The following is a 55,000-nucleotide window of genomic DNA, read 5'->3' as shown; positions in this document are numbered from 1 at the left end:
ATCGACGGGGAGGTTTGGCACCTCGATGTCGGCTCATCGCATCCTGGGGCTGTAGTCGGTCCCAAGGGTTGGGCTGTTCGCCCATTAAAGCGGTACGCGAGCTGGGTTCAGAACGTCGTGAGACAGTTCGGTCCCTATCCGTCGTGGGCGCAGGAAATTTGAGAGGAGCTGTCCTTAGTACGAGAGGACCGGGATGGACGCACCGCTGGTGTACCAGTTGTCTTGCCAAAGGCATCGCTGGGTAGCTATGTGCGGAAGGGATAAGTGCTGAAAGCATCTAAGCATGAAGCCCCCCTCGAGATGAGATTTCCCATAGCGTCAAGCTAGTAAGATCCCTGAAAGATGATCAGGTTGATAGGTCAGAGGTGGAAGCGTGGCGACATGTGGAGCTGACTGATACTAATCGATCGAGGACTTAACCAAGTCATTGGTGAATACTCGGCAAATGCTTCTTCATGCATTATCTAGTTTTGAGGGAACGAAGTTTCTTCAACCAAATAGTCCGGTGGCGATAGCGAGAAGGTCACACCCGTTCCCATACCGAACACGGAAGTTAAGCTTCTCAGCGCCGATGGTAGTTGGGGGCTGTCCCCCTGTGAGAGTAGGACGCTGCCGGGCGAAACAACAATTTGTGATGAAAAATCACATTAATAATATTATCGCGGGGTGGAGCAGTTCGGTAGCTCGTCGGGCTCATAACCCGAAGGTCGCAGGTTCAAATCCTGCCCCCGCAATCTGGTCCGGTAGTTCAGCTGGTTAGAATGCCTGCCTGTCACGCAGGAGGTCGCGGGTTCGAGTCCCGTCCGGACCGCCATTTTCTAATATTAAAAACGTAAAACGAAACCTGGTTTCGTCTTTTTTTTGTTTTTTTATCCTAAGCGTATATTCCATTAATAATGAAAATAGCTTACTTTGCCCATTGCTGTAAAATAAGGTAAACTACATATAGATTATTCTCCTTAGGATTTATCCTAAGGTTTTTTTGTAATATCAGAATTTATATCTTTGTACTTCGAGAACTGTCTAGCGCAAGCAGCCTACCCCCTCGAGGTCACAAGCTTGTCTTGTTTCGGCTCCTAGGGACTCGGGGTCATAAGCCGTTTCCTTTCAGAAGGAAAAACGCCTTATTACATGAACTGTCTTATGCCTGTCGTTCCGGGGCAGTCGACTCCACATTTCGAGCAATCCGCCCAGAAAGGTAAAGAACACCTTTAAGTACGGCTCGTCTTGTGCTTGTCGGGGGAGGACAAGGCGCTTCCGCTTTTTTTAAAGTTTATAGATTAGACCATAAAAGGTGATGAAACATATGAGTCAGTTTGAGTTTATCTCAATGAAGCCAGAGGATACGATGGCGTTTTCGGAAAGGCTGGGCAGCCTGCTTCAGCCGGGGGATGTTCTTGCACTAGAAGGAGATTTGGGAGCAGGAAAAACGACATTCACCAAGGGGCTGGCAAAAGGGCTAAATATTACCCGTAATGTAAATAGCCCCACTTTTACGATTATTAAAGAATACCAAGGAAGATTGCCCCTTTATCATATGGATGTATATAGAGTTGAAGATTCCTTTGAAGATTTGGGGTTTGATGAATATTTTGAAGGCAATGGGGTCACAGTTGTAGAATGGGCTCATCTAGTTAAAGAACAGCTTCCCGAAGAGTTATTGATTATTTATTTATATCTTGATGATAATGACTCAAGAAAGCTTGTCCTAGAACCCAAGGGAAAAAGATATGAGGAATTGTGTAAGGAGATTATGTTATGAAGGTTTTAGCCATTGATACATCCAATTACCCTCTGGGAGTAGCTCTTCTGGATGGTGATCAGGTTATAGGCGAGTATATTACAAATGTAAAAAAGAATCACTCTGTCCGTGTTATGCCGGCTATTGATATATTAATGAAAGATTGTGGTGTTAAGCCAGCTGAGATAGATAAAATTGTTGTTGCGAAAGGACCTGGTTCCTATACAGGTGTCCGTATTGGGGTAACAATTGCAAAAACTCTGGCATGGACTTTAAATAAGCCGCTGGTTGGGGTATCTAGCCTGGAAGTTTATGCGGCTTCGGCTGGCAGATACTTTAAAGGCGTCATATCTCCTCTGTTTGATGCACGCAGAGGGCAAATATATACTGGCCTGTATCAATATAAGGAAGGGCAGTTAGCATCTCTTATGAAAGACCAGATCCTTCTTGCAAAAGATTGGGCAGCAATGCTTTCTGAACAGCAAGAGAAGGTCCTTTTTATTGGGAATGATTTGCCTTTACATAAAGAGGTATTTGCAGAATCCCTTAGAGACCGGGCTGTGTACGCTTCGCCTGCAGAACATAATCCAAGGCCGGCCGAACTTGCCTTGTTAGGCAGAGACAGAGAGCCTGAGGAAGTTCACTCTTTTGTTCCTAATTATATTAGGATTGCGGAAGCTGAAGCTAATTGGATAAAAGCAAACCAAGAAAAAAAGCTATAGTGATGAGGAAGCGAACGTATGAATAAATCCTTAACTTTCCGTTTTATGAATGAAGAGGATATTGATGATGTTTTGGAAATAGAACATAAGTCCTTTGCCACACCCTGGAGCAGGGAGGCCTTTTTTAACGAATTAACACAAAATCAGTTTGCTTTGTATGTTGTTTTAGAAGAAGAAAATAAAGTAATAGGCTACTGTGGAGCATGGATAGTCGTGGACGAAGCTCATATCACAAATGTTGCGCTGCTCCCAGAATATCGCGGGAGAAAACTTGGAGAAGCTCTGATGCGAAAGTTAATGGAGGTTGCGTCTGAAATGGGGGCCATCACGATGACCCTGGAAGTAAGGGTATCTAACTTCACAGCTCAGTCCTTGTACCGAAAGCTTGGTTTTCAAAATGGAGCCATAAGGAAGAACTACTATACTGATAATCAAGAAGATGCTTTAGTAATGTGGGTGAATTTATAATGAAAAAAGATCAATGGATCATGGGGATTGAAACAAGCTGTGATGAGACGGCTGTTGCCATCATTAAGAATGGCCGTGAAATCTCAGCCAATATAGTTGCATCCCAAATAGAAAGCCATAAACGTTTTGGGGGAGTAGTTCCGGAAATAGCTTCCCGCCATCATGTTGAACAGATAACGATAGTGTTGGAAGAAGCATTATATAAGGCTGGCATCACATATTCAGATCTTTCAGCAATTGCTGTGACTGAAGGACCTGGCCTTGTAGGCGCGCTGCTGATCGGGGTTAATGCCGCTAAAGCCGTTGCTTTTGCTCATGGTATCCCCCTTGTAGGCGTGCATCATATTGCTGGACATATTTATGCCAATCGATTGGTTGAAGAAATGGAATTTCCATTACTGTCCCTGGTAGTCTCCGGCGGTCATACAGAGCTGGTCTATATGAAGGAGCATGGCCATTTCGAAGTGATTGGAGAGACAAGGGACGATGCTGCAGGAGAGGCATATGATAAAGTTGCCCGGACATTAAATCTGCCATATCCAGGCGGTCCTCACATTGACAGACTCGCTCATGAAGGGAGCCCAACGATTCAGCTGCCGAGAGCCTGGCTGGAAGAGGGTTCATACGATTTTAGCTTCAGCGGCTTAAAGTCTGCCGTTATCAACACTGTTCACAATGCTGAGCAGCGTGGTGAGACCATTGTACCGGAAGATCTGGCCGCAAGCTTCCAGGAAAGTGTCATTGATGTCTTAGTAACGAAAACAGAAAGAGCCGTTGAAGAATATCAGGTGAAGCAGCTGCTGCTCGCAGGCGGAGTGGCGGCGAATAAAGGACTACGAGCTTCTTTGGAAAAGAAGTTTGGGGACAAAGCGGATATAAAGCTTATTATTCCGCCATTAGCTTTATGCACAGATAATGCAGCGATGATTGCTGCTGCAGGAAGTGTGCTGTTTGAAAAAGGACAATTCGCCGGTCTTGATTTAAATGCCAATCCCGGTTTGGACATCACTATCCACAATGATAAATAAATTAGGAAAAAGTCCCCGACCGTATAGGGGGCTTTTTCTGTGGATAAAATCATTTATTTCAGAATTTTATGTTGGTCATGTGGATAAAAACAGTTGGATCTGTGGGTAATGTGGAAAAGTCTGTGGAGAGTATATATAACTGCGTTTTTCTTGTGATTATCTCTGTGGATAATAAAAAAGACTGGCAGTGACTATTCTACCAGTCTAAAAGTTGTGAATTTTCTTTTATTAATCATCAGCTAAAAGTGTCCATTCTTCCATCAATTCTTCCAGCTTTGCTTTTGCTTGATCAGTTTCATTTGTGATGCCCATCACTTTTTCATGGTCTTGATAAACATTCGGATCACAGAGAAGCTGATCATTCATATCGATTACTTTCTCCAATACTTCAATTTGCTCTTCAATTTCTTCCATTCTTCTTTTTCGCTGGCGTTCGAGCTTTTTAGTTTCTTTGTCCTGCTGATAATTATTTTTATCCTGCTTAACAGGCTGTGATGCGGTGGATTCATCTTGCTCATTAAGTGCAAGCAGCTCCTCTTGTTCCTGCTTTTTTTCCACATAATAATCATAATCGCCAAGATACTCTGTTGCCCCAATACTGGAAAGTTCAACTACTTTTGATGTGATTCTGTTGATAAAATATCGGTCATGAGATACAAACAGAATCGTTCCAGGATAATCAATTAATGCATTTTCAAGAATTTCTTTGCTATCCAGGTCCAAATGGTTTGTAGGCTCGTCGAGGATTAAGAAATTGGCTTTCTGCATCATAAGCTTCGCAAGCGCAAGACGAGCCTTTTCACCGCCGCTCAGTGTTGAAACAGTTTTAAGAACATCATCACCAGAGAAAAGAAAATTCCCGAGTATTGTCCGGATTTCCTTTTCCGGTTTTAGCGGGTATTCATCCCATAATTCGTTCAGGACTCTCTTGTTGCTGGTGAGTTCCGCCTGTTCCTGGTCATAGTATCCAATTGTCACATTGGAACCGTACTGAATCTCCCCAGAAAAAGAAGAGATTTTTTTGATGATGGTTTTGAGCAAAGTGGATTTGCCAATTCCATTTGGCCCTACAAGTGCTATGCTGTCGCCTCTTGCCAGTCGCAGTGAAATATTCTCGCTTACTATCTCTTCATAGCCTATAGCAAGAGAATGAATATTTAAGACTTCATTGCCCGATTGCCGTTCAATGTCAAAGCCAAAAGAAGCTGATTTCTCGTCTCCCAGAGGCCTGTCCATCACGTCCATTCTGGCCAGCTGCTTTCTGCGGCTTTGTGCCCTTTTGGTTGTGGAAGCACGGGCAAGGTTTCGCTGGATAAAATCCTGCAGCTTAGCGATCTCTTCCTGCTGTTTCTCAAATTGCTTCATTTCTCTTTCAAAGTTAGCCGCTTTTTGATCCAGATATGAACTGTAGTTTCCAGGGTACTTTCTTATTTGCCGGCGGGAAATCTCGTAAACCTGGGAAACAACCTTATCAAGGAAATAGCGGTCATGGGATACGATTAGAATTGCGCCATTGTATCCCTGCAGGTATTGTTCGAGCCATGATAATGTTTCAATATCCAGGTGGTTGGTAGGCTCGTCCAGTATTAAGATATCAGGCTTTGTCAGCAAAAGTTTACCAAGGGCCATTCTAGTACGCTGTCCGCCGCTCAATGATGAAATTTTAGTGTCATAGCCCAATGAGCTGAAGTTGAGTCCATGGAGAATGGAACGGATATCTGCTTCATATTGATAGCCGCCATTTTCTTTGAAATCAACCTGAAGTTTGTCGTATTCTTTTAAGATGCGTTCATAGGCATTAGAATTATTTAGGACATCAGGGTCTGCCATTTGTTCTTCAAGGCTGCGAAGTTGTTTTTCCTGCTTCTGCAGATGACTAAAAACAGTCAGCATTTCATCCCAAATGGATAACTCTGATTCCAGGCCGGTATTTTGGGCAAGATAGCCAATTGTTACTTCCTTTGGCTTTATAATCTCACCGGAGTCATATGTCATTTGTCCGGCAATAATTTTTAAAAGGGTGGATTTTCCTGCACCATTGCGCCCTACTAGTGCAATCCTGTCCCTGGTTTGTACTTCAAGCTTTATATTGGTTAAAATGGGATCAGCGCCAAAATTTTTTGCCAGCTGATTGACTTGTAATAGTATCATGTTCTTTCACCTCGGGTATAGAGTAAGTGTAACTCATTCATATATGTTCGGCAATAAAGGAGACAGGACTATAAGCCCTTCTGCAGGGCATGAAATCAAGACAAAACGCAAATAAATATGTGAGGAACAATACAAAGCACATACAAAGCAACAGAAAAATAGTGTATGATTTTGAAGAGAGGTGTTTTGAATGGCGGATTTTACCCATTTTAATCAAGAGGGCAGGGCAAAAATGGTGGATGTCAGCGATAAACCTGAGACGGCAAGAACAGCCATTGCTCAATCAAGTATTACTTTAAATCAGGAGATATACGAGAAGATAACATCCAACTCTATGAAAAAAGGGGATGTACTCGCTGTTGCACAAACTGCAGGCATTATGGCGAGCAAGAAAACATGGGACATTATACCGATGTGCCATCCGCTGCCGCTTAAGGGCGTGGACATTTTATTTTCATGGAAGGCGGAGGAAGAAGAGTATGTCCTGATCATAATTGCTTCTGTAAAAACGAAGGGAAATACGGGTGTGGAAATGGAAGCGTTAACAGCAGCTTCTGTCTGTGCGCTGACCGTTTATGACATGTGCAAGGCTGTAGATAAAGGAATGGTGATTGGGCCAACCTTTTTAATAGAGAAAACAGGCGGAAAAAACGGAGATTTTAGAAGAAATTAATTCATCATAAGAAATGGGGATGGACGAATGGCCAATGAACCAATTAAGATACCGCAGGCAACAGCTAAACGGCTGCCTTTATACTACCGCTTTTTAAAAAACCTTCACTCATCAGGCAAACAAAGAGTCTCTTCAGCAGAATTGAGTGAGGCAGTAAAGGTAGATTCTGCAACAATCCGCCGCGACTTTTCGTACTTTGGTGCGTTAGGGAAAAAAGGATATGGATATAATGTGAATTACCTGCTGGGCTTCTTTCGGAAGACTCTTGACCAGGATGAGCTGACTAAAGTCGCTTTGGTTGGTGTAGGGAATTTAGGAACAGCCTTTCTTAACTATAATTTTCTTAAAAATAATAATACCAAAATAGAAGTAGCCTTTGATGTTGATGAGAGTAAGGTTGGCACAAAAATCGGTGATGTGCCGGTCCATCATATGGATGACCTTGAAGAAGTTATTATCAATAATAATATTCAGGTGGCGATTTTAACCGTGCCGGCACCGCCTGCCCAGGCTATTACCGATCGGATGGTGAATGCGAAAATAAAAGGAATCCTTAATTTTACACCTGCGAGGCTCACTGTACCAGCCTCGATTCGGATTCACCATATCGATCTGGCAGTGGAATTGCAATCACTGGTTTATTTTTTGAAAAACTATCCGGAAGAAATGTAAAAAAATGAGCCTTTTGCGGGCTCATTTTTTTATTTTATTTTTCATTTTAAAGTGCAGGCCAACCATCCGCAGACCGGTGCCAAAATCGAATGTGGCAATTAGGATCAGAAAATAAGTAAAGAATCCCCAGGTTTCTTCGCGCTGGATATTCTGTATGGCTATAAAGGTGAAAAGGCATCCGAGAAGGATGTAAATAAAGCCTGAAAACAAAGGTGTGCTTCTCATCAAAATCCCCCAGTAAGTTTAAAACTCTGTACAGCATTTCACTATGTTAGAAAAAGCTGATAAAGCTCTGCATGTTTTCCATTTCCTTTAACCATTTCTGCAAATTATCCTGATTCAGCTGGACAACCGCAACAAAGGTGTTCATCGCCACATGGGCAAAAATCGGCACGATGATCCGCTTTGTCTTGACATATAAGAAAGCAAAGGTGAACCCCATTGCCGAGTACAGCAGTACATGTTCAGGCTCAAAATGGGCAAGTGCAAAAATGACTGAGCTGATCAGGGCCGATAGGAAGAAATTGAAGCGCTTATGGAGAGAACCGAAAATAATTTTTCTAAAGACAATCTCCTCAAGGATTGGCCCAATGACCGAACTGATTAAGATAACGATTGGCGATGCCTCAATAATCCGGATAATCTGCTGCGTATTCTCAGATCCCATTTCAATGCCAATCATATTTTCAATACTGGCAGCAGTAGCTTGAGCAATCAGGGCCAAAAATATGCCTCCAATTGCCCAGCCCACTGAGCTTGCTGCGGAAGATGCATCCCTATCCAGGCCTCTTTTCATCTCTTTTCTTAATAATAGAAGCGTAATGATCAGTGTAACCGTAAAACTGATGACAAGCCAGTAGGCTACAGCCAGGATCTGCATATTTTCGGGATTCTGTCCAAGGGCATCTGCAATAAATAACACGAGAGGAACGCCAAATAAACTGGACAGCTGCATGGCAATATAAGCTATTATTATAAACCAATATTCCTTCTTCAAAATGTTATACTCCTTAATCTGAGTGTTGGAAAACAAGTCCTAAAGCCATTGTACTCTTTATAAGGAGCGGGTTTCAAATATCAGCATCAAAGCAGGAAAATACCATGGTTAAAGAGAAGAGTTCCAAAGCATACTTAAGAGGTTGTCTGTGTCGAAAAATAGCGTGTTTGGGCGGATGAAATTTTTTCTAAAAAATTTAAGCTTCACCCTTGCAAATAGAAATGAGATTCATTAATATAATAATTGTGTTAGCACTCATACAGAGAGAGTGCTAATAAATAAAAATATTTACATATTATTTGAGGAGGTTGTTTCACTTGTTAAAGCCACTAGGTGATCGAATCATTATCGAGCTTGTTGAAACTGAAGAAAAAACTGCAAGCGGCATCGTACTGCCGGACACTGCTAAAGAGAAGCCTCAAGAAGGTAAAGTTGTAGCTGTGGGAACTGGCCGCGTTCTTGAAAATGGCGAGCGTGTTGACCTTGAAGTTGCTGACGGCGACCGTATCATCTTCTCAAAATATGCTGGTACTGAAGTGAAGTACGAAGGCAAAGAATATTTAATTTTACGCGAAAATGACATTCTTGCTGTAATTGGCTAATCACCGATCAGACGAAGATTATTAAAAGATAAAGCTAAAATTTTTGAGGAGGTTTTTATCAATGGCTAAAGAGATTAAATTTAGTGAAGAAGCTCGCCGCGCGATGCTTCGCGGTGTGGATTCCCTTGCAAATGCGGTAAAAGTAACTCTTGGACCTAAAGGACGCAACGTGGTTCTTGAGAAGAAATTCGGTTCTCCGCTTATCACCAATGATGGTGTAACAATTGCGAAAGAAATCGAACTTGAAGATGCTTTCGAAAACATGGGAGCGAAGCTTGTTGCTGAAGTAGCAAGCAAAACAAATGATGTTGCCGGTGACGGTACAACAACTGCAACTGTTCTTGCTCAGGCAATGATCCGTGAAGGCCTTAAGAATGTAACTGCAGGCGCTAACCCAATGGGCATCCGCAAAGGAATCGAAAAAGCAGTTGTTACAGCTGTTGAAGAATTAAAAGCTATTTCTAAGCCAATCGAAAATAAGGAATCTATTGCTCAAGTTGCTGCGATTTCTGCTGCTGACAATGAAGTTGGCCAGCTGATCGCTGAAGCAATGGAGCGCGTTGGCAACGATGGTGTTATCACAATCGAAGAATCTAAAGGATTCACAACTGAGCTTGATGTAGTAGAAGGTATGCAATTCGATCGCGGATACGCTTCTCCATACATGGTTACAGATTCTGATAAGATGGAAGCGGTTCTTGAAAACCCTTATATCCTAATCACTGATAAGAAGATCACAAGCATCCAGGAAATCCTTCCTGTACTTGAGCAAGTTGTACAGCAAGGCAAGCCTTTATTGCTTGTAGCTGAGGATGTTGAAGGTGAAGCGCTTGCTACACTAGTAGTGAATAAGCTTCGCGGAACTTTCAACGCGGTAGCAGTAAAAGCTCCTGGCTTCGGTGACCGCCGCAAAGCTATGCTTGAAGATATCGCGATCCTGACTGGCGGTGAAGTAATCACTGAAGAGTTAGGCCGTGACCTTAAATCTGCTACAATCGACTCTTTAGGACGCGCTTCTAAAGTGGTAGTTACAAAAGAAAACACTACGATCGTTGAAGGTGCTGGAGACAGCGCGCAAATCGGCGGCCGTGTGAACCAAATCCGCACTCAAATGGAAGAAACTACTTCTGAATTTGACCGCGAGAAACTACAAGAGCGCCTGGCTAAGCTAGCTGGCGGTGTGGCAGTGGTTAAAGTTGGTGCTGCTACTGAAACTGAATTGAAAGAGCGCAAGCTTCGCATTGAAGACGCCCTTAACTCTACACGTGCTGCTGTAGAAGAAGGCATCGTTTCCGGTGGTGGTGTTGCCCTTCTAAATGTATACAAAAAAGTGGCTGCTATTCAAGCTGATGGCGATGAAGCTACAGGAATCAACATCGTATTGCGTGCGATGGAAGAGCCTGTACGCACAATTGCACACAATGCAGGACTTGAAGGTTCAGTAATTGTTGACCGCTTAAAGCGCGAAGCAGTTGGAACAGGCTTCAACGCTGCTACTGGCGAGTGGGTAAACATGATCGAAGCTGGTATCGTTGACCCTACTAAAGTAACTCGTTCAGCTCTTCAAAACGCTGGATCTGTTGCAGCTATGTTCTTAACAACTGAAGCAGTAGTTGCTGACAAGCCAGAAGAAAATGCTGGTCCTGCAATGCCTGACATGGGCGGCATGGGTGGAATGGGCGGCATGATGTAAGGCTTTTAAGCCTTTCATCTTGACAATACCTAAGCTATTTCTCACTCAATTTTCACTCATTTTGAGAAGCAGTCAAGTAAATTAAATTATTTCAAGAGCAAAAACCACTCCCTATAAAAATTAGGGAGTGGTTTTTTTATGAGTATACAAAGTAGGACTCACGTGGAGGAGTGGATATGATTGGCTGGAGTTTGATAATAAAATATCTGCTTTTAACCATTCAAGACCAATTATACCTACAGAGGCTCCATGTTAAGTCCTTCAACGCCTATCATTGGCTGCATTTATTCAAAGTAAAAGGGCTATTCTATCAACTATTTTATGAGGATACTCAAATGAAATAAGAAATTATTCTTAAAAAGCCAATGAAGTCAACGTTGTGTTCCAAAAATCAGAAAATTGATTTCCCCTAATTGTACCGCTAAAAGCTTATTACGTAAAATTCCACATTTATATTAATAGATTTGTCCGAGCATGTTAACCGTAAATTCATAGAATAAACTATCTTCTAATGAAAGGTGGTGAATAGGACATGGCAAGAGATTTATATTATACTGGACCGATGGAGAGAGTTGGCAGCGGAGTGGAACAAGGGATTGTCAAAGTCGAAAATTTAAATGAATCCGAATCTGTCGAAGTTCGTGTTCGACTATTTGAACTAAATGGTACGAGAACTAGGTTAGAAACATTAGACTTTACCGTTGACCCTAATTCTTCTTCTGGAAGTGATGGAGAACTTACAGATTTCGGTACTTCATTAGAATACGATGTAGAAGTAAGAATAATCACTGATGGAGATTTAAATAGTGTATTTGTTTCCTATTGGGGAAAAGATTCTAATGGAGATATTGTTCCTTCACATCGCGTAGTCTTTGAAGAAATGCATCGTCTATAGATAGCATCCCAGTTTCCTTAAGCCTGCTGATTTACTTCAGCAGGTTTACCACTAGCGATGCCTGATTTGGGCGGAAGGGGTGGCATGATGTAATTTAAAGCGTTGAACCCAACGTTTTAAGGAATCATCCACATCTCATTTTGTGGGACATAGGGACAGGTATCTTGTCCCAGTGATCCCTATACTGCTTATAACGGAAACAAAAAAGGAATTCCTAGTCGGGAATTCCTTTTTTATAGGAAAGATAGACAAACCTATCATTTTATTATCCTCAGTATTGGAAACGCGGACGGTTCCTGGGCTTCTTTGGGAAGGAAGCAAATTTGCACAACCGTTTCCCTGCTTTTTATTCTTTATCCGGGCCCCCGCCAAAAGTTTCGGGAATCATCGTGAAGCCTTCAATCACGGTATCTTCTTCCACTTCGATCATCAGGTAAAGCTTGCCGTCAAAATGGACTTGTTTTACATATCGAAGATCTTGTGGGCAGATGGCTATGTTAGCTGCCTTCGTGCTGATTTTTATTGATTTTGAATTAAATTTGGGAAGGACGCTGTTTGCCTTTATTTCATATTTGTCATCGTCGATGATTTTTTGATAAGCGGATTGGACCTTTTCTGAATTAATATCTTCGAGACCGCTCACCTTTAGAACACGTTCTACGTCTTTGGAATCCAGCTTCGGCGGTTCATCCTCTTCGTTTTCCACGATCATCCGGTTAATCTCTTCATATACGCTGGAAAGTGTTGATGTGCTTAGCTGATCACCTGTTACGTCTTTAATAATTTCCTCAAAAACGATTTTATCATCCTGCGCCGTCATCGTTTCTTCCCCGTTTAAAACGTCCTCTATGAACTGGTGGTCGGGCTCATGGACCTTGCCTGCTGAATACAAGACGTGATTGACATCAGCTGCATGATCGGTGAAGCAAGGAAATAGGAACCCTGAAATGGGTGCCTTGAGGTTGATAATCGGATCAACAGTAAAGTGATATTTAAATTCCTTTTCGACATAGTCAAAAAGCAGTTCTTTCTTCGGTTCCTGCGTGTTATTTATGCTGCAAAGAATAAAGGGATGAGAATATACGGCATCCCGTTCACTTTCCTCGGCTTCTGCATTGCGGAGTTTCATTGGCTTAAGATACTCCCCGCGAATGAATGTAACGACAATATCCTTTTCATATTGCCGGATTCCCAGCATTTTGCCGACAATCTGAAGCATTTGTTCCATCCAGCCTTCAGCATCACTGCTTAGCAATCCTTGATGCAGGATGAGCTGACTGCTGTTTTCGGCATCCCGCTGAAACTTTAATTCAAAGAGCTTTTCATCCAATTGGCCGCCAAGCAGTTTTTTGAAGTTATCCATAAATAGCTCCTGCTGATCCTGGTCCAGCATTTCAAAAGGCTGGCTCTCATAATGATAAATCTCGCTTGATTCCTTCATAATATAGACATTAAAAATATCTGAGATCTTTAGTAAGTCATTATTTAACTTAAATTGTTTCCGAATCTGTGCGATGTCTTTTTTGTTCACAGTTAAAATCCACTCCTAAGATGACCAATATGCATATTTACTAGAATAACAAAATACATCAGCTCTATAAATTATTAATCTCTTTTATTTTCGCTTTTTTGAAACGGGATTTGTGAATTAAATTTGGCTGATGATTTGAAAAATGGAGTGATTTTTACCGGCCGGGGTTAGCGCTGGCGAGGTGAATGTGGAATGCTGATATTTTGCCAGCATTGAGGATAATAAAAAAGAGGCTTCTCATAAGTTGACCAAAACTTGTATGAAGTCTCTTTATATTTGTGAAAAAGGTATGTTTAACTATCACAGCAGCTGTGCTAAGGCATTCTTCTTTCGGCTCCGCCATGTATACCTCTGGAAAGCAGCCGATCCGATTCATCTAAGAATTGCACGGATTGTCTGGTTGTTTCTTCGTTTTGGAGCAATACAGACTTATACGCCTCTGTCACCTGCTGAAGCTGGATATTTAAAGCACTCAATTTATTAATGAAATCAAGGACATTATTCTCTCCAATAGTGGATGGAAGGGATGGCTGGAGCCCGTTAGCGGAGGTTTGAAGTTTTGAGAGTGCCTGTTCTATATCACTTATCCTTAGCTTAATCTCAGTATCCATTCTCGATACCTCCCTATTATTTCTTCGACTTCTCTGCTGCAAGCTGCGCTTCCAGGGAAGCAATCGTTTGTTTGATAGAATCGATTTCCTGTTGAATCTGCTGCAGCTTCCGGCTTAAAGCTGAAAACACCTCATGAAACTGATTTGACTCAATGTCGGTGTAACTCGTAAGCATTTGTTCAAACCGGATATCCTCAAATTCATATGCCAGCTTTCCCTGCCAGGTGAAAGGAGAAAGCTCCGGCTTGGTGACGGTATGCCGATAGTGGTTAAACTCCTGCTGTTTTCCATGCAGCTCTTCCTCACAGGCCAGCAGTCTCTGCAGCTCATTTTGTTTCTTCGCCAATAAGCTGTAATAATACCCCAAAGACATGAAATATCACCTCTGTATACTGCAATTTTCATATTATTAATCCAAGAAAAAGAATCCATTTTACTATATCACAGGGAAATAATGTAATAATGATAAAATTTACTTATTTTCGGTACCTTGTCGATGGGTATTTATTACTGTTTTATACAAAAGTGTAAAAATAATCCTATTCGTAATAAAATTACTCTTATTTTTGGTGTAAAGTATAAATTATGGAAAATGCTAGTGAGGGGCTCACCTCTATTCCAGTTGTCGTATGGCAGGAGGCGATTTATACTGAAGGTATTAGATGCAAGGGAGTTACATGGCGGATTGAAGGAGCTTCATTCCAGTCTGCACTCCTTAGAAGAGCAGATAAGAAACATTGCACGTGATGTAGAAGGGATTACTTCGCTTGAGGACTCCTTTGGGGGAGAGGGAGCAGCCGCTATTCAGGCTTTCTTCCGGGAATGTCATTCTCCTTTTCTCTTTTTTTTTGAAGGGTATCTTGCAGACTATCAAAATACTTTAAAAAGAATAGCTTCTTCACTTCAGATGCTCGAACCGGCAAGCAATGGATTCATCAGTCAGAGCTTTTTGGATGGAGAAGCGGTACAGGGCCTGGTAAAAACAGAATCTATCACCACAAGCCTAACAGAAGAGACAAATGCGGTAATGCAGAAAGTTTCTGATATTGTCAGTCTCCCTCACCTGCAGGATGGGGAGTTTTCGGCACATGTAAGGAGAGCGGAACTTCACCGGAGAAATACGGTTGATGATCTTATTACCTTTGATGGCCAGCAAACACTGACACTTGATCCAATTGAGCAGGATCTTCATCTGATGCAGACCTACATCGATGAAATCTCCAGCCTCTTTCAGAGTGGAAATCTCAGTGTTTCCGGCTATTCCGTTAAGCAGCTTCACTCCAGCCCTATTTATGGAGAGCTTTTAGAAGGCATCAGGCTTAAAGCAGAAAATTCCATGCGCTCACCGGAATTCCTTAAAGAACTGGGCGTGACTGCCCTGGGTCAGATTCTGCCGCCTGGTGCTTATTCCATTTGGGCTATCTGGCAGAGCACATATGAAAGAAAGACAATCCAATATCAGTTAAGAGCCTTGAAAGCTTTAGCAGAGCTGAACAGTAACGAAATCAGCCCAGAGGAATTCACCTCTTTGAGCGGCCGAGAGATCCTGACTGTTGAAGTCATAGATGAGCATGGCATCGGCAGCCAGAATCAGGGCGGCAAGTTTCACCTGTATGAAGACGGCCGTATTGTCCGGGAATTCTATGGAGAAAAAGGAACAGCTTACGAATTCGTCGACTCCATTCCAGAGGACCGCGTGGGAGGAGTGCGGGAACTGGACTCCATAGCTGACGGTACACCGCTTGAAATTCTCGAATACCTGTCGCTGGCGGCTGTTGTCCGAAAACAAGGAACCAAGGTCATACGGAAGAGCATCAATAAGGCCGACTTTGATGCGCTTGTCAGGATATTGAAAGAGGAAAAGGGCCATGTGGTCTTGCCGGGGAAGAAGGCTGGTAAGGGTAAAGTAAAGCATTTAAAAGATTTACCTAGAATTAAAGAAGTTGAGGTTAACTTTAAAAGAAATATTAAACATGACTCCGAAGAGTTTACTAGACAATTAAAAGACCAAGAAAAAGGCATGAATGAATTAACGGTTGACGAGTATTTGAAAAATAGAGATAGGTATATTGCAGAAGGTAGAGCCTTAGAAGGAAATGCAGCTCAAAAAATGGCTAGACAAGAAGCACTTAAAGATAAAATTGCTGAACTGCGAAAACAAGGACTCTCAAGAGCAACTGCGACAAAGCAAGCTTCTGAATGGCTGGAAACAAAAGCAGCACTTCATAATCCAGATCAAATAGCTGGAGGAAGAGTAGACATTATTGGAGGTTTGGGAGATAGAAGGGTAAATTCCTCGATAGGTTCACAATGGAAATATAGAATTGATGTAGTTGATGAGCAAATTAGTGAAATTGCTAGGAATATGTCACCTGAGCAGCTAAAGAATACTTATTTAAATGTGAAATTAACTCAATGATCAAAGGAGGTATTTTAATTGGTAACTATATTTAGTGATTTTATAAAACATGAGAAAGTTGATGAAGATGTAATTTTAAAATATGAGGATGATCTTCCTGAAGAATTAATAAGAATATGGAAAGAATATGGTTTTGGTACTTTCGCAAATGACTTTTTAAAAATTATTAATCCAGACGAATATTTAGATGTTTTAGAGAGAAGTTATCTAAGGTATGACCAGGCTATTCCTATTTTTACAACCGCAATGGGAGATATTATAGTTTGGGAAAAAGGAAAGTATGTAAATTTATTAAACTTTAGGAAAGGATATGTTAATGTTATTTCATCCGGATTTGAATTCTTTTTTGATGACTTAGAAGATAATGACTTTATGGACGAAGAGTTAATGTGGCAGCCTTATCCTGAAGCGATTAGTAAGTACAGTGCCCCTAACTATGATGAGTGTTTCGGATACACTCCCCTATTAGGTTTAGGAGGAGCAGAAAAAGTAGAGAATCTAAAAAAAGTCAAATTGAAGGAACATGTTCTTATTATTACTGAATTTATGGGACCAATTCAATAATTTTCGGGATTATATGATACACAGAATTACAATAAGCACTTGCTTGCCTTTTAGGCAACAGGTGTTTTTGTTTATATATATTTTTTTTGCTGAGAGCCTTGAAAGCTTTAGCAGAGCTAAATAGTAACGAAATCAGTCCGGAGGAATTCACCTCTCTGAGCGGCAGAGAAATCCTGACTGTTGAAGTCATAGATGAACATGGCATCGGCAGCCAGAATCAGGGCGGCAAGTTTCACCTGTATGACGACGGCCGGATTGTCCGGGAATTCTATGCTGAAAAAGGAACAGCCTACGAGTTCGTCGACTCCATTCCAGAAGACCGCGTGGGAGGAGTACGGGAACTGGACTCAATGGCCGACGGAACTCCACTTGAAATTCTCAAATACCTGTCGCTGGCGGCTGTTGTCCGAAAACAAGGAACCAAGGTCATACGGAAGAGCATCAATAAGGCCGACTTTGATGCGCTTGTCAGGATATTGAAAGAGGAAAAGGGCCATGTGGTCTTGCCGGGGAAGAAGGCTGGTAAGGGTACTGGTAAAACTAGACCTTCATGGAGACAGTCTGAAATTGATGTAGAGAAGGATTTTCCGGAGTATAATGCTCAAAAATCTTTTAAAGATGGTAAAGAAGTACCTTATGGAGTGAAAGGTAGTTCTAGACCCGATTTGTATCAGATTGGACATAGTATTGAAGTGAAAAACTATAAGATTAATACTTCAAGCGGACGAAACAGATTAGTTAATAATGTGTCAAAACAGGTAGGCAAAAAATTAAGTGATTTGCCTAAGGGTACAAAGCAGTCTGTTATAATTGATATTAGAGGACAAATTGTGCCAGATGAAATTCTAGATGAATTGTATGAAAAGATAATGTATAAAACTAATGGTAAAGTAGATATAAGATTTAAAACTATTGATTGAGGTGAGAAGAATAGCTGTAGGATTTAAGGTGAAATATTATTGGTATCAAGTTGGACATGGCGATTTCTTACACTCGTTTTTCTCAACAATAAGCTATCATTTAGAGCAAAATGGATGGGGTACTAGGTATCCCTGCTTATTAAATGAACTCTATAACGGGAAACTGGAGAATAAGAATATTGACTGTGCAATAACTGAATTAGAAGCAATAAAAAAGAATTTGCAGAACTATTGCCCATCACAAGTAATATGGGATATTGAAGACCTATCTAAAAGGCCACCATGGGGTGATAATTTCAGTAAGGATATTACAAATTTATCTAACTACTTTATAACAAGTGAGGGTGAGGACTTAATAGATCTGTTAATGAAGGCATTAGAAAAGGGACTAAAGACTAATTCTGATGTTAATATAGAAAGCTTATAATTTCAATAGAAGATGACCTTGAATTAATTTCAAGGTCAATTTTTTATACTTAGGTGTTAGAGAGTATCGAATAAAGTGCTTGATTATAAAATGAATAGGTAAAATGCATATAAGAAAAGTGCTCATTTTTGTTAGAGATTTAAATGAATAGGTTAGTAAAAGAATGGAAAATGGAGTTCTGGATTTATCAGAAGGTCTAAGGAGGTAAAACTATGTTTCATTGTGGTTGGGATACCTTCACTAATTTTGATGATCTAGAAATATACGAAAATAATATATGCGGAATAGATTAAATTGTTATTTTACAATGTAGAGTGAAGCACTTGCTTGCCTTTTAAGCAACAGGTGTTTTTATTAAAGTTTTAGATCTTGGTCACATAGCTGAGCATTAATGAAAATCATAGCTCATGATGGTTGTACCATCTAAAATAATAAATAAGTATAGAGAACTAGAGGTGATTATGTGAAGGTATTTGAGGATTATTTATCAGAAATACAAACAGACATGGTGGCTATTTGTTTAGAGTATGTCGAAAATAAAGCAGATGAAATCTTTATTTATTGTTCATATGAACCCGAAATGTATGTTTTTGATTTTTTCTATAGAATTAACGGAAAAATTGTCCATAAACATCAACTTAATGATGCAATAAAAGAGTTAGACAGTCAACAAAATCAAATTTACGATGTTTTGAGAGAAAGACAGAAGTCAACATTAAAAATTGGTAATCAAAATTTAAAGCAAATCCATAAGAAATGTGAAGACTTCAATAAAGAAATGCCTACAGAGATGAAATTATATTACAATGTAAAACAAAATAGTTTAAAAGGAAAATATAGATATAATTTAGTTTATACGAAAGATGACGAACTATTACCTGATGATATCTTTGATTTATGGTTCGAAGAAATGAAAAAAACTGATTTGTAAAATCAGAGCTTGAATGGCTTTATGCCTTTCAAGGTTTTTCGTTTAATATGTCTCAAACATTCCCCCGCCATATGTAGTGATTTTGCCCAAGCCAAACCCATTTCCGCGCATATAAAATAGTGTAAGCATATATAGAGGAAATGGAGGTATGAACGGATGTACCATTATAGAGGCCCTTATCAGCCGCAGGATCAGCGATTTTTTGGACTCTTTGGTCTGCCCTTTTTAGGCGGGTTAGCAGGAGGTTTATTGGGAACTGCCTTATTTTACCCGCGTCCATATTATTGGTATCCTCCACCGCCGCCGCCTTATTATTACCCGCGACCTTGCTGTGGACCAGGATTTGGATACCCTTATTAATTAATATCAGGGGGAAGCACTTAAAGAGGCTTCCCCTTTTTGAATTCGGCAATAATTTTCCTGCTGAATTCAGGAGCAATAAGAGGTTTATATTGAAAATGAGGATAGCCGGCGGCCTGCCTTGGCTGGAAAACGAATCAGATTAATAACGCAAGTTTGTGTAACGGCATTTAATGGAGTGAGATTTTTTTATAAGAATAAATGTGAGTGACTCTTCATATATGATGAAAGTCTTAACTAATAAGGAAAATGTAGGATATTTATTATTCGGAATATTAATTCTTTTAGCAGATTTACATCCTCCTGCTGAAAAGGCATGATATAAATAATTCGGATATCGAATTAATAGATCAGGGGAGGCTTAAAAATGAAGAAAAAATCACTATGGAAAGTACTTAGTTCAGCGGCACTGGCAGCTTCGATTCTCGTACCCCAAGTCGGCTTTGCTGAAGGCGCAAAGCCAGTGACAGAAGAAAATGTCTCAATTAATGGTTTTATTGATTATGCAGAAATGAAGGAAAAGCTAAGTCAAATAGAAAAGTCATCAAACGGCCAGGTTCAGGTTGAATCAGCGGGAAAAACAAATCAGGGGAGAGATATCTTTACAGCACGAGTGGGCCATGGAGATAAAGTGGTACTGGTGCAGAGCGAAATTCATGGCAATGAAAAGACCGGCACTGTCGCGCTGCTGAATATTCTTCAATATTTAGGTTCAAGTCAATCAGCAGATGCGAAAAGGATTAGAGAAGAATTAACGATTGTCGCAATCCCGATGATGAATGCCGATGGTTCCGAATTGGACAGGCGCGGCAATGTAATGACCTGGGAAGAGGTTCAGGAACAGTTTCCTCAATTACATAATGCACAGCCCACCTGGAATTATTACACACGCACCCTTCAGGGGGACGACTATTCTGCAGCGCCGGGATTCGATGTAAACCGTGACTTTAACCCTGACTTAAACTATGTTCCGAAGGTGGAGGACTTCCCTGGCAATTCAAGCACTCCAGGCTGGTATATTACGCCTGAATCGCAAACAGTCCGGGATGTTTATAAGAGTCTTCAAGAGGAATTTGGTAATGTTGAAGTCTTTTTAGATCTTCATCACCAAAATTTTTATAAGATTGAAGGAACAGATGAAGATGTAACAATGTCCATTTCAGCAGACTTTGTTCCGAATCCAAGTTCTGCGGAGGGAGCAAAGTATAGCCAATATGCGGAGAATTATCGCTTTGATTTCTCACGCCAGTTAAACGTTGCCCTTTATGATGCACTTCAGGAAAAAGGAAATTCAGTGTTTACCAATATTTCTTTATATGACCAGGACTTAGACTTGCCTGGAACTGCCTTGGGCTCCTTTGCCCTGAACGGAAGCGGGGTTGTCCTATTTGAGGTAAAAGGGCAGACACATAACTATGGACAAAAGATGAAAGGTCAGCTGGTTAAGACAGTAGAAACAGGTGTCATGGGGATTATCAATGGCGTAGCGGATGGCAGTGTGTATGATTTGAATCCGGAAGAATATAATGAAATCCCTAACAGGGTGCCAATTCGTTAATTGAAATTAGAAGCTGGTTCCATTACGGAATCAGCTTCATTTTTGTATTAATATCAATTTATCTAACAAAAAGTGGATTAGCTATTGTTACATACTTATTAAACATGTTAATATCAAAATATTATAAAAATTTAAAAACTACACACAAAGATTGTCGGGGGGAATTTTTGATGAAGAAGATGTTAGCCGTCCTAGCAAGCAGCGCTTTATTAATGCTGGCTGCCTGCGGCTCAGGAAATGAGGAAACCAGCGGGGAAGCGCCAGAAAAGAAAACCGTAAAAATCGGGATCACGCAAATTGTTGAGCATCCATCATTAGATTCTGCGAGAGAGGGATTTATAGCCGCCTTGAAAGATGCTGGTTATGAAGAAGGAAAAAATCTTAAAATCGACTTCCAGAACGCCCAGGGGGATATGAACAATAATATGTCCATTGCCCAGAACCTAGTCGCGGACAAGAATGATTTGATTCTTGCTATCGCGACTGCCAGTGCACAATCAGTTGTGCAATCCACGAAGGATATTCCAATCCTTTTTACAGCCATCACTGATCCTGTTGGTGCTGAGCTTGTGGAAAGCATGGAAAAACCAGGCGGGAATGCAACGGGTACATCTGATACACATCCGGATGCCATCAAAAAAACGATTGACTCCATTAAAACATTTGTACCGGAAGCCAAGAAGGTCGGCATCATCTACAATGACGGGGAGCCAAACTCAGTAGTTAATGTTAAGCATGCGAAAGAAGCCATCGAGGCAGCAGGACTTGAAGCGGTTGAAACGACTATTTCAACAAGCTCCGAGGTTAAGCAGGCTGCAGAATCCTTAGTAGGCCGTGCTGATGTGTTCTACATCCCTAAGGACAATACGGTTGTATCTGCCCTTGAATCTGTGCTGAACGTAGCCAATGAGAAAGACATTCCAGCATTTGTTGGAGAAAGCGATTCCGTTAAACGGGGCGGATTTGCTTCCTATGGTTTTGAATATCATGATCTTGGATACTCTACTGGCCAAATGGCCGTTGATATCCTTGAAGGCAAAAAGCCTGGTGAGATTCCTGTCGGCTACCCTGAAAGTCTTGAGCTGGTGATTAACAAAAAAGCAGCTGAGGAGCAGGGAGTTGCTTTGACGGATGAAATGCTGAAGGATGCTAAGGTGGTTGGGGAATAAATAGGTTGTTAAGAGATACAGCGATTCAGCTGTATCTTTTTTTGCTTGAAGAACCCGGAAATTTTTTCTGGAAAATGATTCAAAAGAACTATAAAAGCCAGAAGGGTGATTTTAGGAAAAAGATGGGCTCAACAAAGTTAAATTAAAATATAAATAATAGGGTAATTTTACCTATAAAATACAATTAGGGGTTTATAGATTAATAGGAATAAAACCACAGACATAATTCGACAAGGCTATATAAGCGATTTGACGAGTTTTGACTGCCATGATAGTAATAAAAAGGTAGAAAATATAAATTTTAAAATGAGTGAATAGCAAAAAAATAGAAAATACCTATGAAAAAAATACCAATTAAGGTTTAAGTATCTCGAAATTGGGTATTAGTGGGTATAAATAACTGTTTTGTTATTTTTTGCAAGTAAGTAATTGACCTTTTAATTGTGTATTTTTACAATAATAGTAACCTATTGAAAAGGAGAGATTTGAATGTCAGGAGTTATTCGCGTTACACCAGCAGAATTAGTAGGCATGTCTAACCGTTATAATGGAGAAAGCAGCCAGGTTGGGGATCAGATTGTCCGTTTGGATAACATGATTCGTGAACTGGAAGGTGCATGGGAAGGGGAAGCAAGCAGAGCGTTTGCTGAACAATACCAATCTTTAAGACCTTCATTTGTTCAAATGCAGCAATTATTAGAGGATATCTCTGTTCAGCTTAATAATACTGCAAGAGCTCTTGAAGATGCTGATAACCAGATTGCTGGCCAAATCCGCGGTTAATTTCATCTGAATCAATAAGTGGAGAAGGAGCGCTACATTCATCAGATGAAAAGCGCTCTTTTTTTATGGGGTGTTTAATATGTACATAGAATTAACAATCGATCTGAAAAATTATGAAGTTGAACCTTTTGATCTCCGTCTATCTAACTATCACTCTGTTAAAAAAGTAGTTGATATTGTTTGGCAAGCTAAGTCGATTTCTCAGCCGCCCCGGGAAGGCTATTGGGTCAGAATTCCTAACAAGCAAATGATTCTGTCAGGAAACGATAAGCTGGCAGAAAAGGGGATTACCACTGGGGACCGTTTCGAAATTTTATAAAGGAGCATTAAAAAATGTCAGAAAAGAGTCAAACCTACCTTGAAGAGCAGCTTGAAGCGGTTGTCGAAACAGATCATCAATCCCTTACCATTCTTTTTCAAAGAGAGAAAATAAAAGCTGATGCTGCTGCGGAATTGGAATTGCTTAAAGCAATGGATTCAGCTATAAAAAGGGATGTCCATTTAACAGAGGATGAACTGCGCCTCGTCCTGCAAATTCCCTCAAACTATTTAACCTTTTCCAAATTAAAAAAGAAAGACCAAAGAAGCAGATGGATCTTCTCTTCACAGCTCCTCAAGCTTGTGAAAAGTCATCCATATTCCAGACTGCATCTTATTGTTTGTCCGGAAAATATAGTGGCTGATGAAAGCCTGTCGCCGCATTTGCTTCATTATGGGGTGAAAGAAAGCCTTCCGCCTTATGAAGCCAATCAGGAAAAACTCTGGATGGAATTAAAAGCGACCATTGCAGCTGCTGTAGATGGAAAGCATTCCTTTCGGGATTACCTTAGACTCCATGAAACCATTGAACTGTCGCCTGCAGCTGCAAGTGTGATCAAAGCCAAGGATGAAAATGAATTGTCAGAAGTCATCCGGACAAATATTGAAGTGCTTGAAAAGAAAGATAAGGAATATGTTAAAGTTCCGCAGAAAAAATGGAAAGCCACAAGGTATTCTGCTTGGGGTCTGCTGATTGCTTTATTGCCTTTTCTTGCTTTCAGTCTATATTCCCTTATCTTTACACAGCCTAAACAGGCAGCATTTATTAATAGCCAGGAACACTTCTTGAAAAGCCAATATAGTGAAGTCGTTTCTGAGTTATCCAATTATGATATTGATCAGATGCCAAGAGTCGTGCAGTACGAACTTGCCCAGTCTTACATAATAAATGAAGCATTGACAGAAGACCAAAAAGAGAATGTTCAAAATACCATTACCCTGCAGACGGATCCTCTTTACTATCATTACTGGATTCATATTGGAAGGGGAGATGCTAAGGAAGCTCTCGATATCTCACGGGATCTTGAGGATAGAGACTTAATTCTATTTGCATTGCTTAAATACCGGGAAGTTGTCAAAGCAGATGATAGCCTTGAATCCGATGAAAAACAGCAGAAAATCGACGAAATCCAAGCTGAAATTGATGAATATATAGAGGAACAGAAAGCTCAGGAGGAAGAGGAACAAAGGCTGCAGGAAGAGCAGGAGAACAATGAGGCCAGTGAACAGGCTGTAAAAGAAGAGTCTGAACAGAAGGCCGCCGACGAGCAAAAGCCTGCAGATTCAAAGGCTGCTGAATCATCTGCTGAAAAGCCAGCCGATAAGAAGGAAGAGTCAGCAAACACAAAACCAAATTAAGATAGACAGGAGGTGGAGAGATGGAACAGTTATGGTTGTTTTACAGCGATTACTGCCAGCAGCTGTCTATGCCATTTGAAAGAAGCGGCAGAATCACCATTGGCCCAGAGCTTGAACAGCTGGTGACAATAAGGGATTTCCCTTTCACAAAAGGGGCTGTGTCAATAGAAAGGCACGACAGCTTCTATGAAGTGAGGCAAAATGAGTCAGTTCTCGGAAAGCTAAATGACGGGGAACCCTTCCAGCTAAATGATGATGGGAAGACCCTGACGATACTCGTAACTTCTGAAAATATGAATAGCCAGACCTACTACTCTGGCTATCAAAAGGAGATAGAGTTTTCCTCTGAGAATCCAGGTGCAGCAATTTATAAAAAGGACGGCATATTTATGGATGCCGGTCATTCCTTTGAACTGATAAAAACAGATAACGGCTGGATGGCAGAAAAACAGTCAGGCCAGCTTTATGTAAACGGAAAAAGAGCCGAAAAGAAAATTTTTCTTGAAATCGGAGATGTGCTGTTCTTCCCATTTATGTCTATTCGAATACTGGAAGAAGATCTTTTCCAGATTGACAGCATTGAAGGCTATGAATCTAAGCTTCCGATTACCATCAGGCCGCAATCAGAGATGGCAAAGAAATATCCGCTCTATCGCAGAACGCCGAGAATGATTTATGAGATGCCGGATGAAAAAGTTTCTTTATCCTTTCCGTCACAGGAGCCTGATGATTCCAATCGGGGGTTATGGATGATCATTATGCCGCCGCTGATTATGCTTATCGTGATGGGCATCGTGGCTCTGATTCAGCCAAGAGGAATTTTTATTATCATTTCAATGGTCATGTTCATGACCACTTTAGTCACATCTACTGTCCAGTACTTTAAGGACAAAAGCAATCAAAAGAAGCGGAAAGAGCGCAGACATCGAGTGTATACTGCCTACCTTGAAGAGAAGCGGAAAGAGCTGCAGGCACTGTCTGACCAGCAGAAGCATGTTCTGGATTTCCACTTTCCTTCTTTTGAGAAAATGAAGTATTTCACAAGCCATATATCCGACCGGATTTGGGAGAGGCATCTTGAGAGTTTTGATTTTCTGCAGTTTAGGCTTGGAACCGGTAATGTGCCTGCGAGCTATGAAGTTAAGGTCAGCTCTGGGGATATGGCTAACCGTGAAATTGATGACCTGCTTGAACAGTCACAGCAGATGGAAAAAGTTTATAAAGAAGTTAGAAATGTGCCTGTGGTGGCTGACCTTGCTAAGGGGCCAATCGGGCTAATCGGGAAGGAATCCGTTGTTAAAAATGAGATGCACCAGATCATTGGGCAGCTGGCATTTTTCCACAGCTACCATGATGTGCGGTTTGTATTTATTTTTAATGAAAAGGAATATAAGAAATGGGAATGGCTGAAATGGCTTCCGCATTTCCAGATGCCGCATGCACACGCAAAAGGGCTGATATATAACGAACAAACGAGGGATCAGCTTTTATCATCCATTTATGAAATCCTTCGAGAAAGGGATTTGGATGAAAATAAGGAAAAGCAGGTGTATTCTCCGCATCTGGTGTTTATCATTGCCAATCAGCCGCTGATTGCAGATCATGTGATTCTGGAATATTTGGAGGGCGGCCACTCCAACATGGGGATCTCCGTTATTTTTGCAGCTGATTCAAAAGAAAGCCTGCATGATAATATTCAAACACTTGTCAGATATGTCAATCAGGAAGAAGGAGACATTCTGATTCAGGACAAAAAGGCCGTGAGCATCCCATTTAGGCTTGATGCTCATCAGAAGAAGGGGAATGAGGAATTTTCCCGTCTGTTAAGAACGCTTGATCATCAGGTTGGAATGACCAATTCCATTCCAAATAGTGTTTCGTTCCTGGAAATGATGAAAGTAAAGGAAGTGGGAAAGCTTCCAATCAAGCAGAATTGGCTTACAAAAGAGTCTTCCAGATCATTGGCGGTACCAATTGGATTAAAAGGAAAGGAAGATCTGTCACTTTTGAATCTTCATGAAAAGGCGCATGGTCCGCACGGACTGCTGGCTGGGACAACGGGATCGGGTAAGAGTGAATTCCTGCAGACCTATATTCTTTCACTTGCTGTTCACTTCCATCCCCATGAGGTCGCATTCCTGCTGATTGACTACAAAGGTGGGGGAATGGCCCAGCCGTTTAAGAGCATGCCGCATCTGCTTGGAACAATTACGAATATTGAGGGAAGCAAAAACTTCAGTTCAAGAGCGCTTGCCTCAATCAAAAGTGAATTGAAAAGACGGCAGAGGCTTTTTGATCAATACCAGGTGAATCACATCAATGATTACACAGACCTTTATAAAAGCAAGATGGCAAAGGAACCGCTGCCGCATTTATTCTTAATTTCTGACGAGTTTGCGGAGCTGAAAAGCGAAGAGCCAGAATTTATCAGGGAGCTTGTCAGTGCTGCACGAATTGGGCGAAGCCTGGGAGTGCATTTAATTCTGGCAACCCAAAAGCCAGGCGGTGTCATTGATGAACAGATCTGGAGCAATGCCCGGTTCCGGGTGGCTTTAAAGGTTCAGGACACAGATGACAGCCGAGAGATCATCAAAAACGGAGATGCAGCAGCTATTACCGTAACCGGACGCGGCTACCTGCAAGTCGGCAATAATGAAGTCTATGAACTCTTCCAATCTGCATGGAGCGGAGCGCCATATTTGGATGACTCCTCAGAGACAGAGGATGAAATTGCAATCGTAACCGACTTGGGCCTTGTGCCATTATCGGATGTTAATTCACGCCAAGGAAAGAAAAAAGGCGGAAAAACAGAAATTGAAGCAGTGGTGGAGGAAATTGAAGCAACACAGTCTTTGATGGGCATTAAAAAGCTTAGAAGTCCGTGGCTTCCGCCTCTTGAAGGGCGTTTAAGCAGGAAGCTCCAACGCGCTAAAGAGAATCATGAGATTCATTTAGGCATGGTGGATGAGCCTGAGAAGCAGAGCCAGTATCCATTGACCTATCAAATCATAGAGGATGGTAATGTGGGGGTATTTGGCTCCTCCGGTTATGGAAAATCCCATACGATTATGACAATTCTTCTTAGCATTGCCGAAAAGCGAACTCCTGAAGAAGCTCATTATTATATTTTCGATTTTGGAAATGGCTCACTTCTTCCGCTAAGACAGCTGCCGCATACGGCCGACTTCTTCTTGATGGATGAAGAACGTAAAATTGAAAAGTTCATGAATCTGATCAAGGATGAAATTGCCCGCAGGAAGCTATTGTTTCAGCAGCAGGAAGTCAGCGGAATTAAGATGTACAATTCGATGAGCAGCGAGAAATTGCCGCTTGTATATATCACATTTGATAACTTTGATTTAGTAAAAGAAGAAATGCAGGAGCTTGAAACGCAAATTAATCAGATTGCCAGGGACGGACAGTCACTCGGCATTTATATGATTTTCGCTGCGACGCGGATCAATTCGATCCGACAGTCGCTTATGAACAATCTCAAAACGAAGGTCGTCCATTATTTGATGGACAGCAGCGAGGCATACTCCGTACTGGGAAGAGTTCCGTTCGCACCTGAGCCTATACCGGGAAGAGCCATTATAAAAATGGAAGAGGCGTATTTCTCACAGGTATTCTTGCCGGCAGATGGCAAGGATGATTTTGAGATTATAGAAGCCATCCGGGCTGACATCCAGGAACTGAAAGAGAAATACAAGGACTGCAGGCAGCCTGAAGAGGTGCCGATGCTTCCGGCAGAGCTTAATACAATTAACTTTACCCGCTACACTACTGGAGCAGTTCAGCCAGGACTTGTGCCTGTTGGCCTTGATGAGGAATCTGTAAAACCTGTTTATGCGAACTTCAATAAAACGAAACATTGCATCATCCTGGGGCAGGCCCAAAAAGGAAAGACAAATGTTCTTAAGCTCATGATCAATCACATGCTTGGTCAGGGTGCAGAGTCCGTCGGTATTTTCGATTCCTTTGACAGAGGATTATCATCCTATGCCAGCGAAGAAAAGTCGGTTTATATCGAAACAAAGGAACAAATCAGCGATTGGGCTGCACAGGTGGAAGAACAGTTATCCCTCAGAGAAAAAGAGTATCTTAATGCAATCCAGCATGGCAAGACAGATTTAGAGTTTTCGCCAATCGTACTGGCTGTGGATGGATACTCCCGTTTTGCGCAGACATTGGATAACAGCCTGCAGGAAAGAATGGCAAGGCTGATGAAAAACGGCAGCCATCTCGGCTTTAGTGTCATCGTTACAGGCAGCAATAATGAACTGACAAAAGGATACGATTCTTTAACAGCAGAAATCAAACAGATCCGCCAGGCGATCGTTCTGATGAAAAAATCGGAGCAGACGCTGTTTACCCTTCCATACGACCGGAAAGAGGCAGAGATCCAGCCGGGATATGGTTATTACGTTATAAACGGAAAGGAATTAAAAATTCAAATTCCTTTATGTGCCACGGAAAGGAAGGTCTTAGCATGACAGCCAAAACAAAATACATCGTGAAAATGGTTTTGGTGATGCTTCTGATTATCGCCGCGCCAGCCATCTTTTTTGGCTCAATCGGCGATAATCCTCTGCTAGTCAGGGAGAATGCCACAAGAACCATAGCTGTTGTTAATGAAGATACAGGCGCTGACAAGGAAGAGAAGTCACTTGATTTTGGAGAGGAAATTACATCGATTCTCCAGGACGGCTCACAGTATGAGTGGACCGTCATCGGCAGAAGTGCTGCAGAGAATGGGTTGAAAAATACCAAGTATGACGCAGTCGTTTATATTCCTTCCAACTTTTCAAATAACATCATGTCCTATGAAAGCCAGCAGCCTGAAAAAGCAAATTTTGAATATACGGTACAGAACCAGCTGAACTCACTGAACCGGGAAAAGGTTCTGCGTGAAATCCAGACGGCCACCAACCGTGTAAATGGAAAGATTTCAACATTGTACTGGACCTATGTTTCACAGGACCTTGAAAATGTGAAATCCCAATTCGATACCATTCTACAAAAAGAAATAGACTTCCAGAATGCAATGCTCGCTTTCTATAAGCCCAGCTCAAAGAACCTGGCAGCGGAAATTGAACAGCAGCGCAATATGCTGGAGAGCATTCAGTCGACAGTGAAGACTACTGCGGAAAGCACATCCGAGGGTGAAAACAACCTCAGCCAATTTGAAGAGAACCTTGGCTCGTTTGTACAGTTTGTAGATCAGTACAAAGAATACCAGGATAATCAGCAGAATATCCTTCAAAAAATGCAGGATGAAAATGTAGTCGATATTCAAGCTGTTGCGGGAAAACAGCAGCCAACTTATTCTGAGGCCCTTAGTGTATTGAATAAGGGGAATCAGGTATTGGCTGGCGGGATTATTAGTGTTGAGAAGCAGCTTGAAGAGAATAGTGAAGTGTTTGGTGATTTATCGGCTATCCGTAACGATCAGGTAGATCGACAAATGAATGCCTTAAAAACATATTTTCAAGAACAAGAAGCAGCTTCATTCAATAAAGCAGCTGAAAATATCGGCTTATTGAAAGGCGAGCTATCCAATGGACAACAACCGGGAAATCCAGGTGCAGGATCAGGAACAGCATCTAACAAAAATCCTGGGGGAGCCAACCCTAATTCTATAACAGCGGCCAGTTTAGAAGCTCCATCTTTACCTGGTATGGAAGAGGAAAGAAATGAAATTTTAAGCGTTGAAAAAGAGATTACAAATTTGAAAACATCTTTAGAGACGATAGAAGGTACCAAGCCGGAACAAGTTGTTTCTGCTTTGACTGTCTTACCTGCTTTATCCCAGCGCCTAATAGCAGTTGAGCAAAAATTGTCAGCGAAGGATTCTGGAGAAAACCCGCTGCAAAAAATAGTTGAGGAACTTCAGAAAGTAAATGCCAAATTAATTGAAGATCTCACCAGCCTGGATGCAGCTTACAAAAGTTTAGAGGAAGAAAAGAATAGCCTCTTAGATCAACTTGGGGCTTCAATGAGTTTCTCTTCTATGATTAACCTTATAGAGGAGAAAGAACAGCAAATCATAGAACTCGGTTTTAACTTAGCTGCTTTTAATAATGAAATTACGAATACTAAACCTGTAAAAATGATGGAGTATTATGCCTCACTTATTCAGTATGAAGATCTAATAAAAAATTCGTACAGCCAAAATCCTGAAAAGGTGGAAAAGCTTGTACAGAAATTAAACTCTATTGTAGCTGTGAACGAGGAAGAACAAAAAGTATGGGATAACCTAAACACAGCAATGCCAACATCTCAGCAAAAGCTGACAGACCTGGAAGGCCAGTTTACGGCATTCTTCACAGAATACAATAAGAAAATAGAAGAACAGCAAGCAGCCATAGAGACAGATTTATCTGCTCTCCAAGAAAATGCAAATTCGGTTAGGGAGCAAATTCAAACATCCTCAACGAATACACCAGTTCCTGTCGATAGCATTGACGGAACTTCCGTCATGGTCAAACAGGAAGGAATCAGCCAAAGAATGCTGATGATTAATGATCTTGTCGGGTCCATCGGAGAAAACCAGAGCAATATCGTGTCCTATACGAACGAGCTTGAGCAAAAGGTGCAAAGTGTCCAGCAGGATGCAGATACACTGAATTCCAAGTGGGGCTCGAATGTAGAGACGACTCAGATGTTCCGGGATGATATTTACAATCTTCTTGGAAACACCTATGTGAATGGCCAAAAGAATGGCCCGGTATACGAGCAATTATCCAATCCGCTTCAAATCAGCGGAGAAACAGCTGCAAAGAAAGAGGAAAGCAAGCTGCCGCCGGTTGTCGTATTGGCCATTGTCCTGCTCAGCAGCTTAATGATCGGATACTTCAGCCATTATTTCAAAAATGCGCCGATGCTTGTCCATGCTTCCATGTTTGTGCTGCTGAATCTTATTGTTGGTCTGATTATCAGCATATTTGGCCTTAATATTTACTCAATGGAACAGGATCGGGCTATTGAGTGGACGATTTTCACCATATTGCTGCTGACTGCAGCCTCAGCCATTGTGCTGGCAGGGTTCAAGATCGGCAATCTGGCAGGATGGATTTTGAGCGTTGGTCTCATTGCTTTCTTCATCAGTCCGTTCCTGGCTCTTACAGCACCGAATATTAACTATGAAGACCCAATGTCCAAGGTATATATGTCCATCCAGTATGATTCGCAATCCTTATTTATTCCGGCCATTCTCATACTGCTTGGCATCATTGCCTTCCTAGCCATCATTCCATTTGCAATCCGGTCGATAAAAGACCTGCGTACAAAGAGGGATGAGGACCAGGCTTATGAAGCTTAATAAATACCTTAAAGTCCTGGCGTTGATCCCGGCATTTTGGCTGATAGCTGGCCAATCCGCCGGGGCCACCCCTGACTTTAATAACTTAACTCCGAATACCTATGAAAAAAAGGAATTCAAAGAGAACACCGATTACTTGCATGAAAAATCGCTTTATGAAAATAAGAAGCAGATCCCCGAAGAACAGAAGGATCTTACTTTTGCAAAAAAGAACCTGGATCCTTTAAAGGAAGTGAAGGAGCAGCTTTTTGATGGCGGTGAAACCACTAATAATACCATCACTTCAAAAGCAGAACAGCTTCAGCTTTTTTCCGATTCTAAACAGGAAAGCTTTTTGAAGGCGGAGGATCAAACTCCCGCAGAACAAGATAACAAATTAATGATTCTTTATATTATTCTGCTTGTCATTGCCATAGGTGTAATTATGGGATTCCTCATACCGAGGATGGCGAAGCAGGCTGACAATTAAAAAATTCCCGTACATGTCTCCGGTATGGAGGCATGTACATAAATACTGCAACCAAATACTTCAACTAACTCCCCTCAAATAACTGGCTTCTAAAAAATAGAATAAAGAATTAGGGATGAAAAAAATGAAAATGTCTGGCCAAATAGCCAGATGACGAGACTTTAAAATTATTGGATAGAATAACTTTAAAAATGAGGTGTCAAAATGAACTCATCACACGTAAGAGCCCTGGCAAGGGTATTTCAGACAGCTTCAGATGATATCAAAACAGAGGAATTCAAACTAAAGCAAAGTGTCCAAAACCATGCAGATGAATGGAAGGGCAAAGCCCGGGACAAATTTGATTCCGCATTGGAAGAAGCAGGCGTCCTCTTCCAAAGGCACTCTGATAACCTTTATAACATCAGCCGAGAACTGGAAAGCGCTGCGAATGAAGTTGATAGAGTCAGAGAAGAAATTGAAAGACAAAGAGAATTAGAGAGATTAGCCAGGCTTAAGGAAAAATAATAATTGAAGAATATAAAGATTGGATGGGTTTTTATGTCTAATAATGAAGAGAAGAAAAAAGGTTCGTATGACAAGAATAAAAGATATGATGGAGATTATGCACCGGGATGCGGAGATCTTTTTATATTGCCCATACAAGTTTTAATAGTAGGCTATCAGATTATAAATTTAATTTAAATTGACAATAGAAATCTAAAAGAAGAGAGGTATTGAAGTGGGAAATGAAATCTCTGTAAATCCAGATCGCCTGGAAGACCTGGCAAATGACATGGTTTCTCGTTTGTCCAGAATTGAAGATGAATACAGAAATCTCCATATGGAGCTTGCAGAATTGATTAACAGTGCTCCGGCGGAATACAGGCATTGCTTTTATCATGTAGGAGACCCTTGGGGTACTGGTAATCAGCTTACCGGACAGCTTAGTGAAATGGAAATTGACCTGCGGATGGTTGCAAATAAATTTGCGGATGCTGATAATCTTGTAGGTAAGTTGTATAAGTTGTATGAGAAATATGGTGCCGTAACAGCTCTTGGAGCACTTATGACAAAACAGCTTGCTTTTTATGGGTTGGGGTTTACTCAGTTTATAAAGAATGCTGAGGGAGTTTTCTCGTATAAACATATGGCGGCACTTCAGCAGGTAACAGATAAAATTGACGAAAGTAAAAAGTTAGGAACAATGGCAAGGGCATTCTTGAATCCATTTTATTTAAGAAGTAAGTATAGAAATGCGCCACTTGCGGATTTAGTTCATAAAAAAATTTCGAAATACCTTCCGGATGATGTTGTAGATTTTACAAATAGCTCTAAGGCGTTATATGGTGCTCTAGAGGTTGGCGCAGCAGATTCAGCCAAGTTTAAATCCTTTGTTAAAACAGGTGCGAAATTTGCAAAAGCGAATGTTGTTAGCACAGTAGCATTAACAGGAATAATGGAAGCAGGGGGTATGGGGCTGAAAATCTCCGAGAATTACGGTAAGTATGGAAATAACCCAGATGTATTAAAACGAGAAAATGCAAAGGCGGTTGGAAATGCGGTTAACAATACCGTAGCAATTTCTGGCGGGGCAATTGCAGGTGCAGTAGTTGGTGGTGCTTTAGGAAGTGTTGTTGGCCCAGTCGGTACAGTTATAGGAGCTGCTGCAGGTTCTTTCGTAGGTGGCCTTGTTGGAGAGCAGGCTGCTAAATTAACTGCTGGAATTGCTGAAAAAGGTGCTATCCTATTAAAAGAGCCTATCCACCATGGTGTTGAGCTATTTAAGGATGGTTTTGAGAAAGCTGGGAAGGCATTAGATGTAGCTAACAAAGGAATTGACATGGTCAATAAACAGATTAAAGAAACGATCGCTGATCCAATTGGAAAGGTAAAGGAAATTGGAAAAGGGCTTTCAAAGGCAAAGGAGACAGCTGACTCTTTAATAGAAGGTGCAAAAGGTTTCCTCGGCAAAAAATTATCATTTTTTTAAGGAGGCAATATGAAAACGATTCAACTAAGCATAGAAGAATTGATATTTTCCTTTTATAGTGAAGGTTTGTATGAGCAAGGAATTTCTTTGAAAGAAACGTATTTTCCGGCATTGGAGGATTCTGAATTAAAATTGATGCTTGAGTTTGCGTCTCGTTCTTTGCTGGCTAAAAATATGGCAAAGGAAGTTAATAAGCAATATAAGTTAAAAGAAGAATTTACTTCTTTTATTCAAATATTAAGTTCTGCAGAAAAAACAGTAAAAGCCTCCAAATTTAATTTAGATCTTGAGGGAGAAGATAGTATCTCGTTTCATTTTATAGATGACGAAATATATTTTCATAGATTACTGCATGATCACCAGGTACATTCCATTACAAAGCTTAATGAAGAAGAGATTCTTCCAATTATAAGTGAATTTTTCAATTTCAATACGCTGTTAATGCAAAGCGAAGTATTATTCAAATTGAAAAATGATGATTTTGAAGAATTTTTAAATGATGTAAGTCAGTCTGATTCTGCTCAAGAATCTCTTATATCTAAATGGAGTAATAGACTGCAGAGTCATAATACTAATGAGTTTATTGAGGATATCTCTAAGAGAAGCGGAAAAATGGATAGCCTGCTGAGTTTGAAATATGACTCCAATAATAATCCTGACCTCATAGACATTCATTTTGTTATTCCTGGAAAAGAAGGTTTTTGGTATATAACAAGAGATCAAAACCTTGATCTTAATATCCAAAAGGCAAATGAAACAGCTATTAAAAATCTGTTATTAAAAGATCGAATTCTCTCGATGTAAAGGAGGGACAGCCCTTGTCACTTGTTCAGAAAAAAAATGATGAAATTATCGTAAAGGGTTCAAACATCATGTATATTTTGGTGTCTCTTGCTACTGTAGGCTTTTTAATAGCCTGTATCTTTCTAATTGTTCACGGATTAAAGTTTGACTCTAAATATTCTTTATTCTATCTTGGCGGAGGAATAATTTTCACTCCTTTTTATCTCTACATCACACTTTGGAATTTACCAGGCTTAGTCCCTGGTAAAGCCTTGCTGTCAATTATAACCGGAGAGAATGGTTTGATTAAATCAAAAAAAGGCATTGTTCCAATTAAGAATATACGAAACATTGATCTTGTGAGAAATCCATTAAATTTAATTAATGATATTGTTATTGAAACATTCAATGATAAAAAAATAAAAATTCGCACGTATAACCTTATTGGTGATTTTCGCTATCAGATAATTGTTGACCAATATATATACCCTTATATGACTGAGAATGCAAAAAAAGTTTGGGATCGAAAAATAAACCTGGAGAATCTTCGGCAGCAAGCTAATTATGAGAGGCAAGAACCAAAGGCTGAATAATGGTTTTATGTGTGAAATCTATCTCCTTTAGTATCTTTGCTTGGTTCAAAGGAGTGAGTATTGTTTGTCAATGATTCAGAAAAAAGGCGACAAGGTAATCATAAAAGGCTCTAAGTTCATGTATGTTTGGATGTTTTTGGCTACCGTTGGATTTTTGCTTGCATGTATCTTCTTAATCATTCATGGATTGAAATTCAATTCTAAATATTCTTTTCTCTATCTTGGCGGAGGAATCGTATTAACTCCCTTCTATCTTTATTTGACTATTTGGAGCCTGCCTGGATTAATGCCAGGAAAGATTTTGTTTAAAATACTCCCGGGAGAAAAGGGAACAGTTAATGCTAAAAAAGATACGGTATCTATAAGTAATATTTGTAATATCAATTTAGTCAGAAATCCTTTAAATTTAATCAATGATATTGTTATTGAAACATTCAATGATAAAAAGATTAAAATTAGAACGTATAATCTTCTTGGGGACTTAGATTATGAAATGATTGTAGATCAATACATTTATCCATATATGACTGAAGATGCAAAAAAGGTTTGGGATCGAAAGGTAGATCTTGAACGTCTTCGTAAAGTGGCAAGATACGAGAGAAAAGAGCCTAAAATTGATTAAGCTAAATTGAATCGTTCTCACAAGTTCTCTCATATGTGAGGTCTTTCTCAAGGGGGGAGTAAAAAGTGACTCCTTTTATTTTTCGGCAACAGGCTAATTATGAGCGCTTAGAACCTCTGCTTAATAAGGCATTTAGGTAAGTTATATGTTTGAATCGATCTCTTCTTCTTTAGCTTCTCTCTGTCTGATTCAAAGGGGGAGTATTAATTGTCAATGATTCAGAAAAAAGGCGACAAGGTAATCATAAAAGGCTCTAAGTTCATGTATGTATGGATGTTTTTGGCTACAGTTGGATTTTTGCTTGCATGTATCTTCTTAATCATTCATGGATTGAAATTTAATTCTAAATATTCTTTCCTCTATCTTGGTGGAGGAATTGTTTTAACTCCCTTCTATCTTCATTTGACTCTTTGGAGTCTGCCTGGATTAGTCCCAGGAAAGGTTTTACTAAAAATTGTTCCCAGAGAGAACGGAACAGTTATTGCCCCAAAATGCCTTGTTTTAATAAAGAACATCCGAAATATTGATTTGATAAGAAATCCAATAAATCTTATAAACGATATTGTTATTGAAACCTTCGATGATAAAAAAATAAAGATTCGCACCTATAATCTCTTGGATGATGGTGATTTTCAGGTAATTGTTGATCAATACATTTTTCCTTATATGACTGACAATGCCAGGAAAGTATGGGATCGGAAAATCGATCTGGATAAGTTAAGGGAAGAAGATAACTATGTTAGGCAGGAACATAGGATTGAGTAAAATTAATAGAAATACTTTTATATCTATCGATATTGAATTTTTTTAAAACAGTACTACAGAGAAGCTCTTTAAAGGTCTAACCCTATAAAGAGCTTTTGTTTTGAGATTCGTAATCTCTGAAACTGAAAAAGCATTACGCACGTATTAAAGTTAAGAAAGTTTAAAAAAGGAGGACACCATGCCAAGGAAAACCCCCATCACCCTATTAATGATAGTATTAACCAGTTTCCTCTTCCTCTCAGCCTGCAGCTCAGAAAGCAGTTCAGAGGCCAAAGCAGAGAAAAAGGAAGAAGACAAATATGAAAAACTGGTTAAAGAGAAAAACAAGGAACTCGAGCTTGAACCTCTGGAGCTGACTTCTTACAGCGAGGAAGTCGGAGGGGCTTTGAAGAATCCGGAATATAAGGAGTTTGCTGCAAATGGCCAGGTGGCTGTGCAGGGAGAGGTTGAGAAGTACTCTGACCTAAAATCAGACTATGCCTGGATCAAGGTTCGTTCCACAGAGGATGGACCGGCAGGGAACGATCTTGAATACTACACACCCATCAAAGAAGGGAAGTTCAAACAGAGTATCCGCTTATTTAATGGAGAAGGCGAGTATAAGGTAACCGTACAGCTTCCAAGCACGGATAGTGAGAATTACTATTATGATCTGGCCTCGTTCACTGTCCACAATGTAAATCCAACTGCGGAACGGGATGTGACGTTTACTCCGTTTGGCCAGGAGGCAGAACTGGATTTGGATATTGAATCAAGCTATATAAAAGGCAATGAAGTATTCAATTTAAAAGGGGAAGCAGGAAGCCTATCAGACAGCGATACGATCATGCTTAAGCTGAATAAGGAATCAGATATGTGGAAGCATGTCATACCGCTTAAGGACGGAAAGTTTTCCTATGAAGTGCCCTTATTCTATGGAAAAGGACTTCACGAGCTTGAGGTGCTTGTCCCTGACAAGGAAAGGGAAAATTACTATCAGACGGCCACAACCATCTTAATAGACAACGAGTCTGATAGGACGATGAGCCCTATCGAATATTCTAAAACGTATGAGGAGCGGGGAGTGGCGCTTGAATATCCTCAATATGGCGGGGAAGAATCTGACGGTGTATTTTCTGTAAAAGGAAAAATTGATCCGAAGGCAGAATTTGGTCCTGAAACCGATCATATTTACATTACCACTAAAAAGGGTGAGGACGAAGCCCTGGATGTTATCCCAGTAGAAGACTTCACTTTTGATGATTCGTTTTATTTAAGATTTGGCCCGGGCACATATGAAGTCACGTTAAGTGTTCCTGAAATTAAAGAAGAAAACAGTGATTATTTCCGTTATTATGGATTTGCCAAATTTGAGGTGGAATCTACCGGTGAGGATAAGCGTGACCTACTGCCTTCAAGAGGCGTTCAGTCAGATGCACTGCAAATTACTGAACTGGCGAAAGAACTGACAGAAGGCATAAGCAGTGAAAGGGAAAAAGCGAAGGCCGTCTATGATTATGTGGCGAAAACCGTTTCATATGATGTGAAAAAGCTGGAAACAGATGACTTCAGCTGGGATGATAGTGCACTGAAGACACTGGATTCCAAAACGGGCGTATGTCAGGATTATTCGTATCTTGCCATTGCCTTGCTGCGGGCCGGCAATATGGAAGCCCGTTTTGTCGAAGGGACAGCTTTCGGCGGATTTTGGCCTCAGAAGCATGCATGGGTGGAAGTGAAAGTGGATGGAAGCTGGCTCACTATGGATCCTACATGGGGAGCGGGATATATTAAAGACGATAAATTCGTGGCAGCTTTCAATGAAAAATACTTTGATCCGAATAAAGCAGAGTTTGAAAAAACACATAACCGCACAGGTGTATCCTATTAACTGCTATAAAGCCACGGGGCTTGTTCCTGTGGCTTTTTTCAATAACTTGGCCGCTTTTTTCCAAAAGAGTGGGAATTATATCGAAAGACCCTTCAATAAATATTCTGAAAATTGTAAAATCAAACTGACTGGGCTTCCGTCCGGATCTCTCTTAAGGAGGGAAAAGCTTGATAAAACAAATGGCAGGAGTGATGTTTTCTATGATGCTGATTTTCCCTGGTATGGTGAAGGCTGGCGGTTTTGGCGGTGATGACAGTGGAACTCCGGGTTATTGGTATGCTGGAGAAACACCTTCAAGCATTGATCCTTCCAAATCACCTCTTGTGTTTGTGCACGGCTATAATAATTCATCAGCTGTCTGGCATGAAGGGAATGATATGTACGAAGTGGCTTTGGCAAATGGGTATGAAACAGCATTCATTGACCTTCATCATGACCGTGATATGTGGACGAATGGTGCGATTCTGGCTGAAAAGATTCAAGAAATGTACCATCATTTCGGCGGAAAGAAGCTTGCAGTTATCGGCTATAGCAAAGGCGGGGTGGATATTCAGACAGCGCTTGTTCATTACAGTGCCCACCCGTATGTATCAAATGTCATCTCCCTCTCCTCACCCCATCATGGCACCCAGCTCGCAGATCTGGCTCACAGCAGCGCGGCCTGGTGGCTAGCTGCCCTCCTTGGCAACAATAATGAAGCAACCGAATCCCTGCAAACAGGCAATATGCAATACTTCCGAAGCCTTACAGATTCCCATCAGAATGCTGCAAAAAATCGATATTATACACTTGGCGGCACAAAATGGGGTTCATTTGGCAGCGCTTCCTATTGGGGAGGCTTATACCTGAGCCAGTATGGAAAAAGCGATGGCGTCGTTACGGCAGTTAATTCCCGCTTGCCTGGAGCATCCGTTGTTCAGGAAGGAAGCTGGAATCATACAACCATCCGGGAAGGATCCCATACATTTCCGGTTTTTAGGCCCTATACCACTATCACTCAGCCTGCTGCGGTTTTCTCACCAGCAAGCTCTGAATCCGCTGCCGGACAGCCTGGCACTCATTCTATTGTAAAAGGCGGGAAAGCTGTTAGTGCAATAAGCGAACAGTTTTCCGTGGAGGAAAATGTAGAATCTATCACCGTTTCTTTTTTAAGTGAAAAGAATTTGTCCGCTTTAAAATTGACCAGTCCGGATGGAAAGGAATATAAAACGAAAAAAGCTTATCAGGAAGAATCCGAGTTTTTCAAAGGAGCATGGGTTCATCAGTTTGAAATAGATTATCCTAAAGCGGGAAACTGGGTGCTAAAGGCTCCGGCAAATGCTTCGTATCTATACACTGTTGCACTGGACAGCCCGTTAAATGATAAAATTCTGGGCAAGTCTGCGAAAAGCCATAAAACCTTTAATACAAAATGGATCCTCTTCGGGTTTGATCCTTCAGGGAAAAAACTGAAGCAAAAAGCCAAAGGAGAAAAGGCTGGCCTCATGATCGAAAGCGATTTTACACATGAAGGTGTATACAATGTGACAACAGAAGTAAAAGGCCAGACTGAAAATGGAAAGCCGTTTGAAAGAACCATCATTGAATCTTTCTATGTAGATCAAAGTGGAAAACGATATAAGTAATGTGTTTTTGGCTGCTGAGAAGCAGTCTTTTTTTTATTAAAAACCCAGGGATAAGAGAGAATCATCCCTAAGAAAAACACAGGAGTTTCCAACGCGACAGCGAATATATAATAGGTTAGAATTAAATTAAAGATAATGTAAATTAATGGAATGCGAGATATAGATAAAGGGGAGAGATTTCACATGGATAGAAATCAAATGCACCCTGCAATTGAGAGGGTATTAGGAAATATTGAAAAAGTCATGATCGGCAAACGGGATGTCGCGGAATTAAGCTTAGTGGCACTTTTAGCAGAAGGCCATGTTTTGCTCGAGGATGTGCCGGGTGTCGGGAAAACGATGATGGTGCGTGCACTGGCTAAATCTGTCGGAGCCGCTTTTAAACGCATCCAGTTCACGCCTGATTTGCTGCCATCGGATGTGACAGGTGTATCCATTTATAATCCGAAGGAAATGGAATTTCAGTTCAGGCCCGGTCCCCTTATGGGCAATATTATTTTAGCAGACGAAATCAACAGAACCTCTCCCAAGACGCAATCCGCTCTCCTTGAAGGGATGGAAGAAAGCAGCGTAACCATCGACGGAGTGACACATCGCCTTGAGAAACCCTTCTTCGTTATGGCAACGCAAAATCCGATCGAGTATGAAGGAACTTATCCGCTTCCGGAAGCCCAGCTGGACCGATTCCTGTTAAAAATGAAAATGGGTTATCCTGATATCGCTGATGAGATGGAGGTCCTGAATCGGGCGCAGCGGATCCCGCCGATAGAAGATCTGGAATCTGTAATGGATTTGGCTGAATTGCGCTCACTCCAGCAGGAAATTAAAGAAGTGCATGTCGATCAAACGATTAAACGCTATATTGTGGAAATTGCCAATCAGACCAGAAACCATAGCAGTGTGTATTTAGGGGCAAGCCCCCGCGGTTCGATTGCTTTAATGAAAGCAGCCCAGGCTTACGCTTTCATGTATGGCCGGGATTATGTTCTTCCGGATGATATTCAGTATTTAGCGCCTGCTGTTTTTGTCCACCGGATTATTTTAAGGTCTGAGGCAAAATTTGAGGGCATTACCGCTGAAGAAGTAGTAGAACGGGTCATTGCCAGGGTTTCTGTTCCTGTACAAAGGTTAGCGAAGTAAAATGAAACAGCTGTTAAATACAATGAAAGATGTCTGGAAGCTGATTGTGTTATTTCTGCTTATTCTGTTCGCCTTTTCATATGCGATGTTTCAGGGCGGCTTCGTAAGCTGGTTTTTATTTTACAGCTTTCTTCCTTTTGCTCTTTACGCACTTGGTTTATCGTTTTATTCTTTAAACGACTTTAAGGTGGAGCGGATCATGCCGAAAACAGAATTCAATGCAGGTGAACAGGCAGTTATTACCTTGAAGATAACCAGAAGGACAGCTTTACCCTTATTGTATTTGGTCATTGAGGATGAGATGAGTGAACAGCTTCAGCACGCCAGGAAATCAAACGAGGCAAAGCGTTTTTTATTTCCTGGGTTCCAGAAGGAAATGTCCCTTCAATACAGAATTAATAGCCTGCCGAGGGGGGAGCATTTTTTTGCCTCCATCCGTATGAAAACAGGTGATCTGCTCGGTTTAATTGAAAAAGAAAGGCTAGCCCCTGCTGAGAGCCGGATGATCGTCTACCCGGCATATGAGGAAATCATTTATAAGCCTATGGCACATCATTATGATCAGGGAATGACTGCTTCAAAAGAGCGGGTGCAAAGGGATACTTCCATGGCCATCGGCATCAGGGAGTATCGGCCGGGAGACAGATTCTCCTGGATTAACTGGAAAGCTACCGCTAAGCGGAATGATATTATGACCAAAGAATTTGAACAAAGGCAATCGCATGACGTCTATATCCTCATGGACTGTGCACCGGATAGCCGATTTGAGGCGATCGTTTCGTTTACAGCCTCCATTGTGAGGGCGATTCTCCGCAAAGGAGCACAGACTGGCTTTTTGACCTCAGCAGAAACGCGGACAGCTTTTCCAATCAGAGGCGGGGAAGCGCACCAGCTCCAGCTGTTTTATCATTTGGCAAAAATAAAGGATGATTCTGCAGCAGCAGTGGACCGGGTTCTTGAAGCAGAGCATTTTCTTTTACAGCAGAACAGTCAGCTGATGGTTATTACAGCGCAATTAACAAAAGCGCTTATAGAGAAAGCCAGTTTTTTCACGTCCAAGAAAGGGATTGTCACTATATTTCTAATGAAAAATGAGGATGAAGCTCCTTCCAGTGATGAACTGCTGCTCAAAACCTCCGCTAATGCGAGGGGAATCAGGGTAGTTTTAGTTCATAACGGACAGTTTGCAGATGTGTTTTCGGGGGTGAGCAAGTGATGAGTTCTCCAAAGGTACAGAAAGATCTTACCTCCTTTCTCCTTTATGTTCTGGGATTTTTCTTATTATGGGAATGGCTTCGTCCAGTTGAAGAGCTGACGGATACATCCAATGTAATTGTTTTCCTCGTGTTCCTTATACTGTCGCTTCTGCTGGCTTTTTTCGGTGTCAGCCCTGTGTTAAGCGGGTTTATAAAGGTGCTTTATATTCTCTATGAACTGCATTATTTGTACTTTGAGGGATCGTTTTTCCAATTTTCATGGATATCTTTATTTGCATCGGACATGGTGCACAACTTTGGTTTAATAGCTGATAGAGAATGGCCGGGCATGACAAATTTATTCAGAACCCTTCTCTTTTTTATTCTGCTGTGGCTGATGACTTATTTGATTCAGTACTGGCTGATCAATCGCAGGCGGATTTTCATTTTCTTTTTTATGACACTCATTTATATAACTGTATTGGATACCTTTACGCCTTACACGGCAGATGCGGCGATTGTCAGGACAGTTATTGCGGGCTTTGCGGTTATGGGCATCTTAACGTTCAACCGTCTTCTGGATCAGGAAGGGCTGAAAAAAGAAGCCTCCCTGTCGCGCAAATGGATGATTCCGCTGACCGCTCTGATCGCACTAAGTACTGGCTTAGGGTTTGCAGCTCCTAAGGCAGAACCGATATGGCCCGATCCTGTTCCGTTTATTAAGTCCTATGGAAAAAATAGCGGCGGTGATGGCCCGGGTATTCAGAAAATCGGCTATGGTGAAGATGATTCCCGTCTTGGCGGCCCTTTTATAGGAGATAACGCTGTGGTTTTCAGGGCGGAAGTGGAGTCCCGCCATTACTGGAAGGTTGAAACAAAAGATACTTATACAGGCAAAGGATGGGTTACATCCCAGGCTGAAGGAGAATATCTTCGGTTTGGAATGGGAGAAGAAATCCCGGTTACATCGTTCATCGATAACGATGCAATTGAAACCACTGAAGAAGTAAGCTCCGTTTATACTTTTATGAATTACCCTCATTTGGTGTATCCATTAGGGTTGCATAATATTGAAGCTGCACCGTTCATTACCTATGAACTGGAAACGGCCACTGAAAAGATTCGGACATTGGAGGACGGACGGCCATTTGCATTGGAAGAATATAAATTAGGCTTCAAGGTACCTGAATACAGTGTGACTGCAATGAAGGCAGCCGGGGCAAATGCGGAATCACTGCCTGAAGAATTTATGGCACGATATACACAGCTGCCTGAAGACTTGCCTGAAAGAGTCAGGGAACTTGCTCTGGAAATTACTCAAGAGGAACCGGACTGGTTTGAAAAAGCAAGGGAGCTTGAGAGGTATTTCCGAAGGGCAGAATATACCTACAGCCAGACAGATGTAGCTGTTCCAGATGAAAATGAAGATTATGTGGACCAGTTTTTATTTGATACCAAACAAGGATATTGCGACAACTTCTCCTCCTCTATGGTGGTAATGGCCAGATCCATTGGATTGCCGGCAAGATGGGTGAAGGGCTATACAGAAGGAGAATTCAAGCAGTCATTAGGGTCTGGTCTTCGCTTGTTTGAGGTAACAAATAACAATGCCCATTCATGGGTGGAAATCTATTTCCCTGAGATGGGCTGGGTTTCATTTGAACCAACTCAGGGGTTCAATAATAATGTACAATTTAACTTTGACACCCCAGGCCAAGATACGAGCCAGCCGGAAGCAGTAAAGCCAAACGAGACTGAGACTCCTGTTAAGCCGGAAATGCCTGAAGAAACAGCGGCGAAAAAATCGCCGTTTTCGATAAAAGAACTTTGGGACAATCTGGGAACTTTCTTAAAAGATAATTGGAAAGTAATCGGAGCAGCCATATTGGCAGCTGGTGTTCTTGTTTTCGTGCTTTTCCAAAAGAGGGGCAAATGGATGCCGCATTATTTTATTTGGAGATTTAAAAAGACAAAGGATGATGAGCATTTCCCTAAGGCTTATCTAATTCTTTTAAAAGAATTGGACCGCTACGGACTAAAGCGGAAAAACGGCCAAACCTTAAGGGAGTATGCCAAATATATCGACAGCTTTTTCTCAACAGGGGAAATGAGCAGGCTGACAGCCCGCTACGAAGAACTTGTTTACAGGGGAGTTCTAAAAGAAGGAAGCTGGAATGACACGAAGGAATTGTGGGAAAATTTAATTAAAAAGACAATAGCTTGACCGGGATTTGGGGCTGTTGTTACAATAGGCAAATAAGACAGCGGCATATTGTTCGGTTTTTGCCGCGTATTACAATTAAATCATGCAACCTTCATATATCCTCGATAATATGGTTCGAAAGTCTCTACCGGATCGCCGTAAATGATCTGACTATGAAGGCAGAAGAAGCTTTTTGCTATACGTGAAAACCGGAATTCTGCCTTCACTTTTTTTTTGTGGAGAAAGAGTTCCGGTTTTATTATTGTCCAGCTTCTGGCTGGCAGTTATATATGAGATTGCAAAGAAATTATATTTTTACTAGATATTTTACCTGCAGGAGAGAAGACTAAAAGTAATATAACAAATTTAATGAGGTGAACAGTGTGACGGGGAAAACAGAACTTCAAAATCAAGAAATGATCGTAGTGCTGGACTTTGGAAGCCAGTACAATCAGTTAATTACACGCAGAATCCGTGAGTTTGGCGTATACAGTGAGCTGCATCCGCATACGATTACAGCTGCGGAAATCAAAGAAATGAATCCAAAAGGGATTATTTTCTCGGGCGGGCCTAACAGTGTTTATGGCGAAAATGCTTTCCGCTGTGATGAAGAAATTTTTGAACTGGGCTTGCCGATTTTCGGAATCTGCTATGGCATGCAGCTGATGACGATGCATTTTGATGGTAAAGTAGAGCCTGCCAAACACCGTGAATACGGAAAGGCGATCATGAAGATTGAAAATGAATCCAAATTGTTTACAGATCTGCCTAGAGAACAGACAGTCTGGATGAGCCATGGCGATCTTGTCGTAGAGGCTCCAGCTGGTTTTACAGTAGATGGTACAAATCCATCATGCCCGATTGCTGCAATGAGCAATGAAGAACGCGGTTTATACGCTGTTCAATTCCACCCTGAGGTGCGCCATTCAGTTCACGGAAACGATATGCTGAAAAACTTTGTGTTCGGCGTTTGCGGCTGTACAGGCGATTGGTCAATGGAAAACTTCATTGAAATTGAAATGGAGAAGATCCGCCAGGAAGTTGGAGATAAAAAAGTTCTTTGCGCATTAAGCGGCGGTGTGGATTCATCTGTTGTTGCCGTCCTTATTCATAAAGCAATCGGCGACCAGCTAACTTGTATATTCGTGGATCACGGCCTGCTGAGAAAAGATGAAGCAGAAGGCGTCATGAAGACATTTGCTGATGGCTTTAATATGAATGTTATTAAAGTGGATGCCCAGGAGCGCTTTATGAATAAGCTTAAAGGTGTTAGCGATCCTGAACAAAAGCGAAAAATTATCGGCAACGAATTCATCTATGTATTCGATGATGAAGCTGCTAAGCTTAAAGGCATTGATTTCCTTGCACAGGGGACTCTCTACACAGATATTATTGAAAGCGGAACAGCTACTGCGCAAACCATTAAATCTCACCATAATGTAGGCGGACTTCCTGAAGATATGCAGTTCAAGCTGATCGAGCCGCTTAACACTCTGTTTAAAGATGAGGTGCGTGCGCTGGGAACAGAGCTTGGCATTCCGGATGAAATTGTTTGGAGACAGCCATTCCCTGGTCCGGGATTAGGTATCCGCGTACTTGGGGAAATCTCAGAAGATAAGCTTGAAATTGTGCGCGAGTCTGATGCCATACTACGCGAGGAAATCCAAAAGGCAGGGCTTGATCGCGACATTTGGCAATACTTCACAGTTTTGCCTGATATCCGCAGTGTCGGTGTAATGGGAGATGCCCGGACTTATGATTATACCATTGGAATCCGTGCGGTAACTTCAATTGACGGCATGACTTCTGACTGGGCACGTATCCCATGGGATGTACTGGAGATTATTTCAACAAGGATCGTTAATGAAGTATCGCATGTCAACAGAGTGGTTTACGATATTACGAGCAAGCCTCCTGCAACAATTGAGTGGGAATAAAATACGAACATTAAGAAAACGCGGACATGAAAATGTTCGCGTTTTCTATTGACTGGGACTTTTTGAGGTGCTATGATAAAGAAGAATTAAATATGTCGTTTTACGTCGTATAATATTGGGGATATGGCCCAAAAGTTTCTACCGAGCTGCCGTAAATAGCTTGACTACGAGGTAAGTGCAGATAGGGATGTTTTTTTTGCCATTATTTTACTTTGTTTCCCCTATTGAAAGCACGAGCCTAGTTGTCAATGCTCCGGTACTCAAACCGGAGTTTTTTTATTTTATAAAATATAGACAGCAATAGGGGGAAGAGAAATGAAGAAGTACTTCCAGTTTGAAGAACTTGGAACGAACTATCGCCGTGAATTCCTTGGCGGACTTACAACTTTTTTAGCAATGGCTTATATCTTAGTCGTTAATCCGATCACTTTATCATTAATGGATATACCGGATCTGCCTGACACCATGCGAATGGACTATGGTGCCGTATTCGTGGCAACTGCAGTAGCCGCGGCTATTGGATCTCTGTTAATGGGGGTATTAGCCAAGTATCCAATTGCACTAGCACCAGGTATGGGGTTAAATGCATTTTTTGCTTATACTGTTGTTTTAACGATGGGAATTCCATGGCAGCATGCATTAGGCGGGGTTCTTATCTCAGGGATTATCTTTATCATTTTATCCCTTTCCGGTTTGCGTGAAAAAATTATTAACTCGATTCCTGCAGAATTAAAGTATGCGGTCAGTGCCGGAATCGGATTGTTTATTACATTTGTCGGTGCTCAAAGCGCAGGGCTGATTGTCAATAATGATGCAGTTCTTGTAGGATTAGGCGATTTTACTGATGGGAATGTGCTTCTGGCTATTTTCGGGATCATCATCACTGTAATTCTGATGACAAAAGGTGTTAATGGCGGAATTTTTATAGGAATGGTACTCACGACGATTGTTGGGATGATTGCCGGCTTGATTGACGTACCAGGAAAGGTTGTTGATTCCGTGCCAAGTGTAGCTCCAACGTTTGGAGCGGCATTCGGGGCATACAGTGACCCTTCATTCTTCTCAACAAGCATGCTTGTCGTTGTTCTGACATTCCTATTCGTTGACTTCTTTGATACAGCGGGAACTTTAGTGGGTGTTGCCAACCAGGCGGGATTAATGAAAGAAAATAAATTGCCCCGCGCAGGTAAAGCGCTTCTGGCGGACTCCACAGCAACTGTCGTTGGTGCGATATTCGGAACATCCACGACAACTTCTTTCATTGAGTCCTCATCAGGGGTTGCGGCAGGTGCGAGAACAGGATTTGCATCGATTGTCACAGCAGGGTTCTTCCTGTTATCATTATTCTTCTTCCCGTTATTAGAAGTCATCACTTCTGCGGTGACAGCTCCGGCACTGATCATTGTCGGTGTATTGATGGTTGCATCATTAGGCAACATTGATTGGACGAAGTTTGAAATTGCAGTTCCGGCATTCCTTACCATTATTGCAATGCCATTGACTTACAGTATCGCAACAGGTATTGCAATCGGATTTATTTTCTATCCAATCACCATGATTGTAAAAGGAAGAATCAAAGAGATTCACCCAATCATGTATGGGCTGTTCGTCATATTTGTTTTGTATTTCGTTTTCCTGAAGTAATATTATGAATAGGGCCCGCTTCAATGCGGGTCTCTTTTTATTTTATTCAAATCAATACGTTGACTTCCCGGACAGGCTTTAATACCATGAGAGTACATTTGTTTAATGGGCGGGGAGAAGAGAATGGGTGAGTATAAGGTAAAAAAAGTGCTTAATAATAATGTCCTCATTGGCAGCCACGAGTCATTTGGAGAAGTTGTCCTTATCGGCAAGGGGATTGGGTTCAGCCGGAAGCCAGGCCAGCCAATCGACTCTAATTTGGTTGAAAAGCTCTTTGTGCTTAAAAATGAAAAAGAGCAGGAGAATTATATTAAACTGATGCCTTTTGTGGATAATGAATTGCTTGAATCAATTATCTCCTCGATTCAATTGATTAAACAAAGGGCGAATTCCATGCTTAATGAACATATTCATGTTGCGTTAACTGATCACTTGATGTTTGCAATAACGCGTCTGAAAAAAGGGATGGAAATGAAAAACCCTTTTCTTATCGAAACCAAGACTCTCTACCCATTTGAATACGAAATTGCCCATGAAGTAGTGAATCTTATAGGACAGCGGACCGGCATTTATTTGCCTGAAGGGGAGATTGGGTTCATTGCCCTCCATGTTCACAGTGCTGTGATGAACCGCGATTTATCCGAAGTCAATCAGCATTCTCAGCTGGTAACCCATCTCGTGAATATGATTGAAGAACAGCTGGACATTAAGATTAATAAAGACAGCATCGATTATATGAGGCTTGTCCGCCATATCCGATTCACCATTGAACGGGTAAACAAAGGCGAGGTGGTTGAAGAGCCGGAAAAAATAACTTCCCTCTTGAAAGAAGAATATCCGGTATGCTACAATCTCTCTTGGAAGCTCATTAAAGTAATGCAGCAAACATTAAAAAAACCAGTCTTTAATGCAGAAGCTGTTTATCTGACAATGCATCTGCAAAGGCTTCAAAAGAAAATAAATTAAGTATCTTGTCCAGATACAGGCAAGTCTTTACGTGTTACTGATTCGATCAGGCATGAGTGAAGAAAGGTAATTGAATTTAGGTAAAAAGGGTATGATACCCTTGTATACACCTGAATTCTATCCTTTTTTTCCTCATGCCTTTTTTATTTTTTTTTAATGCTTGCCGCTATTAAATGAAAACGCTTAATGAGTAAAAACTTTAGGGGGTTAACATATGTTTAAAAAAGTATTTGGCGTCCTGCAAAAAGTCGGAAAAGCTTTAATGCTTCCACTAGCATTACTGCCGGCAGCGGGTATACTGCTCGCTATCGGTGCGGCTCTGCAAAATCCGGCGCTGCTTGAGCTGGCTCCATTCCTGGATAACAGCGGAGTTGAAATCGTCGCTCAGGTTATGCAAAAAGCAGGAGATATCGTTTTTGCCAACCTGCCTGTTCTATTTGCAGTTGGTGTAGCAGTTGGTTTGGCCGGCGGTGAAGGTGTAGCTGCGCTTGCTGCCATTATCGGCTATCTAATTATGAATGTGACAATGGGTACGGCTGCAGGAATTACTGCAGAGGATGTAAATGGGCTTAACTATGCAAACATCTTAGGAATCCCAACTCTGCAGACAGGTGTATTCGGCGGTATCATTGTTGGTATTATCGCCGCTGCATTGTATAACAAGTTTTTTGAAATCGAACTTCCATCATATTTAGGATTCTTTGCCGGAAAGCGTTTCGTTCCGATTATTACGGCTGCAACGTCTGTAGTCCTTGGCTTGCTGATGCTGGTTATCTGGCCGCCAATCCAGGAAGGGCTAAATGCTTTCTCTCAAAACATGGTTCATGCGAACTTGACTCTATCAGCGTTTATTTTTGGATTAATTGAACGCTCATTAATTCCGTTTGGTCTTCATCATATTTTCTACTCTCCATTCTGGTATGAATTTGGACAGTATGTAACGAATGCAGGTGAAACGGTTCGAGGTGACCAGCGTATTTTCATGGCGCAAATCAGTGATAATGTACAAAACCTTACTGCAGGTACATTCATGACTGGTAAATTCCCTTTCATGATGTTCGGTCTTCCTGCCGCTGCATTAGCAATTTATCATGAGGCACGCCCGGAAAAGAAAGTGGTAGTCGGAGGCCTTATGGCATCTGCGGCGTTAACTTCTTTCTTAACAGGTATTACAGAGCCGCTGGAGTTCTCATTCTTATTCGTAGCTCCTATCCTGTTTGCGGTTCACGCAGTGTTTGCGGGTCTGTCATTCATGACCATGCATCTCTTGGATGTGAAAATCGGCATGACTTTCTCAGGCGGTTTGATTGACTATATTCTATTCGGTTTAATCAACCCTCAGACAAATGCCTGGATTGTCATTCCGGTTGGATTAGTATTTGCTGTGATCTATTACTTTGGCTTCCGATTTGCCATCCGCAAATTTAATTTAATGACTCCGGGCCGTGAAGAAGCAGAAGATGAAGAAACAGCTTCTTCAGGTAAAGGCGGAGATCTTCCATATGAAGTTCTTGATGCTATGGGCGGACAAGAAAACATCGCTCATCTTGATGCATGTATTACTCGTCTTCGTGTATCAGTAAACGATATTAAAAATGTAGATAAAGAACGCTTAAAAAAACTTGGTGCATCTGGAGTACTGGAAGTAGGAAACAACATCCAGGCTATCTTTGGCCCAAGATCTGAAACAATCAAAGGACAAATGAAAGATATCATGAGCGGCAAAAGACCGCGCGCGGTTGAAAAAGCTCCGGAAGGCGGAGTTGAACAGCAAATTGAAGAAGTAAATCCTGAAGCTCTTCAGACTGAGCACAAGGAAGAGCTTTTCATTTCACCGATCAAAGGAGAAATCAAACCAATCACAGAAGTACCTGACGCTGTATTCTCAGGTAAAATGATGGGTGATGGTTTTGCGATTGTACCTGCAGAAGGAACTGTTGTATCACCGGTAGATGGGAAAATCGTTAACATGTTCCCGACAAAGCATGCAATCGGCATCCTTTCAGATTCAGGCCGCGAAATCCTTATCCATGTAGGTATTGATACAGTAAACCTGAAAGGTCAGGGATTTGAAGCGTTAGTTGCTGAAAATGACCGTGTAGAAGCAGGGCAGCCGCTGTTGAAAGTGGATCTTGATTATATCGAGAAAAATGCAACTTCTATCATCACGCCAATCGTATTTACAAACCTTCAGCAGGGTGAAGGGATCAAGATTAATAAGCCAGGCGCTGTTGATCTAAAAGAAAAAGAAATCATTGTCATCTCCAAATAGTAATATATATAGAAGAAACCAGCTGCGATTTAACGCAGCTGGTTTCTTCTGATTTAAATGCATAATAAAATCTTTTTAGTTTTTACGAATATCTTGTTGACCATATGGGCAACAGGTGTTATTATAGAAAAACAGTCGCTTGAGACGTTAACAAGATTTGATAGTTTTAAAAAAGTTGTTGACGAAGTGATTGAGAAATGATATATTAATAAAGTCGCTTCTGAGCGGCGGATTGATCTTTGAAAACTGAACGAACAAAAACGTCAACGTTAATTCTTTAGTCTTTTTTGAAAAGACAACTTATGAGCTTAATCAACTCTTATATGGAGAGTTTGATCCTGGCTCAGGACGAACGCTGGCGGCGTGCCTAATACATGCAAGTCGAGCGGACAGATGGGAGCTTGCTCCCTGAAGTCAGCGGCGGACGGGTGAGTAACACGTGGGCAACCTGCCTGTAAGACTGGGATAACTCCGGGAAACCGGGGCTAATACCGGATAATTCTTTCCCTTACATGAGGGAAAGCTGAAAGATGGTTTCGGCTATCACTTACAGATGGGCCCGCGGCGCATTAGCTAGTTGGTGAGGTAACGGCTCACCAAGGCGACGATGCGTAGCCGACCTGAGAGGGTGATCGGCCACACTGGGACTGAGACACGGCCCAGACTCCTACGGGAGGCAGCAGTAGGGAATCTTCCGCAATGGACGAAAGTCTGACGGAGCAACGCCGCGTGAGTGATGAAGGTTTTCGGATCGTAAAACTCTGTTGTTAGGGAAGAACAAGTACCGGAGTAACTGCCGGTACCTTGACGGTACCTAACCAGAAAGCCACGGCTAACTACGTGCCAGCAGCCGCGGTAATACGTAGGTGGCAAGCGTTGTCCGGAATTATTGGGCGTAAAGCGCGCGCAGGCGGTTCCTTAAGTCTGATGTGAAAGCCCCCGGCTCAACCGGGGAGGGTCATTGGAAACTGGGGAACTTGAGTGCAGAAGAGAAGAGTGGAATTCCACGTGTAGCGGTGAAATGCGTAGAGATGTGGAGGAACACCAGTGGCGAAGGCGACTCTTTGGTCTGTAACTGACGCTGAGGCGCGAAAGCGTGGGGAGCAAACAGGATTAGATACCCTGGTAGTCCACGCCGTAAACGATGAGTGCTAAGTGTTAGAGGGTTTCCGCCCTTTAGTGCTGCAGCAAACGCATTAAGCACTCCGCCTGGGGAGTACGGCCGCAAGGCTGAAACTCAAAGGAATTGACGGGGGCCCGCACAAGCGGTGGAGCATGTGGTTTAATTCGAAGCAACGCGAAGAACCTTACCAGGTCTTGACATCTCCTGACAACCCTAGAGATAGGGCGTTCCCCTTCGGGGGACAGGATGACAGGTGGTGCATGGTTGTCGTCAGCTCGTGTCGTGAGATGTTGGGTTAAGTCCCGCAACGAGCGCAACCCTTGATCTTAGTTGCCAGCATTCAGTTGGGCACTCTAAGGTGACTGCCGGTGACAAACCGGAGGAAGGTGGGGATGACGTCAAATCATCATGCCCCTTATGACCTGGGCTACACACGTGCTACAATGGATGGTACAAAGGGCTGCGAGACCGCGAGGTTAAGCGAATCCCATAAAACCATTCTCAGTTCGGATTGCAGGCTGCAACTCGCCTGCATGAAGCCGGAATCGCTAGTAATCGCGGATCAGCATGCCGCGGTGAATACGTTCCCGGGCCTTGTACACACCGCCCGTCACACCACGAGAGTTTGTAACACCCGAAGTCGGTGGGGTAACCATTTGGAGCCAGCCGCCTAAGGTGGGACAGATGATTGGGGTGAAGTCGTAACAAGGTAGCCGTATCGGAAGGTGCGGCTGGATCACCTCCTTTCTAAGGATATTTACATGAAACGTGACGCGTTTTGTTCGTTCAGTTTTGAGAGTTCAATCTCTCATTGAAAGATTTGTTCTTTGAAAACTAGATAATGTTAATGAAGAAGCAATAACCGAGTAATCGCCATCTTAGTTTTTTTCTCTTATTATTGTTTTAAAACAACGTAAGAGCACAAACCATGAGGACGATGAGCGGCAAGGAGATCAAGGAAGCGACCGAGTGAGCACCGGAGCGTACTTCAGTACGTGAGGAGCGGAGCGAGAGAGCTGACGCAGAGATCCGCAGTCGATCAGCGGCCGAAGTAGGTTAAGTTAGAAAGGGCGCACGGTGAATGCCTTGGCACTAGGAGCCGATGAAGGACGGTACTAACACCGATATGCTTCGGGGAGCTGTAAGTAAGCTTTGATCCGGAGATTTCCGAATGGGGGAACCCCCTATCCGTAATGGGATAGGATCTTTACCTGAATACATAGGGTATTGAAGGCAGACCCGGGGAACTGAAACATCTAAGTACCCGGAGGAAGAGAAAGCAAACGCGATTCCCTGAGTAGCGGCGAGCGAAACGGGATTAGCCCAAACCAGGAGGCTTGCCTCCTGGGGTTGTAGGACACTCTACACGGAGTTACAAAGGAACGAGGTAAATGAACAGGTCTGGAAAGGCCGGCCAGAGAAGGTAAAAGCCCTGTAGTTGAAACTTCGTTCCCTCCAGAGTGGATCCTGAGTACGGCGGGACACGAGAAATCCCGTCGGAAGCAGGGAGGACCATCTCCCAAGGCTAAATACTCCCTAGTGACCGATAGTGAACCAGTACCGTGAGGGAAAGGTGAAAAGCACCCCGGAAGGGGAGTGAAAGAGATCCTGAAACCGTGTGCCTACAAGTAGTTAGAGCCCGTTAATGGGTGATAGCGTGCCTTTTGTAGAATGAACCGGCGAGTTACGATTACATGCGAGGTTAAGTTGAAGAGACGGAGCCGCAGCGAAAGCGAGTCTGAATAGGGCGAATGAGTATGTGGTCGTAGACCCGAAACCAGGTGATCTACCCATGTCCAGGGTGAAGTCCAGGTAACACTGGATGGAGGCCCGAACCCACGCACGTTGAAAAGTGCGGGGATGAGGTGTGGGTAGCGGAGAAATTCCAATCGAACTTGGAGATAGCT

At 41.8% G+C, this 55,000-nt stretch carries 44 protein-coding genes, 2 tRNA genes, 4 rRNA genes, 1 pseudogene and 2 riboswitches (2 of these 53 only partly in view); of the genes and pseudogenes, 45 read left to right on the top strand and 6 right to left on the bottom strand.

The genetic code is table 11. The features are described 5' to 3' along the window. From QUF73_16215 to tsaD, 8 genes are all read left to right on the top strand, one after another. A 23S ribosomal RNA gene (locus tag QUF73_16215) occupies positions 1-423 on the top strand (it extends 2,513 nt beyond the left edge of the window). 78 nt (positions 424-501) lie between these two features. Then, positions 502-618 (top strand): 5S ribosomal RNA (rrf, locus tag QUF73_16210). 42 nt (positions 619-660) lie between these two features. Then, positions 661-734: transfer RNA gene (locus QUF73_16205), tRNA-Met, on the top strand. A gap of 3 nt (positions 735-737) precedes the next feature. Next, positions 738-814, top strand: a tRNA-Asp gene (locus QUF73_16200). Positions 815-1,306: 492 nt separating this feature from the next. Further along, positions 1,307-1,762 (top strand): tRNA (adenosine(37)-N6)-threonylcarbamoyltransferase complex ATPase subunit type 1 TsaE, encoded by a 456-nt coding sequence (gene tsaE, locus QUF73_16195; protein ID MDM5227721.1) that lies wholly within the window; start codon positions 1,307-1,309, stop codon positions 1,760-1,762. Next, positions 1,759-2,463, top strand: coding sequence for a tRNA (adenosine(37)-N6)-threonylcarbamoyltransferase complex dimerization subunit type 1 TsaB (gene tsaB, locus QUF73_16190; protein MDM5227720.1), 705 nt, complete (start codon positions 1,759-1,761; stop codon positions 2,461-2,463). The genes tsaE and tsaB overlap by 4 nt, the downstream gene beginning before the upstream one ends. A gap of 18 nt (positions 2,464-2,481) precedes the next feature. After that, complete coding sequence (gene rimI / locus QUF73_16185) at positions 2,482-2,931, top strand: ribosomal protein S18-alanine N-acetyltransferase (GenBank protein MDM5227719.1); 450 nt, start codon at positions 2,482-2,484, stop codon at positions 2,929-2,931. Then, a complete protein-coding gene (gene tsaD / locus QUF73_16180) occupies positions 2,931-3,959 on the top strand; it encodes a tRNA (adenosine(37)-N6)-threonylcarbamoyltransferase complex transferase subunit TsaD (protein MDM5227718.1) in 1,029 nt (342 codons plus the stop codon). Before rimI ends, tsaD begins: the two co-directional genes overlap by 1 nt. Before the next feature lie 228 nt (positions 3,960-4,187). Here tsaD and QUF73_16175 read toward each other — a convergent pair whose 3' ends face one another. Further along, positions 4,188-6,110: an ABC-F family ATP-binding cassette domain-containing protein gene (locus QUF73_16175; protein MDM5227717.1), complete on the bottom strand. Its 1,923-nt coding sequence runs from the start codon at positions 6,108-6,110 to the stop codon at positions 4,188-4,190. A gap of 190 nt (positions 6,111-6,300) precedes the next feature. Between QUF73_16175 and moaC the strand changes: the two genes are divergently transcribed. Beyond that, positions 6,301-6,783: a cyclic pyranopterin monophosphate synthase MoaC gene (gene moaC / locus QUF73_16170; protein MDM5227716.1), complete on the top strand. Its 483-nt coding sequence runs from the start codon at positions 6,301-6,303 to the stop codon at positions 6,781-6,783. A 27-nt stretch (positions 6,784-6,810) separates the two neighbouring features. Further along, the gene (locus QUF73_16165; protein ID MDM5227715.1) at positions 6,811-7,455 is read left to right on the top strand and encodes a redox-sensing transcriptional repressor Rex; all 645 of its coding nucleotides are present in this window, start codon (positions 6,811-6,813) and stop codon (positions 7,453-7,455) included. A 21-nt stretch (positions 7,456-7,476) separates the two neighbouring features. Here the strand turns inward: QUF73_16165 and QUF73_16160 are convergent, their stop codons facing one another. Both QUF73_16160 and QUF73_16155 read right to left on the bottom strand, forming a co-directional pair. Beyond that, complete coding sequence (locus QUF73_16160; protein MDM5227714.1) at positions 7,477-7,680, bottom strand: YdiK family protein; 204 nt, start codon at positions 7,678-7,680, stop codon at positions 7,477-7,479. Positions 7,681-7,726: 46 nt separating this feature from the next. Next, entirely contained in the window at positions 7,727-8,452 is a 726-nt protein-coding gene (locus QUF73_16155) for a type II CAAX endopeptidase family protein (GenBank protein MDM5227713.1), read from the bottom strand. 317 nt (positions 8,453-8,769) lie between these two features. Between QUF73_16155 and groES the strand changes: the two genes are divergently transcribed. From groES to QUF73_16140, 3 genes are all read left to right on the top strand, one after another. Then, positions 8,770-9,054 (top strand): co-chaperone GroES, encoded by a 285-nt coding sequence (groES, locus tag QUF73_16150; GenBank protein MDM5227712.1) that lies wholly within the window; start codon positions 8,770-8,772, stop codon positions 9,052-9,054. Between the two features lie 61 nt (positions 9,055-9,115). Next, on the top strand, positions 9,116-10,747 hold the full coding sequence (gene groL, locus QUF73_16145) for a chaperonin GroEL (protein MDM5227711.1): 1,632 nt from the start codon (positions 9,116-9,118) through the stop codon (positions 10,745-10,747). 532 nt (positions 10,748-11,279) lie between these two features. After that, entirely contained in the window at positions 11,280-11,642 is a 363-nt protein-coding gene (locus QUF73_16140) for a hypothetical protein (protein MDM5227710.1), read from the top strand. A 346-nt stretch (positions 11,643-11,988) separates the two neighbouring features. On the opposite strand, the gene QUF73_16135 is transcribed toward QUF73_16140, so the two are convergent. From QUF73_16135 to QUF73_16125, 3 genes are all read right to left on the bottom strand, one after another. Then, positions 11,989-13,173, bottom strand: a complete 1,185-nt coding sequence (locus QUF73_16135; GenBank protein MDM5227709.1) for a DUF4317 domain-containing protein — start codon at positions 13,171-13,173, stop codon at positions 11,989-11,991. Positions 13,174-13,487: 314 nt separating this feature from the next. Then, positions 13,488-13,784: a YwqI/YxiC family protein gene (locus tag QUF73_16130; GenBank protein MDM5227708.1), complete on the bottom strand. Its 297-nt coding sequence runs from the start codon at positions 13,782-13,784 to the stop codon at positions 13,488-13,490. A gap of 16 nt (positions 13,785-13,800) precedes the next feature. Then, complete coding sequence (locus tag QUF73_16125) at positions 13,801-14,157, bottom strand: DUF5082 family protein (GenBank protein MDM5227707.1); 357 nt, start codon at positions 14,155-14,157, stop codon at positions 13,801-13,803. 219 nt (positions 14,158-14,376) lie between these two features. On the opposite strand from QUF73_16125, the gene QUF73_16120 reads away from it, so the two are divergent. The 32 genes and pseudogenes from QUF73_16120 to QUF73_15965 form a co-directional block, all read left to right on the top strand. Further along, a complete protein-coding gene (locus QUF73_16120) occupies positions 14,377-16,203 on the top strand; it encodes a T7SS effector LXG polymorphic toxin (GenBank protein ID MDM5227706.1) in 1,827 nt (608 codons plus the stop codon). Between the two features lie 18 nt (positions 16,204-16,221). Beyond that, a complete protein-coding gene (locus QUF73_16115) occupies positions 16,222-16,767 on the top strand; it encodes a DUF1851 domain-containing protein (GenBank protein MDM5227705.1) in 546 nt (181 codons plus the stop codon). Positions 16,768-17,291: 524 nt separating this feature from the next. Then, positions 17,292-17,687: pseudogene (locus tag QUF73_16110) on the top strand (hypothetical protein). A 10-nt stretch (positions 17,688-17,697) separates the two neighbouring features. Further along, positions 17,698-18,114, top strand: coding sequence for an immunity 70 family protein (locus QUF73_16105; GenBank protein MDM5227704.1), 417 nt, complete (start codon positions 17,698-17,700; stop codon positions 18,112-18,114). A gap of 463 nt (positions 18,115-18,577) precedes the next feature. Continuing rightward, complete coding sequence (locus tag QUF73_16100) at positions 18,578-19,045, top strand: DUF600 domain-containing protein (GenBank protein ID MDM5227703.1); 468 nt, start codon at positions 18,578-18,580, stop codon at positions 19,043-19,045. Positions 19,046-19,201: 156 nt separating this feature from the next. Beyond that, complete coding sequence (locus QUF73_16095) at positions 19,202-19,405, top strand: hypothetical protein (GenBank protein MDM5227702.1); 204 nt, start codon at positions 19,202-19,204, stop codon at positions 19,403-19,405. Positions 19,406-19,772: 367 nt separating this feature from the next. After that, a complete protein-coding gene (locus QUF73_16090) occupies positions 19,773-20,963 on the top strand; it encodes a M14 family zinc carboxypeptidase (GenBank protein MDM5227701.1) in 1,191 nt (396 codons plus the stop codon). Positions 20,964-21,133: 170 nt separating this feature from the next. Further along, on the top strand, positions 21,134-22,132 hold the full coding sequence (locus tag QUF73_16085; GenBank protein ID MDM5227700.1) for an ABC transporter substrate-binding protein: 999 nt from the start codon (positions 21,134-21,136) through the stop codon (positions 22,130-22,132). A gap of 489 nt (positions 22,133-22,621) precedes the next feature. Beyond that, a complete protein-coding gene (locus QUF73_16080; GenBank protein ID MDM5227699.1) occupies positions 22,622-22,915 on the top strand; it encodes a WXG100 family type VII secretion target in 294 nt (97 codons plus the stop codon). Positions 22,916-22,994: 79 nt separating this feature from the next. Beyond that, entirely contained in the window at positions 22,995-23,234 is a 240-nt protein-coding gene (locus tag QUF73_16075; GenBank protein ID MDM5227698.1) for an EsaB/YukD family protein, read from the top strand. Positions 23,235-23,248: 14 nt separating this feature from the next. Next, on the top strand, positions 23,249-24,592 hold the full coding sequence (gene essB / locus QUF73_16070; protein ID MDM5227697.1) for a type VII secretion protein EssB: 1,344 nt from the start codon (positions 23,249-23,251) through the stop codon (positions 24,590-24,592). Between the two features lie 20 nt (positions 24,593-24,612). Continuing rightward, positions 24,613-29,085 (top strand): type VII secretion protein EssC, encoded by a 4,473-nt coding sequence (essC, locus tag QUF73_16065; protein ID MDM5227696.1) that lies wholly within the window; start codon positions 24,613-24,615, stop codon positions 29,083-29,085. Continuing rightward, the gene (gene esaA / locus QUF73_16060; protein ID MDM5227695.1) at positions 29,082-31,913 is read left to right on the top strand and encodes a type VII secretion protein EsaA; all 2,832 of its coding nucleotides are present in this window, start codon (positions 29,082-29,084) and stop codon (positions 31,911-31,913) included. Before essC ends, esaA begins: the two co-directional genes overlap by 4 nt. Continuing rightward, positions 31,903-32,382, top strand: coding sequence for a type VII secretion protein EssA (gene essA, locus QUF73_16055; protein ID MDM5227694.1), 480 nt, complete (start codon positions 31,903-31,905; stop codon positions 32,380-32,382). The genes esaA and essA overlap by 11 nt, the downstream gene beginning before the upstream one ends. Positions 32,383-32,586: 204 nt before the next feature. Further along, on the top strand, positions 32,587-32,889 hold the full coding sequence (locus QUF73_16050) for a WXG100 family type VII secretion target (GenBank protein MDM5227693.1): 303 nt from the start codon (positions 32,587-32,589) through the stop codon (positions 32,887-32,889). A 33-nt stretch (positions 32,890-32,922) separates the two neighbouring features. Continuing rightward, complete coding sequence (locus QUF73_16045; protein MDM5227692.1) at positions 32,923-33,066, top strand: hypothetical protein; 144 nt, start codon at positions 32,923-32,925, stop codon at positions 33,064-33,066. Positions 33,067-33,103: 37 nt separating this feature from the next. After that, positions 33,104-34,354 (top strand): hypothetical protein, encoded by a 1,251-nt coding sequence (locus QUF73_16040; protein ID MDM5227691.1) that lies wholly within the window; start codon positions 33,104-33,106, stop codon positions 34,352-34,354. Between the two features lie 9 nt (positions 34,355-34,363). Further along, positions 34,364-35,158 (top strand): hypothetical protein, encoded by a 795-nt coding sequence (locus tag QUF73_16035; GenBank protein MDM5227690.1) that lies wholly within the window; start codon positions 34,364-34,366, stop codon positions 35,156-35,158. A 14-nt stretch (positions 35,159-35,172) separates the two neighbouring features. Next, the gene (locus tag QUF73_16030; protein MDM5227689.1) at positions 35,173-35,730 is read left to right on the top strand and encodes a DUF5381 family protein; all 558 of its coding nucleotides are present in this window, start codon (positions 35,173-35,175) and stop codon (positions 35,728-35,730) included. Positions 35,731-35,800: 70 nt separating this feature from the next. Further along, positions 35,801-36,352, top strand: a complete 552-nt coding sequence (locus tag QUF73_16025) for a DUF5381 family protein (GenBank protein ID MDM5227688.1) — start codon at positions 35,801-35,803, stop codon at positions 36,350-36,352. A 213-nt stretch (positions 36,353-36,565) separates the two neighbouring features. Next, complete coding sequence (locus tag QUF73_16020) at positions 36,566-37,117, top strand: DUF5381 family protein (GenBank protein ID MDM5227687.1); 552 nt, start codon at positions 36,566-36,568, stop codon at positions 37,115-37,117. Positions 37,118-37,295: 178 nt separating this feature from the next. Continuing rightward, a complete protein-coding gene (locus tag QUF73_16015) occupies positions 37,296-38,987 on the top strand; it encodes a transglutaminase-like domain-containing protein (GenBank protein ID MDM5227686.1) in 1,692 nt (563 codons plus the stop codon). Between the two features lie 167 nt (positions 38,988-39,154). Next, positions 39,155-40,612 (top strand): hypothetical protein, encoded by a 1,458-nt coding sequence (locus QUF73_16010; protein MDM5227685.1) that lies wholly within the window; start codon positions 39,155-39,157, stop codon positions 40,610-40,612. 183 nt (positions 40,613-40,795) lie between these two features. Further along, positions 40,796-41,752, top strand: coding sequence for a MoxR family ATPase (locus QUF73_16005; GenBank protein ID MDM5227684.1), 957 nt, complete (start codon positions 40,796-40,798; stop codon positions 41,750-41,752). A 1-nt stretch (position 41,753) separates the two neighbouring features. Next, complete coding sequence (locus QUF73_16000; GenBank protein ID MDM5227683.1) at positions 41,754-42,968, top strand: DUF58 domain-containing protein; 1,215 nt, start codon at positions 41,754-41,756, stop codon at positions 42,966-42,968. Next, positions 42,968-45,172, top strand: a complete 2,205-nt coding sequence (locus QUF73_15995; protein MDM5227682.1) for a transglutaminaseTgpA domain-containing protein — start codon at positions 42,968-42,970, stop codon at positions 45,170-45,172. The genes QUF73_16000 and QUF73_15995 overlap by 1 nt, the downstream gene beginning before the upstream one ends. Before the next feature lie 71 nt (positions 45,173-45,243). Continuing rightward, positions 45,244-45,345, top strand: a riboswitch (purine riboswitch). 222 nt (positions 45,346-45,567) lie between these two features. Then, positions 45,568-47,088: a glutamine-hydrolyzing GMP synthase gene (guaA, locus tag QUF73_15990; protein MDM5227681.1), complete on the top strand. Its 1,521-nt coding sequence runs from the start codon at positions 45,568-45,570 to the stop codon at positions 47,086-47,088. Between the two features lie 85 nt (positions 47,089-47,173). After that, positions 47,174-47,275, top strand: a riboswitch (purine riboswitch). Between the two features lie 128 nt (positions 47,276-47,403). Beyond that, positions 47,404-48,732, top strand: a complete 1,329-nt coding sequence (locus QUF73_15985; protein ID MDM5227680.1) for an NCS2 family permease — start codon at positions 47,404-47,406, stop codon at positions 48,730-48,732. Positions 48,733-48,855: 123 nt separating this feature from the next. Next, positions 48,856-49,698: a PRD domain-containing protein gene (locus tag QUF73_15980; protein MDM5227679.1), complete on the top strand. Its 843-nt coding sequence runs from the start codon at positions 48,856-48,858 to the stop codon at positions 49,696-49,698. Between the two features lie 214 nt (positions 49,699-49,912). After that, on the top strand, positions 49,913-51,970 hold the full coding sequence (gene ptsG / locus QUF73_15975) for a glucose-specific PTS transporter subunit IIBC (protein MDM5227678.1): 2,058 nt from the start codon (positions 49,913-49,915) through the stop codon (positions 51,968-51,970). A gap of 320 nt (positions 51,971-52,290) precedes the next feature. Then, positions 52,291-53,840, top strand: a 16S ribosomal RNA gene (locus QUF73_15970). A gap of 307 nt (positions 53,841-54,147) precedes the next feature. Next, positions 54,148-55,000, top strand: a 23S ribosomal RNA gene (locus QUF73_15965); it runs 2,083 nt beyond the window's last position. Together the 16S and 23S rRNA genes form the textbook arrangement of a ribosomal RNA operon.

Origin of the sequence: Cytobacillus sp. NJ13 (assembly GCA_030348385.1) — a bacterium.
Taxonomy (GTDB): domain Bacteria; phylum Bacillota; class Bacilli; order Bacillales; family Cytobacillaceae; genus Cytobacillus.
Note: the sequence above shows the minus strand (reverse complement) of the source record. Positions and strands in the feature narration are given on the sequence as shown.

Coding starts and splice junctions, on each gene's coding strand:
- QUF73_16095 (MDM5227702.1), top strand. CDS start 19,202: ATGTACCATTATAGAGGCCCTTATCAGCCGCAGGATCAGCGATTTTTT.
- essA (MDM5227694.1), top strand. CDS start 31,903: ATGAAGCTTAATAAATACCTTAAAGTCCTGGCGTTGATCCCGGCATTT.
- QUF73_15995 (MDM5227682.1), top strand. CDS start 42,968: ATGAGTTCTCCAAAGGTACAGAAAGATCTTACCTCCTTTCTCCTTTAT.
- QUF73_16130 (MDM5227708.1), bottom strand. CDS start 13,784: ATGGATACTGAGATTAAGCTAAGGATAAGTGATATAGAACAGGCACTC.
- QUF73_16050 (MDM5227693.1), top strand. CDS start 32,587: ATGAACTCATCACACGTAAGAGCCCTGGCAAGGGTATTTCAGACAGCT.
- QUF73_16140 (MDM5227710.1), top strand. CDS start 11,280: ATGGCAAGAGATTTATATTATACTGGACCGATGGAGAGAGTTGGCAGC.
- QUF73_16020 (MDM5227687.1), top strand. CDS start 36,566: ATGATTCAGAAAAAAGGCGACAAGGTAATCATAAAAGGCTCTAAGTTC.
- tsaE (MDM5227721.1), top strand. CDS start 1,307: ATGAGTCAGTTTGAGTTTATCTCAATGAAGCCAGAGGATACGATGGCG.
- QUF73_16045 (MDM5227692.1), top strand. CDS start 32,923: ATGTCTAATAATGAAGAGAAGAAAAAAGGTTCGTATGACAAGAATAAA.
- tsaD (MDM5227718.1), top strand. CDS start 2,931: ATGAAAAAAGATCAATGGATCATGGGGATTGAAACAAGCTGTGATGAG.
- QUF73_16000 (MDM5227683.1), top strand. CDS start 41,754: ATGAAACAGCTGTTAAATACAATGAAAGATGTCTGGAAGCTGATTGTG.
- essB (MDM5227697.1), top strand. CDS start 23,249: ATGTCAGAAAAGAGTCAAACCTACCTTGAAGAGCAGCTTGAAGCGGTT.
- guaA (MDM5227681.1), top strand. CDS start 45,568: ATGATCGTAGTGCTGGACTTTGGAAGCCAGTACAATCAGTTAATTACA.
- rimI (MDM5227719.1), top strand. CDS start 2,482: ATGAATAAATCCTTAACTTTCCGTTTTATGAATGAAGAGGATATTGAT.
- QUF73_16175 (MDM5227717.1), bottom strand. CDS start 6,110: ATGATACTATTACAAGTCAATCAGCTGGCAAAAAATTTTGGCGCTGAT.
- esaA (MDM5227695.1), top strand. CDS start 29,082: ATGACAGCCAAAACAAAATACATCGTGAAAATGGTTTTGGTGATGCTT.
- QUF73_16160 (MDM5227714.1), bottom strand. CDS start 7,680: ATGAGAAGCACACCTTTGTTTTCAGGCTTTATTTACATCCTTCTCGGA.
- moaC (MDM5227716.1), top strand. CDS start 6,301: ATGGCGGATTTTACCCATTTTAATCAAGAGGGCAGGGCAAAAATGGTG.
- QUF73_16025 (MDM5227688.1), top strand. CDS start 35,801: ATGATTCAGAAAAAAGGCGACAAGGTAATCATAAAAGGCTCTAAGTTC.
- essC (MDM5227696.1), top strand. CDS start 24,613: ATGGAACAGTTATGGTTGTTTTACAGCGATTACTGCCAGCAGCTGTCT.
- QUF73_15980 (MDM5227679.1), top strand. CDS start 48,856: ATGGGTGAGTATAAGGTAAAAAAAGTGCTTAATAATAATGTCCTCATT.
- QUF73_16085 (MDM5227700.1), top strand. CDS start 21,134: ATGAAGAAGATGTTAGCCGTCCTAGCAAGCAGCGCTTTATTAATGCTG.
- groL (MDM5227711.1), top strand. CDS start 9,116: ATGGCTAAAGAGATTAAATTTAGTGAAGAAGCTCGCCGCGCGATGCTT.
- QUF73_16165 (MDM5227715.1), top strand. CDS start 6,811: ATGGCCAATGAACCAATTAAGATACCGCAGGCAACAGCTAAACGGCTG.
- QUF73_16005 (MDM5227684.1), top strand. CDS start 40,796: ATGGATAGAAATCAAATGCACCCTGCAATTGAGAGGGTATTAGGAAAT.
- QUF73_16080 (MDM5227699.1), top strand. CDS start 22,622: ATGTCAGGAGTTATTCGCGTTACACCAGCAGAATTAGTAGGCATGTCT.
- QUF73_16015 (MDM5227686.1), top strand. CDS start 37,296: ATGCCAAGGAAAACCCCCATCACCCTATTAATGATAGTATTAACCAGT.
- QUF73_15985 (MDM5227680.1), top strand. CDS start 47,404: ATGAAGAAGTACTTCCAGTTTGAAGAACTTGGAACGAACTATCGCCGT.
- tsaB (MDM5227720.1), top strand. CDS start 1,759: ATGAAGGTTTTAGCCATTGATACATCCAATTACCCTCTGGGAGTAGCT.
- QUF73_16075 (MDM5227698.1), top strand. CDS start 22,995: ATGTACATAGAATTAACAATCGATCTGAAAAATTATGAAGTTGAACCT.
- QUF73_16035 (MDM5227690.1), top strand. CDS start 34,364: ATGAAAACGATTCAACTAAGCATAGAAGAATTGATATTTTCCTTTTAT.
- QUF73_16090 (MDM5227701.1), top strand. CDS start 19,773: ATGAAGAAAAAATCACTATGGAAAGTACTTAGTTCAGCGGCACTGGCA.
- QUF73_16125 (MDM5227707.1), bottom strand. CDS start 14,157: ATGTCTTTGGGGTATTATTACAGCTTATTGGCGAAGAAACAAAATGAG.
- ptsG (MDM5227678.1), top strand. CDS start 49,913: ATGTTTAAAAAAGTATTTGGCGTCCTGCAAAAAGTCGGAAAAGCTTTA.
- QUF73_16120 (MDM5227706.1), top strand. CDS start 14,377: ATGCTAGTGAGGGGCTCACCTCTATTCCAGTTGTCGTATGGCAGGAGG.